This window comes from Streptomyces sp. NPDC006529 (assembly GCF_040611795.1).
Taxonomy (GTDB): domain Bacteria; phylum Actinomycetota; class Actinomycetes; order Streptomycetales; family Streptomycetaceae; genus Streptomyces.
On sequence record NZ_JBEXPB010000048.1, the window covers coordinates 1 to 48,250 of the forward strand.

Genomic DNA, 48,250 nt, shown 5'->3' on the forward strand with positions numbered 1-48,250 from the left:
GCTGGACCGGCTCCCGCTCACCCCGAGCGGGAAGGTGAACCGGCGGGCGCTGCCCGCGCCCGAGGTCCAGGCCGAGCAGCTCGGCACGCAGTACATCGCCCCCCGCGACGACATCGAGGACACGCTGGCGGCCATATGGTCCGAGGTGCTCGGAGTCGACAAGGTCGGCATACACGACAACTTCTTCGACCTCGGCGGGGACTCGATCCTCTCCATCCAGCTGATCTCCCGGGCTCGCCGGGCCGGGCTCCGGCTGACCTCGAAGCTGCTCTTCGTCCACCAGACGGTGGCCGAGCTGGCCGCCGTGGTCGAGCGGACCGCCCCCGCCGCCGACCGGCTCCAGCACCGGCCGGACGAGCCCGCCGAGGTGGCGGGCGCCGTCGAACTCACCCCCGTACAGCGGTGGTTCTTCGACGAGCACACGGTTGACCCGAAGCGGTACACGATGTCCGTGCACGTGGGCCTTGCGCCCGAGACCGACCCGGTCCTGCTGGCGTCGGCGCTGGATGCGGTCGTGGCCCACCACGACGCGCTCCGCCTGCGCTTCACGCCGGACGGGGCGGGCGGCTGGACCCAGCAGTACGGGGAGGCCGTACCCGGGGCGCTCGCCGTACAGGACGTCGCGCCGGGAGCCGACCTCGACGAGTCCCTCCACCAGGCGGCGTCGCAGGCCCAGCGCGCCGTCGACCCGACCTCCGGAGCCCTGGTGAAGGGCGTGTTCCTGCGCCTGCCCCGGGGCCGCGCCCCCCGGCTGTTCCTGGCCGTGCACCACCTGGTGATGGACGGGGTGTCCTGGCGGGTCGTCCTGGAGGACCTCGCCACGGCGTACGAGCAGCTCGCGGCGGGCCGTACGCCCGTCGACCTGGGCGCCAAGTCCAGCAGCTACCAGCAGTGGGCCCGGCGCCTCGCCGACCACGTCCGCGACGGCGGCTTCGACCACGAGACGGCGTACTGGCGCAAGGCGGCCCGGCCCGTCGCCGGACACGACCCGCGCACCGCCGTCCACGGCGACCTGGCGGTGGAGAGCGTGCGCTTCAGCCGCGCCGAGACCGAGGCGCTGCTGCACAGGGCCCCCGCGGCGTTCCGCACCCGGATCAACGACGTCCTGCTGACGGCGCTCGGCCGGGTCCTGGGCGACTGGGCGGGCGACCCGGTCACCATCGCCCTCGAAGGCCACGGCCGCGAGGAACTCTTCGAGGACATCGACCTCTCCCGCACGGTCGGCTGGTTCACCAGCATCTACCCCGTCACCCTCGACGTCCCCGCGGGCGACTGGGGCCCCGCCCTCAAGGCGGTCCGCAAGAACCTGCGCAAGATCCCCGGCCGCGGTATCGGCTACGGCGCCCTGCGCTACCTGTCGGCTCCCGGCAGCGCGGCGCACACCGCCCTCGCCGGTACCCCGCACCCGCGGATCAGCTTCAACTACCTCGGTCAGTGGGACGGGGGCGCGGGCGGGACCGGCCTGATCCGGGACCGGTTCGAGGGCCTCGGCGCCGACCAGGCACCCGGGCAGCCGCGCCCGCACCTCATCGACATCGTGGCCGCCGTCAGCGACGGGGAACTGCGCGTCGACTGGATGCACTGCCCCGCCGTCCACACTCCCGACACCGTCCGCGCCCTCGCGGACGCGTACCGCACCGCTCTGCGGCAGATCGCCGCGATCGCCGGTAACTGACCACTCCCGGAAGGACATTGTCATGGCCCGTTATGTGCTGAGTGACGAAGAGAAGAAGGGCGTGGCGTCCCTCGCCGACGCGTTCCTCGCCGCGCACCCCGTGTGGGAGCCGATGGAGTACGCGGACGCGATACGCGTCGAGGCCGAGCGGCTCCCCGTCGGCGTCCGGCAGTTCCTCGTCTCCGCCCGAGCCGCCGAGGAAGCGGTGATCGCGGTGGCCAACCTCCCCGTCGACGAGAACCTCGTTCCGACGCCCCCGAGTTGGCAGATCGCCGAGAAGGAGGGCGCCGCGATCCGCGAGGAGCTGGTCCTGCTCCTCATCGCCTCGGTGCTCGGTGACCCGTTCGCCTGGACCAGCCAGCAGAACGGGCGCCTCGTCCACGACGTCTGCCCCTCCAAGGGGCAGGAGGCCTCACTGACCAGCGCCAGCAGCGAGCAGCAGCTGACCCTGCACACCGAGGACGTCTTCCACACCTGCCGCGGCGACTACGTCGCCCTGATGTGCCTGCGCAACCCCGACGGCGTGGGCACGACCGTCGCCGCGGTCGACGCGGTGGAGATCGCGGAGCCGCTGCGCGAGGTGCTGCACCAGGACCGGTTCCGGTTCTTCCCGGACGACTCGCACGAGGTCGTTCCCCACCACAGCGCGGAGCACCCGTCCGCACTGGAGGAGCGGCCGCACGAGGTGGCGTCGGTGCTCTTCGGTCCGCAGGACTCGCCGTACCTGCGGATCGACGCCGACTTCACCAGCCCGCTGGCGGGTGACGTGGAGGCCGAGCGCGCCATGAAGGAGGCCGCCGAGCAGCTGGCCGCCGCCGCCGAGCGGGTCGTGCTCAGCCCGGGCGAGGCCGCGTTCATCGACAACTACCGCGTCATCCACGGCCGGGACACCTTCACCCCGCGCTACGACGGCACGGACCGGTGGCTCAAGCGCACGAGCATGGTGCGCGACCTGCGCCGTACCTACGTCCACACCAAGTCGCGCTCGCGGCTGCTCGCCTGATGGCGGTGGTACAGGAGCCGCCGGTCACGGTCGAGGGGCGCGGCGGCGGCCGCGGGTTCACCCTCCTGTGGATCAGCCAGGCGTTCAGCGAGTTCGCGTACAGCACCTCCCTCATCGTGCTGCCGCTGCTCGTCCTCGCGCTCACCGGCTCGCCCTCCCAGGCGGGGATCATCGGCTTCGTCGACGCGGCGGCCATGCTCCTGGCGGGGCTGCCCGCCGGGGCCGTCGCCGACCGGTACGACCGGCGGGCGGTGATGCTCTGGTGCGAGGCCGCGCTGGTCGCCGTCTTCGCCACCCTCGCCCTCCTGCTCTGGGCGGGGCAGGCCTCCCTGCTCGCGCTCGTGGCGCTCGCGCTGGTCAACGGCGCGGCGACGGCCATGATGACGGCCGCGGGCGAGGCGATGATCCCGAGCCTGGTGCCTGCGGCGAAGCTCTCGCAAGCGGTCGCCATGAACTCGGCGCGGACGTACGCGGGCCAGCTCGCCGGCACCTCCGCGGGCGGCTTCCTGCTGGCCCTGAAGAACGCCTTCCCCTTCGTGGCGGGCTGCGCCGCGCACCTGGCCGGGCTGGTCCTGCTGCTGTTCATGCCGAGTCGACCGGCCGCGACGGCGGCCGGGCCGCCCGGAGCCGCCGGGGAAGCGGACACGGCCGGCTCCGGCCCGGCCCCCGGCGGCCGGCGGGACCTGCTGGAAGGGATCCGCTGGATCGCCCGCCACCCGTTCCTGCGGCTCGCGCTCTGCTACGCCACGGCGACGAACCTCTTCTTCGGCGCCATCTACTTCATCGTCATCGCCTCCGCGCAGAGCAGCGGCATGAACGCCGGGCTCATCGGCCTCATGGCGGGCCTGCTCGGCGTCGGCGGCCTGCTGGGCGCGCTCGCGGCGCCCCTGCTCATGCGGATGTTGACCGGCCCCCGGCCCATCCACCTGGTGCTGTGGCTGTTCGCGTCGCTCACCGTCGCCATCGCGGTGCTCCCCGGCGGCTACACGCCCGGGATCCTGCTGGGCGCGATCGCGTTCGCCGCGCCCACGGCCAGCGCGTGCTTCCAGACGTACCTGCTGATGCTCACCCCCGACAGCCACCGCGGGCGCGCCATCAGCGTCGCGGGGATCTGCAGCGGCGCGGGGGGTGCGATCGCCCCGCTCGGCGGCGGCGTGCTCCTCGACGTCGCGGGCCGGTCCGCGGGACTGCTGGCGTGCGCCGCCGCGATGGCCGCGATCGCCCTGTCGGCCGTACTGAGCCCGGCGATGCGCAGGGGCCCCGCGTAAGGGCCCCCGCCCGACGATCCCCGCCTCCACCCTCCTCCTGACGAAAGACGGGCACGGACACCCCACCATGACCACCACCCCCCTCTCCAGTCCCTCCACCCCCTCCCGCCCCGCCCTCGACCTGGCGGACCCGGACCTCTACACGAGTGAAGACCGCTTCGCGATGTGGCGCGAGTACGTCGCCACCGATGCCGTGGTCTGGAGCGAACCGGGCATTTCCCCGAGCGGATTCTGGTCCGTCTTCTCGCACAAGGACGTCTCCGCCGTGCTTTCCCCGAAGGCGCCCTTCACCTCCGAACACGGCATGATGATCGGCTTCGACGCGGAGCATTCCGACAACTCCGGCGGCCGGATGCTCGTCGTCAGCGAAGGCAGCTGGCATTCGCTCCTCAAGCGGCTGATCGGCCCTTTCCTTTCCCGGTTGCGGGCCCCCGAACTCGAATCGGTGCTGCGCCGTGAAGTCACGGAGATCATCGAGCGCCTGAAGGCCGAGGACATCACCGATATCGCCCTGGAAGTGGGGCCCCGGCTGCCCGCCGCGATCGTGTGCGAGGTCATCGGCGTACCCGTCGCGGAGCGCGAGCAGCTCATCGAGTTGACACATCACGCCTTCGGCGGGGAAGACAGTTCCTTCGACAAGATGACCCCGGCCGAGGCGCACACGGAGATCCTCTTCTACTTCCACGAGCTCATCGAACGGCGCCGGAAGGAGCCCGGGAACGACCTCGTGAGCGCGCTCCTGGCGGACGGCCGGCTGAGCACCGAGGACGTCCTGATCAACTGCGACAACGTCCTGATCGGCGGCAACGAGACGACCCGGCACTCGATCACCGGCGCCTTCCACGTCGCCGAGCGGTTCCCCGGCACCCTGGACGCCCTGCACGCCGATCCCGGGCAGACCGACCGGGCCGTGGAAGAGCTGGTCCGCTGGACCTCCCCGGCCGCGCACGTCCTGCGGGTGGCCACGGAGGACTGCGAGATCGGCGGCCGCGCGGTCCGGCGGGGCCAGCCCGTGGTGGCCTGGCTGTCCGCGGCCAACCGCGACGAGCGGCTCTTCCCGGACCCGCACACCTTCCTGCCGGACCGTTCCCCCAACCGTCATCTGGGCTTCGGCACGGGTCCGCACCACTGCCTGGGCGCGGCCCTGGCCCGGGTCGAGCTGAAGGAACTGCTGCGCCAACTGGCCACCGAGGCGCGGGGCGTGCGGCTGCGCGGCGAGGCGCGCTGGATGCGGTCGAACCTGGTGCAGGGCTACAGCGGCCTGCCCGTGTCGGTGGACTGGCGCTGACCCCGGAGTGGCGCGGGCCGTTCCCGGCTGTTTATGATCAAGAGGACCTTTCTGGGGGAGCGTCGCTTTGCTGGAACTGCGCCTCAATGTCGAGGATTTGGCCCGTATTCATGTCGTCAGTACGCTCGGCGTCGCATTCGAGACGCATTTCGCCTGGAGCCGGCTGGCCGAGCAGCAGCGCGACGGATTAGCCGAATGGCGCCGGACCACCCGGCACCGGATGCGCCGCACGTCCACCGTGCATTCGGCGCTGGAACCGCCGCTTTCGCTGCTGGAAACCCTGACGTCACCGGTGCCGCGGGAGGGGGACCTGTTCCACGCCACCGCCGTGGAACCCTTCTGGGACCGCATATCGCGCGCCCTGAAGGCGGAACGGGACGCGTGCGGGCGGGCCATGCTGGCCGGCGGGATGGAGCACGTGCTCAACAGCCTTCACCACGCGATCCGTTGGACGTCGCCGGTGCTGCGCGTCGCCAACTCCCAGGCGCCCCGCACGGCCGACCTCGCGGGGCGCGGAATGACCATCGTGCCCTCGCTCTTCGCGCCGCAGCCCTTCCTCATCGACGCCCACATGGGCTGGCAGGGCCTGCCCATCCTCGTCTACAACATCACGCCGGACCCGGAGTCGGCCACGGCCATGTGGCAGGGCCAGGAAGGCGAATCAGCCCTGCGCGACCTGCTCGGCCGCACCCGGGCCGACGTGCTGGCCACCCTGCAGAAGGCCCGTTCCACCGGGGAGATAGCGGACCGGCTCCAGATCTCCAGCCCCTCGGCCAGCAAGCACATCACCGTCCTGCGCCGGGCCGGTTTCGTGACCACCGAACGCAGACAGAACTGCTCCGTCCACACCCTCACCCCCCTGGGTGAGGCCATCCTCGGCTGACGAATCGAGCCCCCATGCCCTACCTGGTCCGCCACACCGCACCGGCCGCCCCCACGGTGCGCCTGGTGTGCTTCCCGCACGCGGGCGGCGGCGCGAGCTACTTCCGCGGCTGGTCCCGGCACCTGGCCCCGTCCGTCGAGCTGCTGGCGGTCCAGTACCCGGGCCGGGAGAGCCGCTTCACGGAACCGCTGGTCGGGGAGCTGGCCCCGCTCGCGGCGGGCGCCCACCGCGAGCTGCTGGCCGAACCGCCGCTCCCCACCGTGCTGTTCGGCCACAGCATGGGAGCGATGGTGGCCTACGAGACCCTCCTGCTCCTGGAGGCGTCCGGCGCCGCGCACGTCACCCGGCTCTGCGCCTCGGGCCGCGCCCTGGACGCGCCCCCGGTCGGCGCGGCCGAGACCACGGACGCCGAACTGATCGCCTCGGTCAAGGCCCTCGGCGGGACCAACGCGCAGGTCTGGGACGACCCGGAGCTGAGCGGGCTGCTGCTCCCGATCATCCGCAACGACTACCGCCTCATCGACACCTACCGCCGCGCCCCCGGCACTCCGCCCCTGCGCGCGGAGGTCCTCGCCCTCTCGGGCGACGCGGACCCCCGGATCACCCCGGAGCAGGCCGCCCTCTGGGCGACGGCCACCACCGGCCCCTTCTCCGCCCGGGTCTTCGAGGGCGGCCACTTCTACCTGACGGAGCACGCCGCCGACGTGGCCCGGCTCGCGGTGGCCGGCCTCCCGGGCGCCTTGCACGGGTAGGCCGCGCTGTGGCGGGGGCAGGCCCCGTACAGCGCGCGGGCGCGGCCGAGGTCGACGGGCCGGCCCTCCTCCAGGCGCAGGAAATGGCCCAGCTGCCACTCCTGCGCCCGGTCGGCCTGCCGGTTGGCGGCGCTCACCCACGGCGGGTAGACCCGGAAGGCCCGTTTGCCGCCGACCCCGTCCACCGCGAGGACGCCGTGGCGCCGGAGCGCGTCCAGGGGGAAGACGAACTGCCCGAAGTGCCGCCCGTCGCGGGTGCTGACCACGAAGAGGTCGATGCCGTCCGCCGCGTCGAACGGCTGGATGGGGCCACCCGGGGCGGACCGCTTCCACACGGTGACGAACTGGCCCGCCTTGGTCGGCGTCACCCTGGCCGCCCGGAACCGCACGGACAGCCCGTCGAGCGTGAACGCGTGCGCGGCGTAGGCGGCGCTCTCGGCCTCGGCCACCGGCCGCGAGCAGCGGAACCCGCAGGGGTCGTAGACCAGCTCCTTGGCCGCCAGCAGCTCCTCGTGCGGCGCGTCGGCGCCGGTCAGGGGCCAGGGGGCCGGGTCAGCGGCGCGGTCCGTGCGGTGTGCAGTCATCCGCCCACCCTGTCACGGACGTGCCCCCCGGTAGACGTACCCGGAGGCAGCGGTCTCGCGGACCGTCACCGAGGACAGCGGCAGCGCTGCGCTCAGCCGGTCCCAGATCCACCGCGCGAGCACCTCGCTGGTGGGGTTCTCCAGGCCGGGCACCTCGTTGAGGTAGCGGTGGTCCAGCTCCTCGCGCAGCGGCTGCAACGCCGCCTCGATCTCGCCGAAGTCCCCCACCCAGCCGCGCTCACCGGGCACCTCGCCGCTGACCGTGACGTCCACGCGGTACGAATGCCCGTGCAGCCGGGCGCACGTGTGGTCCTCGGCCACCAGAGGGAGCCGGTGCGCCGCCTCGAAGGTGAACTCGCGGACCATTTCCATCTGTCGGATCCCCAGCTGCTCGTGGCGAAGACGCGTGCCGAGGGCGCCTTCCGGCGCCCTCGCCCCTGCCCCACCAGCGTGTGCCGTGCGCCTAACGGGCCCCTAACGATCCGCTAATGGCGGGTCGTAAGGCGAAATAGCGCACCACAGTGGGCATGTGGGGAGCGCATGCGAAAGGGCGGGGTGGCCGTCACCGCGGTGACGCCCACCCCGCGCACTGGCCGCCCGTGCCCGGCGGGTCAGCCCCTCGCGTGCTGGGAGAGGGTGGCCGCCAGGAGGTGGGAATCCAGCAGGGAGACGTCCGCCGTCCGGTCCGCCCGCGCGTAACCGGACAGCATCCGCTTGGTCAGGACGAGCGCCTCGGGCGCGCGCCGGACGAGGGGCCTGATCCAGGCGTCGACCACCCGGTCCAGCTGGTCCAGCGGGGCCGAGCGGTGGAGCAGGCCGATGCGGTGGGCCGTGTCGGCGTCGAAGACGTCGCAGGTGAGCATGAGCTCGCGGATCCGGGAGGCCCCGGCCTCGGAGACCAGGCGTCCCATGGCCCCGCCCCATGCCGGGGGCAGGCCGATGCCGACCTCCGGCATGCGGAAGCGGCTGGTGTCGGCGCCGGCGCGCAGATCGCAGAAGGAGGCGAGGGCGAGACCGGCGCCGACGACCCGCCCGTGCAGCCGGGCGATGGTGACCGCATGGGTGCTCTCCAGCGCCTGGCAGAGCCGGTGGGCCTTGTCCGCGATGCGCCGCAGCCCCGCGCCGGACGGATCGGCGGCCAGCGCCTGCTCGTACTCGCCCCGGTCGGCACCCAGGCAGAAGTCCGTGCCGAGCGACGACAGCGTCAGGACCCGGACGTCGGGCCGCTCGTGGAGACCGTCGAGCAGGGCGGTGAGGTCGTCGAGGACCGCGACGTCCAGCGTGTCGTCCTGCCCCCAGGGGTTGAGTAGGACGTGCAGGACGGGACCGTCCTGTTCGGTGCGGATCGCCTTGGGGGAGGGGAGGGCGTGCGCGGGGGCGTATCCGGGAGCGTGCGCCGGGCCGGGGGTCGGTGCGGTCATGCGAGGGCCACGTCCAGGTTCAGCAGGCGCCGGAAGGCCACGCGGGGCGCCATCGACGGGGGGCGTACGAGGGTGAGCCGCGGCAGGCGCCGGAGCACCTGGCGCAGCAGCGTCTGCGCTTCGAGGCGGGCCAGCGGCGCGCCGAGGCAGTAGTGGACGCCCCCGCTGAAGGCGAGGTGGTCAGGGGTGCGAGCGGGGTCGAACCGGTCGGGGTCGCGGTGCCGGGCGGGGTCCCGGTGGGCCGCTCCGACCATGAGGTGGACCATCTCGTCGCGGCGGATCTCGATGCCCCCCAGCACGCAGTCCTGCGAGGCGACCCGGCTGATCACGTGGGTGGGCGGGTCGTAGCGGAGGGTCTCCTCCACGAAGCCGGTGACCAGGTCCGGGTTGTCGGCGACCAGGTTCCAGCGTTCCGGGCTCTCTACGAGCCGCAGGATCATCGCAGACAGCAGGGTCGCGGTGGTCTCCAGGGCGGCCAGGACGACGAACAGCACGAGGAAGTACACCGCCTCGTCGGCCCGGTCCCGGTCCGGCTCGATCGCGTCCCACGCCTGGATCCACCGGGTGACGGGGTCTTCACCGGGGTGGGAGCGCCGCTCCCGCACCAGCTCCATGAAGTACGTGCGCAGTTCGGCCGTCGCCGCGTCGGACAGCGCCAGTTGACTGGCGGACGGCAGCAACTCCTGCGTGAACACCTGGTCGTGGGTCAACTGCCGCAGCCGCGGCCAGTCGGCCCGCGGCAGCCCGAGCCACTCCCCGATCGTGGCCACCGGCAGCTCCTCGCAGACGAGCTCCGAGAAGTCCGCCTCGCCGGTGCGTATTCGCTCCGTGAGGGTGTCGAGCAGTTGATCCGTGGTCCGGTGCACCGAGCGGCCGATCCGCTCCACCGTGCCCCGGTCGAAGGTGCCCGCCGCGCGTCTCACCCGGGTGTGGTCCGGGGTGTTGAGCGCCGCGAGCGTGTGGCTCATCTCCCGCGAGGACGGCGCGTTCCAGCGCGTCCCTGCCCCTTGCCGTTCCCGCCAGTCCCGGTCGGGCTCCAGCCACTGCCGACTGCGCAGCACCTGGTCGCACGCGGCGAAGCCCGGTACGGCGAAGCCGCCCCAGGGGGCCGGCACCACCTCGCCGCGCGCGAGCAGCTCGGCGTAGACCGGAAAGGGGTCGGCCTGCCCCCTGGCTGTCCGCAGGCGGGAGAAGAGTGAGGCGGACGCCCGGCGGTCGTGCGACGGAGTTGTGGCAACCCCCATATGGCGGCTCCTTTCTGAGGACCAGCCGCCATGCATACCCACATGATCGTTAAAGCATCCACTACCACTGAGTACTCAAGGGGTTACCAGCATCACATCTGCCTCACTCGCCCCTGGTCCAGGCCAGGAAGCGGCTGAACAGGCCGCCCTTGGGCTGCGGAGCGGCGCTGCCGCCCGTACGGGAGGGCCCGGCGCCGGGGGCCGCGGAGGCGGTCTTCTGCTGCGGGAGCGCCTGGCCCGCGTTCGAGCCGCCCGGCCCGGCCGCCGGGGACACGGCCCGCGGGGTGAAGCGGATCGGGAGGGTGACCAGCGAGCGGCTCCACGGGCTCGGCGCCCAGGTGAGCGCCTTGAACGGGACGCGCAGCTCGACGTCGAGCAGCTGGTTGAGCAGCGCCTCGACGGCCGTCACGGCGATCATGAAGGCCGGGTCCTTGGCCGGGCAGGCGTGCGGGCCCGCGCCGAACGCCAAGTGCGCCTTGGCGCTGAGCTGTTCGCGGTGCTCGGTCAGCTTCGGGTCGGTGTTCGCCGCGGCGAAGGAGATGAGGACCGGGTCGTTGGTCCGCAGTACCCGGCCGCCGAGCTCCACGTCGTGCGTCGGGTAGTGGGCCGCGTAGTTGGCGATGGGCGCGTAGTTCCAGAGCGTCTGGGACACCGCGTCCTCGACCGGCAGGCCCACCTGCCAGTCCTCGCCGAGGTAGAGGGCGCTGCTGGTCCCGATGGCCGCGGTCAGCGGCGCGGTGCCGCCGGAGAGCAGGGTGACCAGCTGGTGCAGCACCTCCTCGTCGGTCAGCTGGGCCGGGTGCTCCATCAGGCGCGTCGTGAGGTCGTCCGTGGGCCGCCTGCGCTTGAGCGCGATCAGCTCGGTGAGCGCCCCGCCGAGCACCTCGTCGGCCCCGGGCGTCCCCTCGAAGATGCCGCTGATCCCGGCGATCACGCGGTCGCCGATCTCGGGCGGGCAGCCGAACAGGTTGCTGAACACCAGCAACGGCAACGGCTGCGCGTACTCCGCCATGAGCTCCGCCTGGCCGCGGATGTCGGTGCTGAACTGGCTGATCAGGTACTGGGCCGACTGCTGCGTCTGGCGGATGAGCTGGTGCTCGTTGACCGTGGCGAGACTGTCGGTGACGGCCCGGCGCAGGCGGGCGTGCGCCGCGCCGTCGCTGAAGAGCGCGTTGGGCCGGTAGCCCATCATCGGCAGGGCCGGGCTGTCGGCGGGGACGCGCCCTTCGTTCAGCGCGTTCCAGCGCCGGGAGTCGCGCACGAAGGAGCCTGGGTTCTGCAGGACGAACAGGGCGGCGTCGTAGCTCGTGACGAGTTCCACCTGGACGTCGGGAGCGATGTCCACCGGCGCGCTGAGGCCGAACGCGCGCAGCTGCGCGTAGTGGCCGTCGGGGTCGGCTCCGAACGGGGGCCCGTACATCTGGACGTTCCCGTGCGCGGGGCAGCCGGGAGGTATCTCCTGCGGGTCGAGGGGCTGTTGCATTCCTGCGCTCCTAGCCGAGTTGGGACATGAGGTGTTTCACGAGGGTGATGAGGGCCTGCGCCGAGGAGTTCTCGTCCCGTACGTCGCACTCCACGACCGGTGTGTCGGCGGTGAGGTTCAGGGCCTCGTGCACCTCGTCGAGCGGGTAGTGCGTGGTGCCCTCGAAGTGGTTCACGGCGATGGCGTACGTCAGCCCGAAGCGTTCGACGAGGTCCAGCACGGGGAAGGACTCGTGCAGCCGCTCGGGGTCGACGAGGACGAGCGCCCCCAGTGCGCCGCGGGAGAGCTCCTCCCACATCTCCTTGAAGCGCTCCTGGCCGGGCGTGCCGAAGAGGTAGAGCACCAGGGTGTCGCTGAGCGTGAGCCGGCCGAAGTCCATGGCGACCGTGGTCGTCTTCTTGTCGGGCGTGCCCGACAGGTCGTCGAAGCCCACGCTGGCCTCGGTGATCTCTTCCTCGGTCCGCAGGGGCTCGATCTCGGACAGACTGCCGATGCAGGTGGTCTTGCCGACCCCGAAGTGTCCCACTATGAGGATCTTCACCGCATGGGAGACATCTGGATCCAGGTACACGCGTTACGCTCCGAATCGATTCTTCAGGCCCTCGAGCACGGCGCTGACCAGTTCTCTGTCGACCCGTTCGGCACGCGGTATCGGCGACCTCGCGAGGATGAGGCGGTCCGCCTCCAGCTGCGCCAGCAGGATGCGGACGACGCCCAGGGGCAGGTGCGTGTGCCCCGCCACCTCGGCCACGGACAGGAAGCCGTCGGCGACCAGGTCCAGGACCTGCCCGGCCTCCGGTGAGAGCGTGCGCGCCGCCGCGGCCTGATCGCTCTCCGGCACCGCCGTGACCAGCGTCGTGTGCTCGTACTCGTGGTCCGGGGGCAGCGCCCGTCCGTTCGTGATCACGAAGAGGGGGACTAACGGCGACGTCAGCTCCAGCTCTTCGTCCTGCTCGAACCCCTCAGGCATGACCCGGCCCCTTCCCCGGTGCGGCCGCCGCGGTCAGTCCGGGAACCACCTCGTGCAGGCGCGTGGTGAACTGTTCGATGTCGCAGTCGTGCTCGGCGGCGGCCGCCAGCAGCGCGTCGGGACCGGCGGCCATCAGGAAGATCCAGCCGTGCTGGAACTCGATGACCGTCTGGCGCCACTGCGCGTCCTCCTCCACGCCGGCGAACTGGGAGGTGACCCGGCTGTAGGCGTGGATGCCCGTCATGGCCGCGGAGATCGTGTCCGCGAGGTCGCGGCTCATGCCGCTGGTCGCCCCGCGCGGAAGACCGTCCGATCCCAGCAGCACGGCGTGGCGGGCACCCTGGACCTCGGACATCACCCGGTCGAGCGCGCCGAGGGCGAACCCGGGGTCACCGGAGCCCTGCTGCCGCGGGGCGTGCCCCCGCGGACCCCCGGCTTCCTCCGCGCGCACCCGCGGCGGCGAGGTCAGGTTGTTGCCGAGCCGGGCGACCAGCCGGTGCATGCGGAAGGAGATCTGCTGCATGTCCACGTCGGGCGCGGCCGCGGCGGCGAGGTAGGAGCCCTGCCCCGCCCCGATCAGGAAGCTCCAGCCGTGGGAGAACTCGATGATGGTCTGGTTCCACTGCCGCTCCTCCTCCGGTCCGGCGAAGTGGGCCGTCGCCCGGCTGAGGGACTGCATCCCGGCCATGGCCGCGGAGATGGTGCGCACGTCCTTCTCGGCCAGGCCCTCCGTGGCACCGCGCGGGAGGCCGTCCGCGGACAGCAGGACGGCGTGCCGTGCGCGGGGCACGTTGTGCACGATGTCCTCGAGCATCCACGACAGGTCTGCGCTCATGCCTCTTCGGGCCCTTCGAACGAGGTGGCGTCAAGGTTGCGGCCGGAGAGCGTGCCGCGCTGGAACGCCCCCAGGCTGCGCCCGGAAGCGCGCCCCGTCTCCCCGGCGGCCCGGGGGGCCGGCGGCGCGGCGTCGGGATCGGGCACGCTCGCGATGGGGGCCTGGCGCGCGCCGCGCTTGGGCAGCCCGTGCATCGTGCGCGACGTCGCGCTCGGGGGCCGGCTCTCGGGGGCGCGCCGGATCTCGCTGACGGGGGCCTCCTGGGCGGGCGCGATCTCCTCCATGGTCCACAGCTCCTCGGGCAAGAGCACGACGGCCCGGACGCCGCCGTACCGGGAGACCCCGGTCACGTCGACCCGGAAGCCGTGCTGACGCGCGATGAGGCCGATGACCGGGAAGCCGAACTTCGGCTGCGTCCCGAGCTGCGACAACCGGGGGGCGACGTCACCGGAGAGCAGCGCGGTCGCCCGCTGGCGCTCCTCGTCGTTCATGCTGACACCGGCGTCGTCGATGACGATGCACAGGTTGTTCTGCACCCGCTGAAACGTTACTTCGATGGGCGCGTCGTGCTGCGAGAAGCTGGCGGCGTTGTCCAGCAGCTCCGCCACGGCGAGGGCGACGGGCGCGACCGCCGACGCCTTCAGGGCGAGACTGGTCTGCTGCATGATGGCGACCCGGTGGAAGTTGCGGATCTGCCCCTGGGCGCTGCGCACCACGTCGTAGACGCTGGCGGGCCTGTTGCGGCGGCCGAGCGGCGCACCGCACATGACGGCGATGCCCTGCGCCTTGCGCGCCATCTGGGCGTTGGCGTGGTTGACGTCCAGCAGATCGCCGAGGACGCCGTGGCCCCCGTACTTGCGCTGGATCCCGTCCAGAAGCGTCGTCTGCTCGGCGGCGAGGCTCTGCAGCAGGCTGGCGGCGCCCTTGAGGACCGCTTTGGTGTTCTCCTCCGCCGCTTCCTTCGCCTCGCGGAGCGTGGCGTCCTGCTCGCCGCGGAACCTCTGGAGCTCGGCGTGCGTGGCGTGCAGATGGGCGTCCGCCGCGAGCAACTGGCGGCGCAGATCGGCCTCGGTGTGCTCCTTCTTCGCCCCCAGCGCTCTGTTGCGGGCGACGAGTGCCCCGACCGCGACAACGGCTATCGCCGCCACCGCAACCAAGCACCACACAAGTGCGTCTCGATTCATGGAAACCTTTCCCGGCGCATGGCATGCGGACGGCTGCAGATACACCTCGCGAGGCCCCGCAACACAGCTGACCGGCAGGTTCGCCCGCCGTCGAGCGGGAAACGCGCCGCCGGTCACACATCGGCATCTGCGTCAAAATGGATCAAGATCACAGATGTCGGGATGCTATCACCGGATCTTCATTCCCCCGGACCCCCGCCGACCCCGCACCCACGCCCAACCCACGTACCCCGGAGGCGGGTTGACATGCCCATTCAGCCCCCCACCAGCCACCCCCCACCCCACCCGGCACCGAACCGTTAAGCAGTTCTTCACGAGAGCGGCGGCAATCCCTCACATCACCTGATCTCCCGTCAACCGGAAGGGGAGCGCAGCTGTTCGGCCGCCCGCGCCGCGGATCCGACGAGGCGGCGCCCCCGGGGCCGTTTCCTGCGGCTGTTCAGGTGGACCAGCGATACCCCGGCGCGGGCCGGTCGTTGAGCCGGGCGTTCCTTACCCTGCATTCGTGCGACTAGAGAGACCTGTGATGATCAACAAGATTCTGGCCACCGCCGCCGCGACCGCGTCCATCCTCGGAGCGGGTGCCGCGGTGGCCGCGCCGGCCATGGCCATCGGCAACGACAACGGGATCAACACCGTCAACGGCAACGGTGCCTCCCAGGTCTACGGCAACCAGAAGACGACGGGCGACAAGAGCCCGCAGCTCAGCCTGGTCCAGGGCACCCTGAACAAGCCCTGCATCGGTCTGCCGGCCAAGGTCAACGCCCAGTCGCTGGTCGCGATCATCGCCAACATCGGCGTCCAGGACGTCAACGTCCTGTCCAACCCGATGAACCAGCAGTGCACCGAGAACTCCACCCAGGCCAAGGGCGACGAGTCCCTCTCGCACATCTTGGACAACATCCCGGTCCTGTCCGGCAACCTGTCCAGCGGCAGCTGATCCGGCCCCACCCGACGGGGCCGGGGTGCCGGACGCCTGCACGAGCGCGCCGGCACCCCGGCCCGGCCTTCCGCCCGGGGGCCCGCCGCCTCGCCGGCCACGGCCGGCGTCAGGCCTTCCGGCGGGCCGCGAGGTAGAGCGTGGCGGTCAGCGCCGCGGCCTCGTCCTGCGTGGCCCCCGGGCCGCCGGTCTTCACCTGCGCCAGTTGGAGGACGTTGGCGCCGCCCACGGTGGAGTAGTCGGACCACGCGCAGACCGGGATCCGGTAGTCCGCGTCGGCGCTCTTCGAGGCCGCGGCGTCCTTGGCGTGGACGACCTGCACGTCCTGGCACTTCATCAGCGCGCCCTCGAAGCCCACGGGCTTGACGACCCTCGCCTGCCCGACGCGCCGCATCTCGATTCCGGGTCTCTTCCCGTCGCCCTTGGGGCCCTTGTCGCCCACGCCGGCGAGGTAACGGTCGACCGCCGCGGCCGGATCGGTGATCTCGCCGTACAGACCGTCGAAGACGAGCCGCCTGCCACCGGTCTTCGACGGATCGGCGGGGTCCGTGCCGGGCGCGTTGTACACGGCCGACACGGCGCGGGCGTTCTTCACCCCGAGCGCGTCGGCCTCCTTCTTCTGCTGGGCGTTCGGCTCGCCGGGCGCAGGGCCCGACCTCGACTTCGTGTACGCGTCGACCGCATCGGGGGCGACGAGCACGTAGCCCCGGGTCCCGGCGGACACCGCGCTGTTGTCCGTGCTGCTGCCGTCACCGTCGTGGTCGCCGCCCAGCGCGACGTACGCGCCGCCGGCGATCACCGCGAGGGCGACGACCGCGCCCGTGACGACCACGCCGGTCCTCTTCCGCTTCTTCGGCGCCGGCTCCGGCGGCCCGAAGCCGTCGGGGGGTCCGAAGCCGGCGGGGGGACCGAAGCCCTGCGGGGGACCAAACCCCTGCGGGGGACCAAAGCTATGCGGCGGCCCGAAGCGACCCACGGCGCCGTCGTTCCGGTCCGGATGGTGGTGGCTCATGTGCGCTGTCCCCTCTCCGTTCGAACTGGACGTCCCGATGGTGGAGGGGTCGGCCGACCGGCTGACAGGCCACGCCACCGGCCATTTGGGAGCGGCCATGAGTGACCGGCAGAGCGGCCCCGCGGGCCGGGCCGGGTCCGCGCCCTGGCCAGGGCGATCGCTCGAAGGGTGGGGTGGCGGCGCAGGGAGCGCAGCGGTGTTCGGTCAGGGCGGTGGGCCCCGTCAACACCGCTCTGCCGTCATTCACCCCTGGGGAACGCCGATTGCTTTCCGGCGATCAGTCGGTGCCACCATGCCTGCGCACACAGTCGGCACAGCGGCGAAGCCGTCGGACAGCATGGCAGGTAGCAACGTGACGCCTCAGGTGGTCGACCAGAAGGCTCCCCCCGCGCGGCAGCGGCCGGATCCCGGAGCCGAAAGCACGCGGCCGGCCCCTTCGACCCTGCCGGCCCCCGAGCGGACCGACGCCGAACTCCTCATCGCGGCCTCGGTCCTGCTCGCGGACGCGGCCCTCACGGCGAAGCAGGTGGGGGCGGAACTCACGGGGGCGCTGAGCAGTTGGCGCTTCGGGTTGGAGGCCCTGCAGCGCCCGGCCTGGGCGCTCGGCGCGGCGCCGAGCAGGCCGTACGCGTCCGCGCCCTGACGCAGGACACGGTCCCACCCACGGCGGGCCTCACGGACCCGGACCCCGCCATGGACATCGACCTCGTCAGTGGCCGCGCCCGCACCCACAAGTCCGAGGCCGCGGTCAGCCACTCCTTCGGCTTCGGCGGCCACAACGCGGTGGCGGTCCTGACCCGCGCCTGACCGCCCGCCCGGGCCCCGCCCGGCCCCCGCTCGTACCCTGAGCCGCCGGGCCCGGCGCGCCGGCACCGGTCGCCCCTCAGCCGTGCGAGGGACGGCCGGTGCCGTGGCGCGCTCGATGCGTCCGGTGCCCGTCAGACCTGGGGCGGCCGACCGCCTTGTCCCTGGTCCCCGCCGAGCTGCTGCTTGAGCTTCTCCTGCGCGGTGTCCACCTGGGAGCTGTACTTCCCCTGGGACTTCTCGTCGACGAAGTCGCCGGCCTTGTCGATGCCCTTGCCCGCCTGGTCCTCGTGGCCCTTCAGCATCTGCTTGAGTTTGTCCATTACGGACATAGCCGTTCTCCTTTGGGTCGGTTGCCCTGCACCGAGGATCTCCCGTTCCCCCGCGGTCCGCATCCCGACTCGTGCGGGTGTTCGAGCCGCGCGGCGCGCACGTCCGCCATTCGGGTGAGCGGTGGACATGCGCCGACGGTCCTCGACCGGTTGTGCGCTGTCGTGCCAACTCCTGGGCGCAGGAGGTCAACGGGGCCGGCCGGGCCGCTCCTAGCGTGGAGGAGTGCCGAGCCGCGGACGCGACCGGGCACGTTACCCATTGCTTCGAGAGGACCCCTCGTGTTCGACATCGCCACGGTGCAGGCCGCCCCCAGCACGGATCTGCTCACGCCCGACAACTCGGTCATGCTCTTCGTGGACCACCAGCCGCAGATGTTCTTCGGCACCGGGAGCGGCGACCGCGCCGCGATCATCAACAGCACCGTGGGCCTCGCCAAGGCGGCTCGGGCGTTCGACGTGCCGGCCGTCCTGACCACGGTCGCCGCCGAGTCGTTCTCCGGTCCCCTGCTGCCGCAGCTCGCCGAGGTGTTCCCGCAGCACGAGGTCATCGACCGTACGACCATGAACGCCTGGGAGGACGAGGCGCTCGTGGCGGCGGTCAAGGCGACCGGCCGCAAGAAGATCATCCTCGCGGGCCTGTGGACCGAGGTCTGCCTCGTGCTGCCCGCGCTCTCCGCGCTGGAGCAGGGTTACGAGGTGTACGTGGTCTCCGACGCCTCCGGCGGCGTCAGCCCCGCGGCCCACGAGCACGCGCTGCAGCGGATGCTGGCCGCCGGCGCGGTGCCCGTGACCTGGGTGCAGGTGCTGCTGGAGCTGCAGCGGGACTGGGCGCGCCAGGAGACGTACCCCGCCGTCATGGAGATCGTGAAGGCCCACGCGGGTGCGTACGGCCTGGGCGTCGTGTACGCGCAGAGCGTCATCGGCGCGCACGCCGCGGGCTGACCCCCGTGGACACCGGCCTTCTGATCCTGCGCCTGCTGGTGGGACTGCTCGTCGCCGGTCACGGGGTGCAGAAGATCAGCTCGCACCTCGGCGGCAAGGGACTCGACGGTGGCGCCGAGGAGTTCCGCGCCGACGGTTTCCGCGGCGGCGCCCTCACTGCCCTCGCGGCGGGCGCCGGCCAGATCGGCTCGGGCCTGCTGCTCGTCGGCGGCCTCCTGACCCCGCTCGCCGCGACCGGCGCCATCGGGGTCATGACGGTCGCGCTCACCGTGAAATGGCGCCACGGGCTCTGGGTGCAGAACGACGGCTACGAGTACCCGCTCGTCCTCATCGGCACCGCCGCCGCGCTCGCCGCCACCGGCCCCGGGGCCTGGTCCCTCGACGCGGCCCTCGGTCTGGCGCCGTACCCGCCGTGGTGGGCCGCCCCCGCGCTCGTGGCCGGTCTCGGCAGCGGACTCCTCACCCGGCTGGTCCTGCACCGGCCCCCCGCCCCGGCGACCGCCGACCGCTGAGCGCGAACCCCACGGACCGGGCCCGGCCGCCCGCGTACCCCCGACCGGGCGGCCGGGCCCTCCCCACCCTTCTTTCCGAACAGGAGCCCCCCGATGGACACCCTCACGAGCCCGCACGGCGGCGGCCAGCCGCTGCTGCACCAGAAGGGCGCCGAGACCCAGGCGTTCGGCACGCTCAAGCAGCTGCCGATCGGCCTCGGCCACGACACCCGCATGTACGCCTGCCAGCGGCTGAACCGCGTTCTCGCCGACACGCAGATCCTCCACTCCCTCTACAAGAAGCACCACTGGCTCATGCGCGGGGCGACCTTCTACTCGCTCCACCTGATGCTGGACAAGCACGCGGAGGCCCAGCTGGCCATCGTGGACGCGCTGGCCGAGCGGGTCCAGAGCCTCGGCGGCGTCGCCGTCGGCGACCCCCGCCACGTCGCGGAACTGACGGCGATCCCCCGTCCGCCGGACGGCGTCGAGCCGGTGCCCGTCATGCTGTCGCGGCTCCTCGACGCGCACGAGCGGATCCTGATCGACGCCCGGGAGGCGGCCGCCCGGCTCTCCGGGGAGGGCGACGAGGGCAGCGCCGACCTGCTCGTCTCCGATGTCGTGCGCACCGGCGAGGCGCAGGTGTGGTTCCTGGCCGAGCACCTCGTCGACACCCCTCTGGTGCGCGGCTGATGAACGCGCCCTCTCGTACGTCCCCCGAAGGAGAACCCCTCGTGAAGAACCGTCCGGTCCTCGAACCCGCCGCCCAGGACTTCGCCGACGCCACCGCCCGGCCGCCGTACCTCTACCAGATCCCCGTCGCCGAAGGCCGCGAGGCCGTGGACGGCGTCCAGAGCGGTGAGGGCGTCCCGCTGCCCGAGGTCGACGAAGAGTGGATCACCGTGCAGGGCGGCCCGACCGGCGACGTCCGCGCCCGGATCGTCCGCCCCCGCGGCGCCACCGGCCCGCTGCCCGTCATCGTCTACCTCCACGGCGCGGGCTGGGTCTTCGGCAACGCCCACACCCACGACCGGCTCGTCCGCGAACTCGCCGTCGGCGCCGGGGCGGCCGTGGTGTTCCCCGAGTACGACCTCTCGCCCGAGGCGCGCTACCCCGTCGCGATCGAGCAGAACTACAGCGTCGCCCAGTGGGTCGCCCGCGAGGGACACCACAAGGACCTCGACGGCACGCGGATCGCCGTCGCGGGCGACTCGGTCGGCGGCAACATGAGCGCCGCCCTCACCCTCATGGCCAAGCAGCGCGGCGACGTCGTGCTCGTCCAGCAGGTCCTCTTCTACCCGGTCACGGACGCGAGCTTCGACACCGGCTCCTACCACGAGTTCGGCGAGGGCTACTTCCTGCGCCGCGACGGCATGCGGTGGTTCTGGGACCAGTACACGGCCTCCGAAGCCGAGCGGGCCCAGATCACCGCCTCCCCGCTGCGCGCCTCGGCCGAGCAGCTCGCCGGCCTGCCGCCGGCCCTGGTCATCACGGCCGAGGCCGACGTCCTGCGCGACGAGGGCGAGGCGTACGCGGCGAAGCTCCGCGCCGCCGGTGTCCCCGTCACCGCCCTGCGCGTCCAGGGCGTCATCCACGACTTCGTGATGCTGAACGCACTGCGCGGGACGCAGGGCGCGGAACTCGCCATCAGTCTCGCCGCCGACACCCTGCGCAAGGCCCTCGCATGACCGCGCCGTCGCCGAGCATGCCGGTGGCAGGGCTCGTCCCCGCCCCGCGCAGGGAGCACGGGCACGCCGACCTCCTCGTCCGCAACGCCAAGGTCTTCACGGGCGACCCCGACCGGCCCGAGGCCCGTGCCGTCGCGATCCGCGACGGCCGGGTCGCGGCCCTCGGCGACGACCACGACCTCGCCCACCTGGTCGGGCCGGGAACGAAGGTCGTCGACGCCCTCGGCCGCCGGGTGATCCCCGGCCTCAACGACTCGCACCTGCACGTCATCCGGGGCGGCCTGAACTACGTCCTGGAGCTGCGCTGGGACGGCGTACGGAGCCTGCGGCACGCCCTCGCCATGCTGCGGGAGCAGGCCGGCCGCACCCCGAAGGGGCAGTGGATCCGGGTGGTGGGCGGCTGGACCGCCGAGCAGTTCGCCGAGCGCAGGATGCCGACCGTGGCCGAGCTGAACGCCGCCGCGCCCGACACCCCGGTCTTCGTCCTGCACCTGTACCAGTCGGCGCTGATGAACCGGGCCGCCGTCCAGGCCGCCGGATTCACCAGGGAAACCCCCGACCCGCGCGGCGGGCAGATCGTGCGCGGCCGGGACGGCGAACCCACCGGGGTGCTCCTCGCGGCGCCGAGCGCCCTCATCCTGTACTCGACCCTCGCCAAGGCGCCGGCTCTCGACGAGGCCTACAAGCGGACGTCGACGCGCCACTTCCTGCGCGAGCTGAACCGCTTCGGACTGACGTCCGCGGTCGACGCCGCCGGCGGGTTCCAGAACTTCCCGGACAACTACGCCACGGTCGCCGACCTCGCCCGCTCGGGGGAGCTGACCCTCCGGATCGCCTACCACCTCTTTCCGCAGACGGCCGGCCAGGAGCTCGCCGACCTCAAGCGCTGGACCGAGACGGTCAAGCCCGGGGACGGGGACGAGTGGCTCCGGCTCAACGGCGCGGGCGAGAACCTGACCTGGGCCGCCGCCGACTTCGAGAACTTCTCCGAACCCCGTCCCGAACTCGCCGCCGGCTACGAGAGCGAGTTCGAGAGCGCCGTCCGGCTCCTCCTGGAGAACGGCTGGGGCTTCCGGCTCCACGCGACCTACGACGAGACGATCCGCCGCGACCTGGCCGTCTTCGAGAAGCTCGCCGCCGAAGGGCTCTTCCCGGGCGGCAACCGCTGGCTCTTCGACCACGCGGAGACGGTCTCGGCCGACAGCCTCGACCGGATCGCGGCCCTGGGCGGCGCCCTTTCCGTCCAGAACAGGATGTCCTTCCAGGGCGCGGCGTTCCTCGACCGCTACGGCGCCCGGGCCGCCGCCCACACCCCGCCGGTCCGGGCCATGCTCGACCGGGGACTGACCGTCGCCGCGGGGACCGACGCCACCCGCGTCTCCTCGTACAACCCCTGGGTCGCGCTCCACTGGCTGGTCACCGGGCGCACCGTCGGCGGCACCGCCCTCTACCCGGCCGGCAATCTGATCGACCGGGCCACCGCCCTCGGCCTCTACACCCGCGGCGGGGCGCAGCTCACCGGTGAACAGGACGTCAAGGGCGTCCTGAAAGAGGGGTGTTACGGCGATCTCGCGATCCTGTCGGCCGATTACCTCACCGTGCCCGAGGACGCCATCCCCGACATCGAGTCCGTCCTCACCGTCGTCGGCGGCCGCATGGTCTACGCGGCCGCCGAGTACGAGGGCCTGGACGAGGCCGTCCCGCCGGTGAGCCCCGCGTGGAGCCCGGTGGCCCATTTCGGCGGCTACCGCAGTGGTGCGCAGCAGGCGCAGGCCGTGGCGGAAGCCGTCGCCGAGTCCGAGCAGCACCGCCGCTGGCGCGTCGCCCGCGGCGCCGTCCCCGACGCGGCGCCGTCCCTCGTCGACCCCTGCTTCGCGCACTGAAAGAGAGATCCACCCGATGACCGCAGCCTCTCCCGCCGCCGGCGGCGACACCCCGGCGATCGAGCCGGACGCGCCCCCGGGGCGCCGCTTCGAACCGGACCTCCGGTCGATGACACGGATCAACCTGCGCCCCATCGCCTCACCCATGCCGCTCGGCTTCTTCACGATCGCCATCGCCTCCGTGATGACCGGCTGCCTTCAGCTCGGGTTCTTCGACGAGGGGGCCCGCGCCGCCGTGGCCTTCACCGTGCTGCCGGCCTTCGTCCTCCAACTCCTCGTGAGCTGCGTGGCGTTCGGCGCCCGTGACGTGATCGCGGCGACGCTGATGGGGATCTTCGCCGGCAGCTGGCTGCCCTACTCGCTCATCATGCTCAGCGGCGCCGACGACGGCCTCCGGGTCCTCGGCGTGTTCAACCTGGCGCTCCTCTGCTTCGGGGCCCTGATGACCGCCGTGACCCGGCCCAAGCGCGCGCTGTGGCTCGTCCTGGCGGTGTCCCTCCCGCGCTGGGCGGCCACCGGCCTCGCGGGCGTCACCGGCGCCGAATGGCTGACGCGCACGTCCGGTGCGCTCGGCCTCGTGGTGGCGCTGGTCGCGATGTACACGGCGTTCGCCCTGATGCTCGAAGACATGCGCAGCGAGCAGGTCCTGCCCGTCGGACGCAGCGGCCCCGCCCACCTCGCCGTGGAGGGCGACCTGGCCGTCCAGCTCCGCAACCTGGAACGCCAGGCCGGCGTCCGCCGCACCCTCTGACCCGCCCCCCGACCCACGTAACCCACGTGACCAACTCAGGAGTTCCCCCATGTCCCGACCCGCCCGCCCCACCGTCGTCCTGGTCCACGGCGCCTTCGCCGATGCCTCCAGCTTCGCCCGCGTCATACCCGAGCTGACCGCCGCCGGCCTGGACGCCGTGGCCCCGGCCGTGCCCAACCGCGGTCTCGTCGACGACGCCGCCTACATCGCCTCGGTGGTCCGCGCCGTCGAAGGCCCCGTGATCCTGGTCGGGCACTCCTACGGCGGCGCCGTCATCACCCTCGCCGGCACGGAGGACAACGTCCGGGCGCTGGTGTACCTCGCGGGATACGCGCTGGAGGAGGGCGAGAGCCTGGGCGAGCTGCAGGGCCGCTTCCCGGACTCCGGTCTCGCCGACGCGCTCGTCTACACCCCGTTCCCGGTGGCCGGCTCCACCGAGGGCGGCACCGACGTCTCGGTGGAGAGGGCCAAGTTCCCCGCCCTCTTCGCGGCGGACGTCGACCCGGACCTCGCCGCGGTGCTCGCCGTCTCCCAGCGCCCGCTGGCCGCACGCGCCTTCTCGGAAGCGGCGCCCGCCGCGGCCTGGAAGACCAAGCCCTCGTGGGGCCTGGTCGCCTCCTGCGACCGGACGATCAATCCCGAGGTGGAGCGCTACGGGTACGAGCGCGCCGGCATGACCACCGTCGAGGTCGAGTCCTCACACCTGGTCATGCTCTCCCGGCCGCAGACCGTGGCGGAGCTGATCCTGGAGGCGGTGCGGGCCACCGCCCCCACCACCCGCTGACCGCCGGCCGCCGACCCGATCGTTCAAGATCGAACGATTAGTCGATTTTGTTCGAGCGCTGGTAGCTTCTGATCGCCCCCGAGAACCTTTCGGCGGGCGATCGGAGGAGATCCACCCATGAGGTTCGGTGCGCGGCTCGCACTCGCCGTCGGCGCCCTCGCCGTTCTTGCCGCCGCCTGTGGTGCTCCGCGGGCAGGCGATCCGCAGGCCGGTGGCCCGGGATCGTCGCACACCGCCGTGGACTGCGGACCGTACGCCGCGTACGGCAGCCACCCGAACACCCGGGTCACCGTCTACGCGGAGAACCGCGACCGGGAGGCGGACCTCTTCGAAGAGACGTGGGCCGACTTCGCGCGCTGCACCGGAATCGACGTCCAGTACGAAGGCGACGGGGAGTTCGAGGCCCGGATCCAGCTCCGGGTCGACGGCGGGAACGCCCCCGACGTGGCGTTCTTCCCCCAGCCCGGGCTCCTGGAACGCTTCGCGCGGGCCGGCAGGCTCAAGCCCGCGAGCGACCGGGTCGCGGCCCTCGCGCAGCAGGGCTGGTCGGCCGACTGGAACCGCTACGCGACCGTGAACGGCACCCTGTATGGCACGCCGCTGGTCGCGAACGTGAAGTCGTTCGTCTGGTACTCCCCGACGTTCTTCCGGGAGCGGGGACTGGGCGTTCCCCGCACGTGGTCCGAGCTGATGACCCTGACGGAGAAGATCGCGGCGTCGGGCGTCACGCCGTGGTGCGCCGGGATCGAATCCGCCGAGGCGACCGGCTGGCCCGTGACGGACTGGATCGAGGACGTCCTGCTGCGCCAACAGGGCACCGACGTCTACGACCAGTGGGTCTCCCACACGATCCCGTTCAACGACCCGCGGGTGATCCGGGCCATGGACACCGTGGGGTCCGTCCTCAGGAACGACCGGTACGCCAACGGTGGTTTCGGCCCGGCCGAGTCGATCGCGTCCGTCTCCTTCCAGGAGGCCGGCACACCGGTCCTCTCCGGCGACTGCGCCCTGCACCGCCAGGCCTCCTTCTATGCCGGACTGTGGCCCGAGGGCACCCGGATCGGTCCGGACGGGGACGTCTACGCCTTCCTCCTGCCGGGCGCCGACCCGGACACCCGCCCCGTCCTCGGCGGGGGAGTGTTCACCGCGACCTTCACCGACCGCCCCGAAGTGCGCGCGTTCCAGGAGTACCTGGCCTCCGCGGACTTCGCGAACGCGCGGATGGCGAAGGGTCCGTTCGTCTCGGCGAACAAGGGCGTGGATCCGGCGAACGCAGCCAACCCGGTCGACCGGCTCTCGATCCGGCTGCTCCAGGATCTCGGGACCCGGTTCCGGTTCGACGGTTCGGACCTGATGCCCGCTTCGGTCGGCGCCGGGACGTTCTGGAAGGGATCCGTCGACTGGATCGGCGGCGCGAGCACCCGGCAGGTCGCCGACTCCATCGAGCGGTCCTGGCCGAGCCACTGATGTCGTTCGACCTCGTCGCCCAGCAGCCCAAGCTGCTGTACCTGCTCCAGGGCGTCGCCGCCTTCGCGGCGGTCGTCTCCCTGCTCCTGCTGGCGCTGCACCGCGGGCCGGTACGGCGCAGGGCCGCGGCCTTCCTGCTGCTGGCCCCGGCGCTGCTGCTGCTCACGGCCGGCCTCCTGCTGCCCGCTCTGCGCACCCTGGCCCTGTCGTTCACCGACAGCTCGGGAGAGGCGTGGGCGGGCGTCGAGAACTACGTGTGGATGGCCACCGACCCCCGCGCGCTGGTGGCGCTGCGCAACACGCTGGTGTGGATGGTGCTCGTGCCGCTGTCGGCGACCGCGGTCGGACTGCTCTACGCGGCGGCCGTCGTACGGTCGCGGTTCCAAGCGTTCGCGCTGTCCCTCCTCCTGATGCCGATGGCGGTCTCCTTCGTCGGCGCGGGTGTCGTCTGGAGGTTCGTCTATGCCTACCGCGCCGGGCAGTCCCGGCAGATCGGGCTGCTGAACCAGCTCGTCGTCGCGTCCGGCGGCGAACCGCGGCAGTGGCTCGTCGACTCTCCCTGGAACGTCCTGCTCCTCGTCGCGGTGATGGTGTGGACGCAGGCGGGCTTCGCGGCCGTCCTGCTGGCCGGCGCGATCAGGGCCGTGCCCGCGGAGCTGGACGAGGCGGCCCGGCTCGACGGCGCGTCCCCCCGGCAGGTCTTTTGGCGGATCACCGTGCCCTCCATCAGACCCACTCTGCTCGTCGTGGTCCTCGCCCTGGCGATCGGCACCGTCAAGTCCTTCGACATCGTCAAGACCATGACCGGCGGACAGTCCGGCACGGGCGTCCTCGCCCAGGAGATGTACGACCAGGCCTTCCGCTACGGGGAGACGGGCCGCGGCGCGGCGCTCGCCGTGCTCCTGTTCGCCCTCGTCACCCCCCTCGTCGCCCATCAGGTCCGGGCCCGGCGGAGGGCGGTGTGAACGGCGTGCGGGAGCGGCTCACCTCCCGCGCCTTCACGTCGGTCGCCGTGGTCATCGCGGTCCTCTGGACGACACCGACCCTCGGTCTGCTGCTCTCCTCCTTCCGTCCCGAGCGGGAGATCAAGACGACGGGCTGGTGGACCGTCCTCGGGACGCCGCACCTCACGCTCGACAACTACGGCGACGTGCTGTCCGGCGGCGGCAGCGGCCCGGGGCGGCTCGCGGAGTACTTCGTCAACTCCGTCGTCATCACCCTGCCCTCGGTGCTGTTCCCGCTCGTGCTGGCGTTCCTCGCGGCGTACGCCCTGGCGTGGATCGACTTCAGGGGGCGGGACGCGCTCGTCGTCGGCATCTTCGCGCTCCAAGCCGTGCCGCTCCAGATGGCGCTCGTCCCCCTCCTGCGGCTGTTCTCCCGCGGCCGGCTGTTCCTGCCCACGTGGCAGCCCACCGGTCCCGCGCGTTTCGGCGAGGTCTGGTTCGCCCACACGGTCTTCGCGCTGCCGTTCGCCGTGTTCCTCCTGCACACCTTCCTGGCCGGACTGCCGCGGGAGCTGATCGAGGCCGCCCGCGTCGACGGCGCGTCGCACGGGACGCTGCTGCTCCGGATCGTGCTGCCGCTGGCCCGCCCGGTCCTGGCCACCTTCGCCGTCATCCAGTTCGTCTGGGTGTGGAACGACCTCCTCGTGGCACTGACGCTGTCCGGCGGGACGGCCGGGACGGCGCCGATGACGGTCCGACTGGCGAGCATGGCCGGGACGTACGGCAACGAGTGGCAGCGGCTCACCGCGGGAGCCTTCGTGGCGGCGTCCGTCCCGCTGCTCGTCTTCCTCTGCCTGCGGCGGCACTTCGCACGGGGACTGCTCGACGGATCGGTCAAGGGATGAGCCCTGAGCGCGCCGGGGGAGAGGGCAGGGCGGTGACCGGGAGCACGGGGCTGAGCCGGCCCGGGCTGCGGGGCCGCGAAGCCGAGCTGGAGCGGCTGCGCGGCCTGGTCGAGGCGGTGCGGGGCGGCGAGGGAGGAGCGGTCGCGCTGCTCTCGGGCGAGCCCGGGATCGGGAAGACCGTACTGCTGCACGAGATCGCCTCGCTCGCGCGGGCCCGCGGGTTCGCCGTCAGCCTGGGACGCGCCGAGGAATTGCACGAGCTGGCGCCCCTGGCATCACTGGCCTCCGGCCTCCTGCACGGTGACCCGCCCCTGCTGTCCGCCGCGGACTTCGCGGACCTCGCGGGCCATCACGACCAGCGCATCTGGCTCGTCGAACGACTGGCCCAGCTGATCGAGGAACGCTCGGCGGGCACTGCGGTCCTGATCACGGTCGACGACGTCCAGTGGGCCGATCCGCTGAGCCGGTTCGCCCTGAGCGTCCTGCCGGCACGGCTGCTCGGTTCCCCCGTCCTGTGGCTGCTCACGAGCAGGAACGACCCGGAGCCGTACGGGCAGGGGCCGCGCACGACGGCCCTCCCCCTGCGGCCGCTCTCGCGCGCCGCCCTGGCCGAACTGGCCCGGGACGCCCTCGGCGAGGACGCGCCGACACCGGTGGCGGCCCTTCTCGACGGGGCCGGAGGCAACCCCTTCCTCGCGACCGAGATGCTCACGGGCATCGCGGCGTCGGGCGCGGACGCGCAGCAGCCGCCGGCGCGGCTGGTCCTCGGTGTGCGCGAGCGGCTGGCCGACCTGCGGCCGGACACCCTGCACTTCCTGCGGATCGGCTCGGTCCTCGGCCGCGCGTTCTCGCTCGCGGACGCCGCCGCTCTGTGCGGCCGGCCCGCCTCCGGTCTCAGCGCCGAAGTGGACGAGGCGATCGCCGCCGCCCTCCTCCACGACGACGGCGAGCGCCTGCTGTTCCGCCACGACCTGCTCCGCCAGGCGGTGTACGCCGATCTCGCCCCGTCCGTACGCCGGGCGCTCCACCGCGAGGCCGCGAGCCGGCTCGTCGCGGCGGGCCGCAGCACCACCGACGCGGTCCCGCATCTGCTGAAGAGCGCCGAACCCGGCGACCGGGAGGCGATCGCGCTGCTCGGCGCGGCCGCCGCGGACGCGCTCGCCCTGATGCCCGACCTCGCCGCCGACCTGGCCGTACGCGCCCTGGAACTCGTACCGCCCCGGGCCCCCATGCTGTTCGACGTGGGGGAGCGGGCCATCGTCGCGCTGACCCGCGCGGGCCGCTACACCCGGGCCCGGGACACCGGCGACACCCTGCTCGCCCGGCACCCGCCGCTGGAGACCTTCGCCAGGCTGCAGTCCGTACTCGGCGACGCCCTGTGGCACCTCGACGAGGTCCACGAGCTGACCCGCCGCTCGACCGCGGCGCTGGCGGCCGTGACCGACCCGGTGATCCGCGCCCGGCTCACCGCCCGGCAGGCCCTTGCCCGATCACGCGGGCGCGACCTGGAGGCCGCGCGCGAAACAGGTGAACAGGCGCTCGCCGAGGCCGAGCGGTCCGGTGACCGGGAGGCCCGCGTCCTCGCGCTGTGGGGCCTCGGCGAGAGCGCCCTCAATGCGGGCGACTGCGCCACCGCCGTCGCACACCACACGGCGCTGAGCGTGTTCGACAGCGCCTTCCTGCCCGAGGAGGCCGTCGCCCGGATCCACCTGGACGACTTCGACACCGTCCGGCGACTCCTGCGGACGGCGGGCGACGCCCCCCTGCGCCCCGCCATGCTGAGCTGGGCCCAGGGAACCCTGAACATGGGCCTCGGCCGGCTCGACGACGCGGACGCCGACCTCGTCACCGCCGAACGCCTCGAAGCGGACCTCCAGGTGCCGGGCAACCTGGTCAACATCCGCGTCAACCGCGGCCTGCTCGCGCTGCTGCGCGGCGACCGCGAAGCCGCCCGGGAACACCTGGACGTCGTGCGGGCGAGCGTGGCCGAGCGGCCCAACACGGGCAACCACGCCGCGCACCACTACGCGGAGGCCGTCGTCGCCGACGCCGACGGCGACCACGCGGCGGCGGCCGAACGGCTCCGGTCCGTGCAGCGCGACCATCCGTTCCTCCGCTGGCGGCTCCTGCGCCCCCATGTCGTCCAGGCCGTGCGGATCGCGCTGCGCGGCGGGGACCGCGGCCTGGCCGAGGACCTCGCGGCCCAGGCGGAGCGGCACGCCACCCGCAACCCCTCCGTGCCGACCGCACGGGGGACGGCCGCCCACGCGGTCGGCCTGGTGAACGCCGACCACGGACTCCTGGAGAGCGCGGTCCGCATCCTCCTCACCGGCCCGCGGCCGATGCCCCTCGCCGCCGCGTCCGCCGACCTCGGGCGCGCTCTCCTCGATACGGGCGACCCCGCTGCGACACCCGCCCTGACCAGGGCACACGACCTCTACGCCCGGGCGGGCGCCGACGCGGAGGCAGAGCGGGTGCGGGCCGCTCTCGAACGGGCCACGAGCCGCTCCGGCCGGCGCGCCGGAAGTCTCCGGGCGCGCCCGGACCAGGGCTGGGACGCGCTCACGGCCTCGGAACGCAAGGTGGCCCGACTGATCGCCGCGGGCCACACCAACCGCTCGGCCGCCGAGGCCCTCGTCGTCTCCCCGCATACGGTCAACACCCATCTGGCGTCGATCTTCCGCAAGCTCTCGGTGCGCTCAAGGGTCCAACTGGCCCGGATCGCGCTCGCGCAGGGCGACGCCGGGGCGGTCACCGGCGGCTGAGCGAACCCTGCGCCCCCGTGCAAGGCACGGTGCGCCGTACGGCAATACGGGGCGCGGGACCGGTCCTAGCGTGACGGGCATGCCGCGCCGCTTCGACGCGCGGACCACCCGACCCGAATCGAGGGACCATCCCCATGCCGTACATCACCGTGGGCCAGGAGAACACCAACCCCGTCGAGCTGTACTTCGAGGACCGGGGGGCCGGGCAGCCGGTCGTCCTCATCCACGGCTTCCCGCTCGACGGCCACTCCTGGGAGCGCCAGAGCGCCGCGCTGCTCGAAGCCGGCTACCGCGTGATCACCTACGACCGCCGCGGGTTCGGGCAGTCCTCGCAGCCGACCACCGGCTACGACTACGACACCTTCGCGGCCGACCTGAACACCGTCATGGAGACCCTCGACCTGAAGGACGCCGTCCTGGTCGGGTTCTCCATGGGCACCGGCGAGGTCGCCCGCTACGTCTCCGCGTACGGCTCCGGGCGCGTCGCCAAGGTGGCCTTCCTGGCCTCGCTGGAGCCCTGCCTGCTCCAGAGCGACGACAACCCGGACGGCGTCGCCCCGAAGGAGTTCTTCGACGGGGTCGTGGCCGCCGTCAAGGCCGACCGCTACGCCTACTACACGGCCTTCTTCAACGACTTCTACAACCTCGACGAGAACCTCGGCATCCGGATCAGCGAGGAGGCCGTCCGCAACAGCTGGGACACCGCCGCCCGCGGGGGCTCCGTCGCCGCGTCCGCCGCGCCGGCGACCTGGTACACCGACTTCCGCGCCGACATCCCCGCCATCGACGTGCCGGCCCTGATCCTGCACGGCACCGCCGACCGCATCCTGCCGGCCGAGGGCACCGCGCGCCCCTTCCACAAGGCGCTCCCGTCGGCCGACTACGTCGAGATCGAGGGCGCCCCGCACGGTCTGCTGTGGACCCACGCCGAAGAGGTCAACACCGCCCTCCTCGCCTTCCTGGCGAAGTGACACCCGCACCGCCGACCCACCGGGGTGACGCCGGAGCCCCCGGCGCCGCCCCGGCCCCGGTTCCCGGCGCGGGAACCGCACGAGCTCAAGAGAGCGGACACCCCATGCAGTTCGGCATCTTCACCGTCGGCGACGTGACCCCCGACCCCACCAGCGGCCGCACCCCGACCGAACACGAGCGCATCAAGGCGATGGTCGCCATCGCCCTCAAGGCCGAGGAAGTCGGCCTGGACGTCTTCGCGACGGGCGAGCACCACAACCCGCCGTTCGTCCCGTCATCGCCCACGACCCTGCTCGGCCACATCGCCGCCCGCACCGAGAAGCTGATCCTCTCCACGTCCACGACGCTGATCACCACCAACGACCCGGTGAAGATCGCCGAGGACTACGCGATGCTCCAGCACCTGGCCGACGGCCGGGTCGACCTGATGCTGGGCCGCGGCAACACCGGTCCGGTCTACCCGTGGTTCGGACAGGACATCCGCCAGGGCGTCAGCCTGGCCAAGGAGAACTACGCGCTGCTGCGCAGGCTGTGGCGCGAGGACGTCGTCGACTGGGAGGGCACCTTCCGTACGCCGCTCCAGGCCTTCACCTCGACACCCCGGCCGCTGGACGGCGTGCCGCCCTTCGTGTGGCACGGATCCATCAGGTCCCCCGAGATCGCGGAGCAGGCCGCCTACTACGGCGACGGCTTCTTCCACAACAACATCTTCTGGCCCGCCGACCACACCAGGCGCATGGTGCAGCTCTACCGGCGCCGGTTCGCGCACCACGGGCACGGCAGGCCCGAGGACGCCATCGTGGGCCTGGGCGGACAGGTCTTCATGCGCAAGAACTCCCAGGACGCCGTGCGGGAGTTCCGCCCCTACTTCGACAATGCCCCGGTGTACGGCCACGGCCCCTCGCTGGAGGAGTTCACCGAGCAGACCCCGCTGACCGTGGGCTCTCCGCAGCAGGTCATCGAGCGGACCCTGTCGTTCCGGGAGAGTGTCGGCGACTACCAGCGCCAGCTGTTCCTGATGGACCACGCGGGCCTGCCGCTGAAGACCGTCCTCGAACAGCTGGACATCCTCGGCGAGGAGGTCGTGCCCGTGCTGCGGCGGGAATTCGCCCAGGGGCGTCCGGCCGACGTGCCGCAGGCCCCCGTGCACGCGTCGCTCCGCGCCGCCTCGGAGGTGTCCGCCGCGTGAAGCTGGTCGTCGTCTCCGCGGGGCTGAGCACCCCCTCCTCCACCCGCCTGCTCGCGGACCGGCTCGCCGAGGCGGCCCGCGACGGGCTCACCGCCCTCGGGCGGCCGCCGTCGACCGAGGGCGTGGAGCTGCGGGAGGTGGCCGGTGACATCGCGAACCACCTCGTGACCGGTTTTCCGCCGCCGCGCCTCAGTGCCGCGATCGACGCCGTGACCGCGGCCGACGGGCTGATCGTGGTGACTCCCGTGTTCGCGGCTTCCTACAGCGGTCTCTTCAAGTCCTTCTTCGACGTGATCGATCCGGCCGCCCTCTCCGGGAAGCCGGTCCTGACCGCGGCGACGGGCGGTACCGCCCGCCACTCCCTGGTCCTCGAACACGCCCTGCGCCCGCTCTTCGCGTACCTGCGCGCCGTCGTCGTCCCCACCGCGGTGTTCGCGGCCTCCGAGGACTGGGGCTCGGGGGCGGACGAGTACACCGACGGCCTTCCCGGCCGCGTCCGCCGGGCCGGCGCCGAGCTCGCCGCGCTCATGGCGGCCCGCCCGGCCGGTGAGGAGCCCGAGGACGACGTCACCGTCCTCGAACGGCAACTCGCCGACCTGCGCTTCGACTGAGACGGGCCCCCGGGGCCGGGCCACGGCGCCGTGGTGCGCATGGTTCATACTGTTCCGCCTGATGAGCGCGAACCGAGTGACGACGAGAACCGTGCCCGGGGAACGCGAGGACGTACGGACACCGCTGCGCGGCCGGGACGCCGAAATGGCGTTCATCGGGGCGCGGCTCGACGCGCTCGACCGCGGCGAAGGCGGCATCATCCGGGTCGAGGGCCCCGTCGGCACCGGCAGGACCAGGATCCTCGCGGAGTCCGCGGCAGCCGCGAGGCGGCGCGGGACGAGGGTGTTCGAGGGAGCGGCGGACCCCGACGAGCAGTCCGTGCCGCTCGGCCCGCTCCTGGACGGCCTGCTCTCCGGCGAGGCACCGCTCTCGGGTGCCGTCCGCCTCAGGGACCTCGCCACGACGCCCGGCCGGCGTTTCTGGCTGCTCCAGGAACTGGGGGACCGGCTGCGGGAGACGGCGCGCAACGGTCCCCTGCTGGTCGTCCTCGACGACCTCCAGTGGTGCGACGACCTGACCCTCCTGACCGTCAACACCCTCGCGGCCAGACTCTCGTCGCACGCCATCCTGTGGCTGATCGCCGTGCGCGGCGGCAGCGTGCCGTCGGGAGTGCGGACGACCCTGGACCGGATCCGGCGCGCGGGCGCGCACGAGCTGGCGCTGGGAGCGCTGGACGACCGGGCCACCGCACGGATCACCGAGGACGTCCTCGGAGCCGCTCCCGGCCCGGACGTCCTGCGCCTCGCCCGGCGCGCCGAAGGAGTCCCGCAGCTGCTGGTCGAACTGCTCGGTTCGCTGCGGGAGGCGGTGACGATCGAGCACGGCACGGCCGGGCTGCCGGCGGGCGCACCCGCCCCACGGGAGCTCCCGTCCGTCGTGCGCCGCCTCGGCCTGCTCTCCGACGAGGCGCGCGAACTGGTGCGGACGGCGGCCGCGGTGGGCGGCCCGGTCACCGTCGCCCTGCTGGCCGACCTGCTCGGCAGGTCCCCGGCGGCGCTCATCACCGCCGTCCGGGAATCCCTCGACGCCGACCTGCTCACCGAAAGCGCCGATCGCCTGGCCTTCCGCCACGCTCTGGTCCGCGAGGCGGTCGAAGCCGGACTTCCCCTGCCCCTGCGGCGGGCCCTGCGCGATCGAGCCGCCGGGCCGGCGCCGGGGAGCACTGCCTCACCCGCCGAGCGTCCCGTCCCGTCGGCCGATGGGACGGCCCCACCGGCAGGTGCGACGCAAGCCGGGAAGGAGATACCGGGAGACGAGACGGAGGCCGGCCGGCTGCGCGCCGCTGCGGCGGAACTCGCGGCCACCGACCCGGGAGCCGCCGCGGAGTGCTGCCTCAAGGCCCTGGAACTCACCGCCCCGGACGCTCCGGACCGGCCGAGGGCCATCGCCGAGACGATCCCGCTGCTCTGGCAGACCGGCCGGGCCGCCCGGGCGCGCGAGCTGGGGGCCTCGGCTCTGGCGGGCGGCGCTCTGCGACCCGAGGACGAGGCGCGCGTACGCCTCGCCCTGGCACGCCTCGCCGTACCGTTCGACTTCTCGGAGGCCGTCCGCCAGGCCCGCGCCGGGGCGGCGCTGCCCGGGATCCCCGTGGAGATGAGGGGGCGCCTGCTCGCCATGCTCGCCGTCGGGCTGTCGATGTCGGGGGAGCACTCGGCCGCCGAGCAGGTGGCCGCGCAGGCGTGGGAGGCCGCGGCGGCGGCGGGGGACCGCTCCGCCGAGGCCACGCTGACGACGGTCCGCTCGGCCGCGAGTTTCCACCGCATGGACCTGGCCGAGGCGTTCCGGCAGGCCGAGCGGGCCGCGGCGCTGGCCGACGCCCTGGGCGTCAGCACCTCGCTGTGGGTTCCGGAGGCCTTGTGGCACGCCCTCCTGTCGCACACCACCGGACGCTCGGCGCAGGCGCTCGCCGCCGCGGAGGAGGGCATCCGGATCACCCGGGAGCAGGGCCGGACGGCGGCCACCCGCATGTGGCTCATGACCCGCTCCCGCATCCTCCTGGAGGCCGGGCGGCTGGCGGAGGCCCGGGCCGACGCCGAAGCCGCGTCCGCCTCCGCGGCGGCCGACGATCCGGGCCCGGGCAACCTCGCCGACGTCACGCTCCGGTACGTGATGATGCGCGTCGCCCTGCACACCGACGACCGGCGGACCGCGCGCGCGTACGCGGCGCAGGCGAGGCGGATGCGCAGCGACGCCGCACCCGTCGTCCGGTACTTCGGCTCCTGGATGCTGGCGCTGCTGGCGGACTCCGAAGGCCGGCCCGACCGGGCCGTCGCCGCACTCGACGAGGTGACGACCTCGCCCGCCGCGGACCGGCCGGCCTACGCCGGCCTGATCGACCCCGCCGACGCCCCGGTCCTCGTCCGCCTGGCGCTGCGCGGCGGCGCCCCCGACCGGGCCGCGCAGGCAGTGGCCCTGGCCGAGCGGCTCGCCGTGCTCAACCCCGGCCTCGCGTTCCTCGCCGCCGCGGCCGCGCACGCCCGCGGGCTCCTCGACAACGACCTCGCCACGCTCGTACGCGCGGCCCGTCTGTACGAGGACTGCCCCCGGCCGCTGGCCCGGGCGTCGGCACTGGAGGACGTGGGACGCAAGCTGGCGCTCACCCGCGTGTCCGAAGCGGTGCCGGACTTCGACACGGCCCTCGCGCTCTACGCGCGAGCGGGCGCCGCACGGGACGTCGCCCGCGTCCGCCGGCGCCTGCGGGCCGCCGGTGTCCGGCGCCGGCCCGCGGCGCCCGGACTCTCCTGCGAGTGGCCCGAGTTGACGGCCGCGGAGCTGCGGGTGGTACGGCTCGTCGCCCGGGGCCTGGCCAACCGGCAGGTGGCCGAGGACCTCTCCCTCTCGCCGCACACGGTGGGTTCGCACCTGCGCCGGGCCTTCACCAAGCTGGGCGTCACCTCCCGCGGGGAGCTGACCCGGCTGGCGAAGCAGCGTGACGACGGAGAGTAGTCGCTTCGTATCCCCCGGGGGCCCCGGGGCAATGGACGATTCGTGCGATGTGCCGACGCCGTCGTTTCCTCAGAATGATCAAAGCCGCGGAAGCCAGAAGTCCGCGGGGAACCGGTCACGAGAGGAACAGCGCATGACGGCAAGGCTCCAGCGAGCCCGCCCCGGCAGTCCCGAGCTCCAGGCGCTCGTCGACGAGCTCGCGGAGCGGCTCGGCCGGTCCGTCGCCGTCGACGACCCGCTGGTCCGCATGGTCTGCACCAGCCGTCACTTCGGCGACGAGGACCCGGTGCGCATCGGCACGCTGTTGCAGGGCCGCGCCGACAACGCGGCCATCCGCTACGTCCTCGCGCAGGGCGTGACCCGGTGGTCCAGGCCCGGATTCATCGACGGCCGTGACGATCTCGGACTGCTGCCCCGGTACGTCGCGCCCCTGCGCGAGCGCGGACACCTTCTCGGACTGCTCCTGGTGGTCGTGCCCGACAAGACCCTCGCGGAGCACGAGACACGTGCCATCGCCGGGGCCGCGGACGCCATGGCCGCCCTGATGCACGGCGAGCGCATCGCCACCGACTCCCGGAAGGCCGACGAGCGGGACCTCGTCCGCGCACTCGTCGGCGCCGACGTCGCCGCCCGCACCACCGCACGGCGGCGCGGCGAGGAACGGGGACTGCTCGGAGCGGCCGGGCACGTCATGGTCACCGTCGTCCAGCTCGGCTGCGCGACCGAGCTCGTGCAGCAGTCCGAGGCGGCCCTGTGGGGGGCGCTGGAGGTGGTGCGCCAGACGCGTTCGGCCCAGGCCCTGATCGCGGTCGGCACCGAGCGGGCGACCCTGCTCCAGCTGCGCGACCGCCCACCGCTCCCGGAGGAGGTCACCGCGCAGTCCGCCCGCATCCTGGACGAACTCCGCACGTTCCTGGGCCCGTCGGCGGATCCCGTGATCGGTGTCGGCGGCCGGCATCCGGCCCTGGACGACGCCTGGACCTCGTACGAGCAGGCGCTCGTGGCGGCGCGCGCGGCACGCCGCCTGCCCACCCTGAAGGGCGTCGGCGACTGGGAGCTGCTCGGGGAGCTCGCGGTGCTCCTCCAGCTGCCCGAACACGCCCTGAACGCGTCCCTGGTCCCGAAGGCGCTCCGGAGCCTGAGCGGCGCCCATGGCGGCGACCGCCTGCGGGACACCCTGCGCTGCTTCCTGGAACACGCCGGATCGATTCCCCGCACCGCGGACACGCTGGGCATCCACCGGACCTCGCTCTACTACCGGCTGCGCCAGATCCAGGAGATCACCGGCCTGGACCTCGACGAAGGCGCCCACCGGCTCACCCTGCACCTCGGACTGAGGATCCAGGAACTCCTTCCCCGGGCCGGGGAGAGCGCCGCCTGAGCGCGACCCGCTTCGACAACGCGACCCGCTTCGACAAAGCGAGAAGGATCCACGGCCCGATTCCTACAGCGCGCGGTGGTGCGGGCGGCGGGCCCCGTTCGATGATGTCCGTGAGGGCGGGACCGCGAGGTACCGCCTCTGACCAGGGGAGAGGTCATGCAGGAACTGATCACGACGGACGGCGCGCGGCTCGCGTACCAGGACACCGGCGGCGAGGGCGTCCCCCTCGTGATGCTGCACGGCTGGGGGCAGACGCAGGCGATGTTCCGCCACCAGAGCGAGGGCCTGGCGCCCGGCCGCCGCGTGGTCACCGTCGACTTCCGCGGCCACGGGAAGTCCGCCAAGCCCCGTCACGGCTACCGCATCGCCCGGCTCTCGCGCGATGTGCTCGAACTCGTCGACCACCTCGGCCTCGACCGGTTCGACGCACTGGGCTGGTCCATGGGCGTCTCGGTGTGGTGGAGCTTCATCGACCAGTACGGGACCGGACGCATCCGGCGCTTCGTCGCCGTCGACCAGCCCGCGGCGGTCGCCGCCGTGCCCTGGATGACGGGAGGGGAACAGCGCGACTGCGGTGCCATCTTCGACGTGTCGGGACTGCTGTACCTGGGGGCGGCCCTCGCGGGACCGGAGGGCGACACGGTCCGCGCCGACTTCGTGCGCGGGATGTTCTCCGGCGAGCCGGATGCCGAGCTGCTGGCCTTCGTCCACGAGGAGATCCGGTCCACACCCGCCCACGCTGGCGTACCCCTGCTGTTCGACCACTGCGCGCAGGACTGGCGCGACGTCCTTCCCCGCATCGATGTGCCGACCCTGGTGATCGGCTGCGAGGGAAGCCATGTGCACCCGGATTCGCAGCGCTTCGTCGCCGAGCGGATCCCCGGCGCACGCCTGCACGTCTTCCCCTCCGACGTGGCGAACTCGCACTTCGCCTTCCTGGAGAACCCGCCGGCCTTCAACGCCGTGGTGGAGAAGTTCCTGGCCGAGGAGCCGGCGAACGGCGCGTGAATCCCCCTCCGTCCGCCCCCCACCCACCACCCGCCCACCCACGGCTAGGAAACCCCATGACCCCCGCACTGATGTCCCGTGCGCCCGCACGGGTTCCCCGGCAGGCGCCCCGACCGGCCCCCCCTTCCCCTTCCGCCTCCCCTTCCGCCTCCGCCCCCTCCTCCCGCTCGGGGTGGCTGGTCCGGATGCTCTCCGACATGCCGGAGACGGACGACCGGAACCACATCTACCTCGGCGTCCACGTCCGCGGTCCCGTCGCCGTCGTCCACGGGCGCGCCGAGACCCTGCTGGAGGCGAACGACCTTGTCTTCTGCGATCCGGCACGGCAGCACCTGCTGCGGTTCGGCGAGGACTGCCGGATGATCTTCTTCCGGGTGCCCCGCTGCTATCTGGGCGTCACGGAGCCGGAACTGGACCAGGTGGTCGGCGTACCGGTACGCGGCGGGGAGGGGATCGGGGCGCTGGCGTCCGAGTTCCTGACGGCGCTCGCCGCCGAGGCCGAGTCCCGCCGGTCCGCGATCGGGGACCGGCGCGCCCGGACGGCCGTACACCTGCTCTCCGTCCTGGTCATGGAGCTCCTGGAGGCGGACACGACGGACGGGGCCGCCGGGGACGCGTCCGGGGCCGGCCACGAGATGCTCGCCCGTATCCACGGCTACATCGAAGAACACCTGATGGATCCGGACCTCTCGCCGGAGTCGATCGCCCGCGCCCACCACATCTCCGTCCGCTACCTGCAGAAGCTCTTTCAGAACGACGGGAGCACGGTCAGCCAATGGGTGAGGCAGCGCAGGCTGGAGTTCTGCCGCATCGAACTGGGCCGCACCCACCGGCGGACCACCATGGCCGCGGTGGCGCACCGCTGGGGCTTCAGCAGCCCGTCGCACTTCAGCCGCACGTTCCGCGGGGCCTACGGCATGAGCCCCAGCGAATGGCAGACGCTGGCGACCTCGGCCTTCGCGTCACCGGCTGCCGACGCCCTTGGCGCGCAAGCGCGTTGAGGCGCGTGTGCACCGTCATGACAGCGCGGATGCGCGCACCTGCAACAGGTGCCGCTTCCACGGCCCTACCGTGAGCAACCGTCGCACGGACCTCTTTCCGCACTCCGGGCCGCGCCCCGACCGTCTGACGACGCCCGCCCGTGGCCCGACACCGAGAAGAGAACTCGCATGCCCCACCCCACCGTTGTCCTGGTGCACGGTGCCTTCGCCGACGCGACGGGCTGGATAGGCGTCATCTCGGAACTGCGGAGCAGTGGAATCCCGGTGATCGCCCCCTCGAACCCGCTGCGGGGCCTGGCGTCGGACGCCGCCTACCTCGCCTCCGTCCTGGCCCAGGTCGACGGCCCGGCCGTCCTCGTAGGCCACGCCTACGGCGGTGCGCTGATCACCGTGGCGGGCACGGCGCAGAACGTCGTCGCACTGGTCTACGTGGCCGCCTACGTACCCCACGAGGGCGAGAGCGTCGGGCGGCTCCAGGGCAACTTCCCCGCCTCCCCGCTGACGGGCCACCTGAAGGAGTGGACGTACCCGCTGCCCGACGGCGACTCGGCGGTCGAGGTCACCATCGAGGAGACGGCGTTCCCCTCCGTCTTCGCGGCGGACGTCCCCGAGAACGTCGCCGCCGTCCTGGCCGCCGCCCAACGCCCCCTCGCCGCAGCCGCCTTCACCGAAACCGCGTCCGCGGCGGCGTGGCGGACCAAACCGTCCTGGGCCCTGGTGGCCGGCGCGGACCGCACGATCGCCCCCGAGGTCCAGCGCTTCGGCGCCGCCCGCGCCGGCGCCGTCGTCGTCGAACTCCCGGAAGCCTCCCACGCCGTCCTCCTGTCGGAGCCCACCCGGGTGGCCGACCTGATCAGGCAGGCGGTACGGGCGACGGCGAGCTGACCGACGGGCCTCCGCTGGCAACGGGACCGGCCCAGCCATGAGGAGTGGTTGCTGCAACGGAGCCGACGTACGGACTTACAGCCAGTCGCGCTTCTTGAAGACGACGTACAGGCTGACGCAGACCACCGCCATCAGGAGGACGGCGAAGGGGTAGCCGACCGCCCACTTGAGCTCGGGCATCCTCTCGAAGTTCATGCCGTAGATCGTTCCCACCAACGTGGGTGCAAACAGAATGGCGGCCCACGAGGAGATCTTCTTGATCTCCTCGTTCTGTTCGAAGCCGGCTTCTGCCAGGGCGCGCATTTCGGCGTTCTGCTGTTGGGAGACCAGGGTGGCGTTGACCGTCAGGATTTCGGTCAGGGCCTGGCGGAAGCCGTCCACGCGTTCGCTCGTGTGGGTCACGTGGTCCGCGACGTCGCGGAGGTAGCGCTGGAGTTCCTCGTCCGTGCCGTACTTGGCGAAGCCCGCCATCAGGTTGTGGAGCATGCCGACCAGGGGGCGGGTGGCGCGCTGGAACTCGACCATTTCGCGGGAGAGTTCGTAGATGCGGCGCGATACCTCGGGGTCGCCGCGGAAGACCTCGGTCTCGATCTCGTCCATGTCGTTCTGGACGCCTTCGACGACCGGGGCGTAGCCGTCGACCACGTCGTCGAGGATCGCGTAGAGAGCCGCTTCCGGGCCGAGGGCCAGGAGTTCCGGGGTCGCCTCCATGCGGCGGCGGACCGCCGAGAGGTCGGGGGCCGCGCCGTGGCGGACGGTGATCAAGAAGTCCGGGCCCACGAAGATGTGCAGCTCGGCGAAGTCGACCTCCTCCAGGGCGTCCACGTAGCGGGCCGCGCGCAGGACGACGAAGAGGGTGTCGCCGTAGCGCTCCAGCTTGGGTCGCTGGTGGGCCTCCAGGGCGTCCTCGATGGAGAGGGGGTGGAGGTTGAACTCCGTGGCGAGGGAGTGCAGTTCGGGTTCGGTGGGCCGGTGCAGGCCGATCCATGCCATGCCGCCGGGCTGCTCGCGCAGGCGGCGGAAGGTCTCGGCGAGGCCGGTGGGGGAGGCGACCCTGCGGCCTGCGTGGTAGACGGCGGAGTCGACCACGGACCGGTGGGGGGCCGGGTCCGGGCCCGCCGGCGTGCGGCCGGAAGGGGGCGGCGGCGGTGTGGGGCGGCGGCGGTCGGGGCGCTCCGGCATCGGGGTCCGCTTCGGGTCAGTGGCCAGTGGTCAGTGGTCGGCGGTGAGTGGTCGGCGGTGAGTGGTGAGTGCTGAGTGTTTCCTTACGAGGCGCATGTGCAGGATATGCGGGAAATGGCCGGAATGCGGGTGGTAAGGGGATCGGGCGGGCCGGGTGGCGCGAGTGGGTCGTTGGGCTAGCGTGCCGTCATGGTCCCCCCGACGCCGCATCAGGCCGCCCGCGCGCAGCCGTCCGTTCCCGTGCTGGGTCCCCGCGCGCTGAACCGGGCCACGCTCGCCCGCCAGCTGCTCCTCGACCGGGCCGAGCGGTCGGCCCGGGACGCCGTCGCGCACCTGGTCGGGCTCCAGGCGCAGAACGTGAAGCCGCCCTACTACCAGCTGCACGCCCGGCTCGCCGGATTCCGTCCCGAAGAGCTGGCCGAGCTGATGGAAACGCGTCAGGTGGTGCGCATGGTGACGATGAGGTCGACCATCCACACGCACACCGCCGAGGACGCGCTCGCCCTGCGCCCCCTGGTCCAGCCCGCCCGGGACAGGGAGATCGCCGTCTTCCGCAAGGGGCTGGTCGGCGTCGACCTGGCGCGCCTCGCCCGGCTCGCGCGCGCCTTCGTCGAGGGTGACGAGCCCCGCACCATGGGGGAGATCGGGCAGGAACTGCTGCGCGAGTGGCCCGACGCCGATCCCCCGTCCCTGGCCACCGCCGCGCGCTGCGCCCTGCCCCTCGTCCAGGTCACCCCGCGGGGAGTGTGGGGGCGCAGCGGGCAGGTCCGGCTCACCACCCTGCACCACTGGCTCGGCCGCCCGGCCCCCGACGTACCCGCCACAGAGCCGGCGGAGTCCGCGTCAGCCGCGCCGCCCCTCGACGAGGTCGTCCTCCGCTACCTCGGCGCCTTCGGGCCGGCCTCCGTCAAGGACATGCAGGTCTGGGCCGGTCTCACCCGGCTGGGCGCGGCCTTCGAGCGGCTGCGGCCCCGGCTGCTCGTCTTCCGCGACGAGAACGGCGTGGAACTCTTCGACCTGCCCGACGCGCCCCGCCCCGATGCCGACGCGCCCGCGCCCCCGCGCTTCCTGCCCGAGTTCGACAACCTGCTCCTGTCCCACGCCGACCGCACCCGGGTGGTCCCCGCCGGCCTCAAGGGCCGGACGTGGAAGGGCAACCAGGCGTACCGCACGCTCCTCGTCGACGGATTCCTCGCCGGGGTGTGGAAGGAGACGGACGGCGTCCTGACCGTCGAACCGTTCCGGGAGCTCACCCGAGCCCAGCGCCAAGAGGTCATCGCCGAAGGGGAGTTGCTCCTCGACGCGATGGTGCGGCCCGCGGGAACGGCGGACGCCCCGCACGGCGGCGTGCGCTTCGGGTCAATCACCGGCTGACGCCGCTCTGGTGGTGCGTCCGGCGGGCACGGCACGATGCGTTCCATGACATCGAACGACGACGCGTCCGCCACCGCCACCGCACAGTTCCTCGCCGCCCGGGACTTCCTCCTGGAGCGGCGCGGCGCCTACGACGAGGCGTACGCGCACTTCACCTGGCCCCGGCCCGAGCGCTTCAACTGGGCCCTGGACTGGTTCGACCACATCGCGGCCGGGAACACCGCCGACGCCCTGCGCATCGTCGAGGAGGACGGGACGAGCGAGGGCGTCTCCTTCGCCGACATGGCCGTACGGTCGGACGTGGCCGCGAACTGGCTCCGCGGCCAGGGCGTCGCGGCGGGCGACCGCATCATCGTCATGCTCGGCAACCAGCGCGAGCTGTGGGAGGTCATGCTCGCCGCGATGAAACTGCGCGCGGTGGTCATCCCCGCCACCCCGCTGCTCGGCCCGGTCGACCTGCGCGACCGGGTCGAGCGCGGCCGCGCCCGCCACGTCATCGTGCGCGCCGAGGACACCGGGAAGTTCGCGGACGTACCGGGCGCCTACACGCGGATCGCCGCGGGGGACGAGGTACCGGCGGGCTGGCTGCGGCTGTCCGACATGTACGCGAGCCTGCCCGATACCGATGTGCCCGATACCGATGTGCCCCGCGCCGGTATGCCCGACGCCGCCCTGCCCCGCCCCGGCGCCGCCCCCCTCTTCACACCCGACGGGGAGACCCTGGCCGGGGACCCGCTGATGCTCTACTTCACCTCCGGCACCACCGCCCGGCCCAAGCTGGTGGAGCACACGCACGCCTCGTACCCGATCGGGCACCTGTCCACCATGTACTGGCTCGGCCTGCGCCCCGGGGACGTCCACCTCAACATCTCCTCGCCCGGCTGGGCCAAGCACGCCTGGTCCAACGTCTTCGCCCCCTGGAACGCGGGCGCCACCGTCTTCATCCACAACTACGCCCGCTTCGACGCCGAGCGGCTCATGGCGGAGATGGACCGCGGCGGCGTGACCTCCTTCTGCGCCCCGCCGACGGTGTGGCGGATGCTGATCCAGTCCGACCTCGGCGCGCTGCGCACCCCGCCGCGCGAGGCGGTCGCCGCCGGCGAACCCCTCAACCCCGAGGTGATCGACAAGGTCCGCCGGGCCTGGGGCGTGACCATCCGCGACGGCTTCGGGCAGACCGAGACCACGCTCCAGGTGGGCAACTTCCCCGGCGTTCCGGTCAAGCCCGGTTCGATGGGCCGCCCGGCGCCCGGATACAAGATCGTGCTGGTGGACCCGGTCACCGGCAAGGAATCCGCGGACGAGGGCGAGCTGTGCGTGGACCTGGCGACCCGCCCCGCGGGGGTCATGACCGGCTACCGCGACGACGAGGAGCGCACCGCCGAGGCGATGGCGGGCGGTGTCTACCGCACCGGTGACATCGCCTCGCGCGACGCGGCGGGCTACCTCACCTATGTCGGACGGGCCGACGACGTCTTCAAGGCCTCCGACTACAAGATCTCCCCGTTCGAGCTGGAGAGCGCCATGCTGGAGCACGAGGCGGTCGCGGAAGCCGCCGTCGTCCCGGCGCCGGACCCGCTGCGGCTCGCCGTGCCCAAGGCGTACATCGCCCTGGCGGCAGGCTGGGAGCCCGGGCCGGAGACGGCCCGGGCCCTGTTCGAGCACTCCCGCGCCGTGCTCTCCCCGTACAAGCGGATCCGGCGCATCGAATTCGCCGAGCTGCCGAAGACGGTGTCCGGCAAGATCCGCCGGGTGGAACTGCGCGAGCTGACCGCCCTGGGCGCGGGCCAGGAGTACGACGAGGGCGAAATGCGCTGACGACTGCCTGAACCTCGGGCGGCCGACCTCGGGCGGCCGACCTCAGGCGGCCAGGAGGGCCTCGATGGCGGCGACGACCTCAGGGGCCTCCGGCTCGGTGCGCGGACGGAAGCGGCCGACGACCTCGCCGTCGGGGGAGATCAGGAACTTCTCGAAGTTCCACTGGATGTCGCCCGCCTCGCCCTCGGCGTCGGCGGTCTTCACCAGCTCCGCGTACAGCGGGTGCCGGTTCTCCCCGTTGACCTCGGACTTCTCCAGCATGGGGAAGGTGACACCGAAGCCGGTGGCGCAGAACGTCTGGATGTCGTCCGCCGTACCGGGCTCCTGGCCGCCGAACTGGTTGCACGGTACGCCGATCACCGTGAAGCCCTTGTCCGCGTAGGTGGACTGGAGCCGGGCCAGCCCCGAGTACTGCGGGGTGAGGCCGCACTGCGAGGCGGTGTTCACGAGCAGGATCGCCTTGCCCTTGTACGCCGCGAGGCTGGTGGGCTCGTCGGACAGGGTGGTCAGCGGAATGTCGTACAGGCTCAAGACGCTCTCCTTGGAAGGCAGGACTGGCACTCCCGCCAACAACGCGAGGGCCCCGCGTGTTCCGCGCCCACCGGTCAGTACGGCGCCCCCGTCACCACCAGCGCGTCCGCCGCGTCGTTCACCGGCTGCGGCATCCCGGTCAGGTCCATGACGAACAGCGGGATGCCCAGGTCGTCCGCCCGCGCCCGGCCGTCCTCCGTATATCCGGCCAGGGAGAAGTAGACGCTGGTGGCGGAGGCGGTCAGGCCGTTCAGCCACACGCACTCCACCGCCCGCAGCCCGGCCGCTGACGTCGTCGGATCCACCTGCGCCACCAGGCCGGGCGCCCGCAGGTCGACTGCCGCCGAGGGCACCGGGCGCGTGTCGGGCCGGCGTACGTCCCGGAAGCCGAGCCAGCGCAGGTACAGCGCGGCCGTCGACACCGCGTCGCGGGCGGTACGAATGGTCACCGGGCGGAAAGCGGGCCGTACCGAGGGCGCCGCCGACGGCTCCGGCGCGGGTACGGGCACCTGCGCGGCCCCCTCGCCCCCTGGCCCCATCGGCCCGCGCCGCTCCGCCGGGCCCACCGCCTCCGCCCGGCCCACCGCCTCCGCCGCGAGGACCGCGAGCCGTACCACCGTCCCGCACGCCGCGCACCCCGCCTCCGGCTGCGGCCACTCGCTCACCCGCCCGCACGCCGCGCACCGCACCGACACCCACGCCTCCGACCAGGTGCGGTGCGTCAGCGGCCGGGGCGGCGCGGAGCGGTCCAGGGGCGGGGCGACCGGGCTGCCGCACGCACAGGGGAAGACCGGAGCGGTGTAGCCGTTCTCGCGCAGGCACGCCGGGCAGCGCACCGGAACCGATTCCGCCATGAGCTGTGTGCCCCCTCCGTCGCTGTGCGTGGGTCCATGCTCCACCACCCGCGACCGTCCGGGGGGTGGGTCGGCCATCTCCGTGCCCGTCCGCGTCCCCGGCCCGGCCCTTCGTACAACTCACCGAGCGGATCGCGGCTTTTGGTGGGTTCCGGGGTTCTCCACCGCCTTGACGATCGGGAACTCGCCGCTTAGCTTGTTCCGTATAGCAGAACAAAACTTCCGGATTACGGAAAAGCCTGACCGCCTGACCCGCAGGAGTACTCGATGCCTCGTATGACAGCCGCCGCCGCTGCAGTGGAGATCCTCAAGCGTGAAGGTGTCGCGCAAGCGTTCGGCGTGCCCGGCGCTGCCATCAACCCCTTCTACCGCGAGCTGAAGAACGTCGGTGGCATCAAGCACACCCTCGCCCGGCACGTCGAGGGCGCCTCGCACATGGCCGAGGGCTACACCCGCACCGCTCCCGGCAACATCGGTGTCTGCATCGGTACGTCCGGCCCCGCCGGCACCGACATGATCACCGGCCTCTACTCGGCCATCGCGGACTCGATCCCGATCCTGTGCATCACCGGCCAGGCCCCGGTCGCCAAGCTGCACAAGGAAGACTTCCAGGCCGTCGACATCGCCTCGATCGCCAAGCCGGTCACCAAGGCGGCGACCACGGTCCTGGAGGCCGCCCAGGTCCCCGGCGTCTTCCAGCAGGCGTTCCACCTCATGCGCTCCGGCCGCCCCGGCCCGGTCCTCATCGACCTCCCCATCGACGTCCAGCTGACGGAGATCGAGTTCGACCCGGAGACCTACGAGCCGCTGCCGGTCTACAAGCCGCAGGCGACCCGCGCGCAGGCGGAGAAGGCGATCCGGTTCCTCCTGGACTCCGAGAAGCCGCTGATCGTCGCCGGTGGCGGCATCATCAACGCCGACGCCTCCGCGCTGCTCGTCGAGTTCGCCGAGCTGACCGGCACGCCGGTCATCCCGACCCTCATGGGCTGGGGCATCATCGCGGACGACCACGAGCTGAACGCGGGCATGGTCGGCCTGCAGACCTCGCACCGCTACGGCAACGAGAACCTGCTCGCCTCCGACTTCGTCCTCGGCATCGGCAACCGGTGGGCCAACCGTCACACCGGTGACCTGGCCGTCTACACCAGGGACCGCAAGTTCGTCCACGTCGACATCGAGCCGACCCAGATCGGCAAGATCTTCGCGCCGGACTTCGGTTTCGCGTCCGACGCGAAGCGCGCGCTGGAGCTGTTCATCGAGGTCGCCAAGGAGCTGAAGGCCGAGGGCAGGCTCCCCGACCGTTCGGCGTGGGCCGCGGAGACGCAGGAGCGCAAGGCGACCCTCCAGCGACGCACGCACTTCGACAACATCCCCATGAAGCCGCAGCGCGTCTACGAGGAGATGAACAAGGCGTTCGGCCCCGAGACCCGCTACGTCACCACCATCGGTCTGTCCCAGATCGCCGGTGCGCAGATGCTGCACGTCTACAAGCCGCGCCACTGGATCAACTGCGGCCAGGCCGGCCCGCTCGGCTGGACGATCCCGGCCGCGCTCGGTGTCGCCACCGCCGACCCGACGACCCCGGTCGTCGCGCTCTCCGGTGACTACGACTTCCAGTTCATGCTGGAGGAGCTGGCCGTCGGGGCGCAGCACAACATCCCCTACGTCCACGTGCTGGTCAACAACGCCTATCTCGGCCTGATCCGCCAGGCGCAGCGCGGCCTGGACATCAACTTCCAGGTCAACCTGGAGTTCGAGAACATCAACTCCCCGGAGCTGGGCGTCTACGGCGTCGACCACGTCAAGGTCGTCGAGGGCCTGGGCTGCAAGGCCATCCGCGTGACGGACCCGAACGAGCTGGGCGCGGCCCTGGAGCAGGCCAAGAAGCTCGCCGCCGAGTTCCGCGTCCCGGTCGTCGTCGAGGCGATCCTGGAGCGCGTCACCAACATCTCGATGGGCGCCGCCGGCATCGACGCCATCAACGAGTGGGAAGAGATCGCGACCGAGCCGGGCCACGCCCCGACCGCCATCCGCCCGCTGGTCTGAGCCACCGGCCCGACCCGTCCGGCCGAGCCGCAAGAGAAGGCCCCCGCCCCTCCGCAAGCTTGGGTTCTAGGAGTCGTCGCAACACCCCAGTTCAAGGGGTGCGATGGAGTTCGAGATCCGCAAGGTGCGGTCGGTGGCCCAAGGCCCGAGGAA

Annotated in this window: 44 protein-coding genes; 30 read left to right on the top strand and 14 right to left on the bottom strand. The window is 72.6% G+C overall.

Going from position 1 to position 48,250, the window contains the following annotated elements:
* The 6 genes from ABZY31_RS26095 to ABZY31_RS26120 form a co-directional block, all read left to right on the top strand.
* Nucleotides 1-1,675 (top strand): condensation domain-containing protein (locus ABZY31_RS26095; protein ID WP_356414602.1); only part of this gene is annotated, 1,675 nt, incomplete at its 5' end.
* 22 nt (nucleotides 1,676-1,697) lie between these two features.
* Nucleotides 1,698-2,678 carry a TauD/TfdA family dioxygenase gene (locus ABZY31_RS26100; RefSeq protein WP_356414605.1) on the top strand — a complete coding sequence of 327 codons (981 nt, stop codon included), beginning with the start codon at nucleotides 1,698-1,700 and terminating at the stop codon, nucleotides 2,676-2,678.
* The gene (locus tag ABZY31_RS26105; protein ID WP_356414608.1) at nucleotides 2,678-3,946 is read left to right on the top strand and encodes an MFS transporter; all 1,269 of its coding nucleotides are present in this window, start codon (nucleotides 2,678-2,680) and stop codon (nucleotides 3,944-3,946) included. The genes ABZY31_RS26100 and ABZY31_RS26105 overlap by 1 nt, the downstream gene beginning before the upstream one ends.
* 67 nt (nucleotides 3,947-4,013) lie before the next feature.
* Complete coding sequence (locus ABZY31_RS26110; RefSeq protein ID WP_356414611.1) at nucleotides 4,014-5,234, top strand: cytochrome P450; 1,221 nt, start codon at nucleotides 4,014-4,016, stop codon at nucleotides 5,232-5,234.
* 67 nt (nucleotides 5,235-5,301) lie between these two features.
* On the top strand, nucleotides 5,302-6,117 hold the full coding sequence (locus tag ABZY31_RS26115; RefSeq protein ID WP_356414614.1) for a winged helix-turn-helix domain-containing protein: 816 nt from the start codon (nucleotides 5,302-5,304) through the stop codon (nucleotides 6,115-6,117).
* A gap of 14 nt (nucleotides 6,118-6,131) precedes the next feature.
* Nucleotides 6,132-6,869 carry an alpha/beta fold hydrolase gene (locus ABZY31_RS26120; RefSeq protein WP_356414617.1) on the top strand — a complete coding sequence of 246 codons (738 nt, stop codon included), beginning with the start codon at nucleotides 6,132-6,134 and terminating at the stop codon, nucleotides 6,867-6,869.
* Here ABZY31_RS26120 and ABZY31_RS26125 read toward each other — a convergent pair.
* The 9 genes from ABZY31_RS26125 to ABZY31_RS26165 form a co-directional block, all read right to left on the bottom strand.
* Nucleotides 6,797-7,453: a MepB family protein gene (locus ABZY31_RS26125; protein WP_356414620.1), complete on the bottom strand. Its 657-nt coding sequence runs from the start codon at nucleotides 7,451-7,453 to the stop codon at nucleotides 6,797-6,799. The two genes, ABZY31_RS26120 and ABZY31_RS26125, sit on opposite strands and share 73 nt — an antisense overlap.
* Before the next feature lie 12 nt (nucleotides 7,454-7,465).
* On the bottom strand, nucleotides 7,466-7,825 hold the full coding sequence (gene queD, locus ABZY31_RS26130) for a 6-carboxytetrahydropterin synthase QueD (protein ID WP_356414623.1): 360 nt from the start codon (nucleotides 7,823-7,825) through the stop codon (nucleotides 7,466-7,468).
* 239 nt (nucleotides 7,826-8,064) lie between these two features.
* Complete coding sequence (locus ABZY31_RS26135) at nucleotides 8,065-8,874, bottom strand: enoyl-CoA hydratase/isomerase family protein (protein WP_356414626.1); 810 nt, start codon at nucleotides 8,872-8,874, stop codon at nucleotides 8,065-8,067.
* Entirely contained in the window at nucleotides 8,871-10,118 is a 1,248-nt protein-coding gene (locus ABZY31_RS26140) for a cytochrome P450 (protein WP_356414629.1), read from the bottom strand. The genes ABZY31_RS26135 and ABZY31_RS26140 overlap by 4 nt, the downstream gene beginning before the upstream one ends.
* Before the next feature lie 103 nt (nucleotides 10,119-10,221).
* Entirely contained in the window at nucleotides 10,222-11,601 is a 1,380-nt protein-coding gene (locus tag ABZY31_RS26145; RefSeq protein ID WP_356414632.1) for a cytochrome P450, read from the bottom strand.
* A 10-nt stretch (nucleotides 11,602-11,611) separates the two neighbouring features.
* The gene (locus tag ABZY31_RS26150; protein ID WP_356414635.1) at nucleotides 11,612-12,172 is read right to left on the bottom strand and encodes an ATP/GTP-binding protein; all 561 of its coding nucleotides are present in this window, start codon (nucleotides 12,170-12,172) and stop codon (nucleotides 11,612-11,614) included.
* A 3-nt stretch (nucleotides 12,173-12,175) separates the two neighbouring features.
* On the bottom strand, nucleotides 12,176-12,571 hold the full coding sequence (locus ABZY31_RS26155; protein WP_356414638.1) for a DUF742 domain-containing protein: 396 nt from the start codon (nucleotides 12,569-12,571) through the stop codon (nucleotides 12,176-12,178).
* A complete protein-coding gene (locus tag ABZY31_RS26160) occupies nucleotides 12,564-13,406 on the bottom strand; it encodes a roadblock/LC7 domain-containing protein (protein ID WP_356414641.1) in 843 nt (280 codons plus the stop codon). The genes ABZY31_RS26155 and ABZY31_RS26160 overlap by 8 nt, the downstream gene beginning before the upstream one ends.
* Nucleotides 13,403-14,590 (bottom strand): ATP-binding protein, encoded by a 1,188-nt coding sequence (locus tag ABZY31_RS26165; protein ID WP_356414643.1) that lies wholly within the window; start codon nucleotides 14,588-14,590, stop codon nucleotides 13,403-13,405. The genes ABZY31_RS26160 and ABZY31_RS26165 overlap by 4 nt, the downstream gene beginning before the upstream one ends.
* Before the next feature lie 526 nt (nucleotides 14,591-15,116).
* On the opposite strand from ABZY31_RS26165, the gene ABZY31_RS26170 reads away from it, so the two are divergent.
* Nucleotides 15,117-15,530, top strand: a complete 414-nt coding sequence (locus ABZY31_RS26170) for a rodlin (protein WP_356414646.1) — start codon at nucleotides 15,117-15,119, stop codon at nucleotides 15,528-15,530.
* 109 nt (nucleotides 15,531-15,639) lie between these two features.
* Here ABZY31_RS26170 and ABZY31_RS26175 read toward each other — a convergent pair whose 3' ends face one another.
* Nucleotides 15,640-16,362, bottom strand: coding sequence for a hypothetical protein (locus tag ABZY31_RS26175; protein ID WP_356414649.1), 723 nt, complete (start codon nucleotides 16,360-16,362; stop codon nucleotides 15,640-15,642).
* Between the two features lie 532 nt (nucleotides 16,363-16,894).
* On the opposite strand from ABZY31_RS26175, the gene ABZY31_RS26180 reads away from it, so the two are divergent.
* Nucleotides 16,895-17,185 (top strand): hypothetical protein, encoded by a 291-nt coding sequence (locus ABZY31_RS26180; RefSeq protein ID WP_356414652.1) that lies wholly within the window; start codon nucleotides 16,895-16,897, stop codon nucleotides 17,183-17,185.
* A 295-nt stretch (nucleotides 17,186-17,480) separates the two neighbouring features.
* On the opposite strand, the gene ABZY31_RS26185 is transcribed toward ABZY31_RS26180, so the two are convergent.
* Nucleotides 17,481-17,678 (bottom strand): antitoxin, encoded by a 198-nt coding sequence (locus tag ABZY31_RS26185; protein ID WP_356414655.1) that lies wholly within the window; start codon nucleotides 17,676-17,678, stop codon nucleotides 17,481-17,483.
* A 279-nt stretch (nucleotides 17,679-17,957) separates the two neighbouring features.
* On the opposite strand from ABZY31_RS26185, the gene ABZY31_RS26190 reads away from it, so the two are divergent.
* From ABZY31_RS26190 to ABZY31_RS26280, 19 genes are all read left to right on the top strand, one after another.
* Nucleotides 17,958-18,620, top strand: a complete 663-nt coding sequence (locus ABZY31_RS26190) for a hydrolase (RefSeq protein ID WP_356414658.1) — start codon at nucleotides 17,958-17,960, stop codon at nucleotides 18,618-18,620.
* A 5-nt stretch (nucleotides 18,621-18,625) separates the two neighbouring features.
* Entirely contained in the window at nucleotides 18,626-19,132 is a 507-nt protein-coding gene (locus tag ABZY31_RS26195) for a DoxX family membrane protein (protein WP_356414661.1), read from the top strand.
* A 93-nt stretch (nucleotides 19,133-19,225) separates the two neighbouring features.
* On the top strand, nucleotides 19,226-19,804 hold the full coding sequence (locus tag ABZY31_RS26200; RefSeq protein WP_356414664.1) for a DNA starvation/stationary phase protection protein: 579 nt from the start codon (nucleotides 19,226-19,228) through the stop codon (nucleotides 19,802-19,804).
* 41 nt (nucleotides 19,805-19,845) lie between these two features.
* A complete protein-coding gene (locus ABZY31_RS26205; RefSeq protein WP_356414667.1) occupies nucleotides 19,846-20,799 on the top strand; it encodes an alpha/beta hydrolase in 954 nt (317 codons plus the stop codon).
* On the top strand, nucleotides 20,796-22,682 hold the full coding sequence (locus tag ABZY31_RS26210; RefSeq protein ID WP_356414670.1) for an amidohydrolase: 1,887 nt from the start codon (nucleotides 20,796-20,798) through the stop codon (nucleotides 22,680-22,682). Before ABZY31_RS26205 ends, ABZY31_RS26210 begins: the two co-directional genes overlap by 4 nt.
* Nucleotides 22,683-22,698: 16 nt before the next feature.
* Nucleotides 22,699-23,433, top strand: coding sequence for a GPR1/FUN34/YaaH family transporter (locus tag ABZY31_RS26215; protein ID WP_356414673.1), 735 nt, complete (start codon nucleotides 22,699-22,701; stop codon nucleotides 23,431-23,433).
* Nucleotides 23,434-23,482: 49 nt separating this feature from the next.
* Nucleotides 23,483-24,217 (top strand): alpha/beta hydrolase, encoded by a 735-nt coding sequence (locus ABZY31_RS26220; RefSeq protein WP_356414675.1) that lies wholly within the window; start codon nucleotides 23,483-23,485, stop codon nucleotides 24,215-24,217.
* Between the two features lie 117 nt (nucleotides 24,218-24,334).
* A complete protein-coding gene (locus tag ABZY31_RS26225) occupies nucleotides 24,335-25,684 on the top strand; it encodes an extracellular solute-binding protein (protein WP_356414678.1) in 1,350 nt (449 codons plus the stop codon).
* Nucleotides 25,684-26,649 carry a sugar ABC transporter permease gene (locus ABZY31_RS26230; protein WP_356414681.1) on the top strand — a complete coding sequence of 322 codons (966 nt, stop codon included), beginning with the start codon at nucleotides 25,684-25,686 and terminating at the stop codon, nucleotides 26,647-26,649. Before ABZY31_RS26225 ends, ABZY31_RS26230 begins: the two co-directional genes overlap by 1 nt.
* A complete protein-coding gene (locus tag ABZY31_RS26235) occupies nucleotides 26,646-27,533 on the top strand; it encodes a carbohydrate ABC transporter permease (protein ID WP_356414684.1) in 888 nt (295 codons plus the stop codon). Before ABZY31_RS26230 ends, ABZY31_RS26235 begins: the two co-directional genes overlap by 4 nt.
* A complete protein-coding gene (locus ABZY31_RS26240) occupies nucleotides 27,530-30,298 on the top strand; it encodes an AAA family ATPase (protein WP_356414687.1) in 2,769 nt (922 codons plus the stop codon). The genes ABZY31_RS26235 and ABZY31_RS26240 overlap by 4 nt, the downstream gene beginning before the upstream one ends.
* A 134-nt stretch (nucleotides 30,299-30,432) precedes the next feature.
* Nucleotides 30,433-31,269 carry an alpha/beta hydrolase gene (locus ABZY31_RS26245; RefSeq protein ID WP_356414690.1) on the top strand — a complete coding sequence of 279 codons (837 nt, stop codon included), beginning with the start codon at nucleotides 30,433-30,435 and terminating at the stop codon, nucleotides 31,267-31,269.
* A gap of 104 nt (nucleotides 31,270-31,373) precedes the next feature.
* Nucleotides 31,374-32,459, top strand: a complete 1,086-nt coding sequence (locus ABZY31_RS26250) for an LLM class flavin-dependent oxidoreductase (RefSeq protein WP_356414693.1) — start codon at nucleotides 31,374-31,376, stop codon at nucleotides 32,457-32,459.
* A complete protein-coding gene (locus ABZY31_RS26255; protein ID WP_356414696.1) occupies nucleotides 32,456-33,070 on the top strand; it encodes an FMN reductase in 615 nt (204 codons plus the stop codon). Before ABZY31_RS26250 ends, ABZY31_RS26255 begins: the two co-directional genes overlap by 4 nt.
* A 61-nt stretch (nucleotides 33,071-33,131) precedes the next feature.
* A complete protein-coding gene (locus ABZY31_RS26260) occupies nucleotides 33,132-36,017 on the top strand; it encodes an AAA family ATPase (RefSeq protein ID WP_356414698.1) in 2,886 nt (961 codons plus the stop codon).
* Between the two features lie 133 nt (nucleotides 36,018-36,150).
* Nucleotides 36,151-37,398: a helix-turn-helix domain-containing protein gene (locus tag ABZY31_RS26265; RefSeq protein WP_356414701.1), complete on the top strand. Its 1,248-nt coding sequence runs from the start codon at nucleotides 36,151-36,153 to the stop codon at nucleotides 37,396-37,398.
* Nucleotides 37,399-37,554: 156 nt separating this feature from the next.
* Entirely contained in the window at nucleotides 37,555-38,406 is an 852-nt protein-coding gene (locus ABZY31_RS26270; protein WP_356414704.1) for an alpha/beta hydrolase, read from the top strand.
* A 197-nt stretch (nucleotides 38,407-38,603) separates the two neighbouring features.
* The gene (locus ABZY31_RS26275; RefSeq protein WP_356414707.1) at nucleotides 38,604-39,407 is read left to right on the top strand and encodes a helix-turn-helix domain-containing protein; all 804 of its coding nucleotides are present in this window, start codon (nucleotides 38,604-38,606) and stop codon (nucleotides 39,405-39,407) included.
* A gap of 168 nt (nucleotides 39,408-39,575) precedes the next feature.
* Nucleotides 39,576-40,292 carry an alpha/beta hydrolase gene (locus ABZY31_RS26280; RefSeq protein ID WP_356414710.1) on the top strand — a complete coding sequence of 239 codons (717 nt, stop codon included), beginning with the start codon at nucleotides 39,576-39,578 and terminating at the stop codon, nucleotides 40,290-40,292.
* Nucleotides 40,293-40,367: 75 nt separating this feature from the next.
* Here the strand turns inward: ABZY31_RS26280 and ABZY31_RS26285 are convergent, their stop codons facing one another.
* Nucleotides 40,368-41,474, bottom strand: coding sequence for a magnesium and cobalt transport protein CorA (locus ABZY31_RS26285; RefSeq protein WP_356414712.1), 1,107 nt, complete (start codon nucleotides 41,472-41,474; stop codon nucleotides 40,368-40,370).
* 189 nt (nucleotides 41,475-41,663) lie between these two features.
* Between ABZY31_RS26285 and ABZY31_RS26290 the strand changes: the two genes are divergently transcribed.
* On the top strand, nucleotides 41,664-42,848 hold the full coding sequence (locus ABZY31_RS26290) for a winged helix DNA-binding domain-containing protein (RefSeq protein ID WP_356414715.1): 1,185 nt from the start codon (nucleotides 41,664-41,666) through the stop codon (nucleotides 42,846-42,848).
* Nucleotides 42,849-42,893: 45 nt separating this feature from the next.
* Nucleotides 42,894-44,666, top strand: coding sequence for an AMP-binding protein (locus ABZY31_RS26295; RefSeq protein ID WP_356414718.1), 1,773 nt, complete (start codon nucleotides 42,894-42,896; stop codon nucleotides 44,664-44,666).
* A 42-nt stretch (nucleotides 44,667-44,708) separates the two neighbouring features.
* On the opposite strand, the gene ABZY31_RS26300 is transcribed toward ABZY31_RS26295, so the two are convergent.
* The gene (locus ABZY31_RS26300; protein ID WP_356414721.1) at nucleotides 44,709-45,197 is read right to left on the bottom strand and encodes a glutathione peroxidase; all 489 of its coding nucleotides are present in this window, start codon (nucleotides 45,195-45,197) and stop codon (nucleotides 44,709-44,711) included.
* A 74-nt stretch (nucleotides 45,198-45,271) separates the two neighbouring features.
* A complete protein-coding gene (locus ABZY31_RS26305; protein ID WP_356414723.1) occupies nucleotides 45,272-46,051 on the bottom strand; it encodes a hypothetical protein in 780 nt (259 codons plus the stop codon).
* Between the two features lie 267 nt (nucleotides 46,052-46,318).
* On the opposite strand from ABZY31_RS26305, the gene gcl reads away from it, so the two are divergent.
* On the top strand, nucleotides 46,319-48,097 hold the full coding sequence (gcl, locus tag ABZY31_RS26310; protein WP_356414726.1) for a glyoxylate carboligase: 1,779 nt from the start codon (nucleotides 46,319-46,321) through the stop codon (nucleotides 48,095-48,097).
* The last annotated feature ends 153 nt before the right edge of the window (nucleotides 48,098-48,250 follow it).

What these genes read in the sequence shown, in the direction of transcription:
- ABZY31_RS26220 (WP_356414675.1), top strand. Translation starts at nt 23,483, where the DNA reads ATGTCCCGACCCGCCCGCCCCACCGTCGTCCTGGTCCACGGCGCCTTC.
- ABZY31_RS26165 (WP_356414643.1), bottom strand. Translation starts at nt 14,590, where the DNA reads ATGAATCGAGACGCACTTGTGTGGTGCTTGGTTGCGGTGGCGGCGATA.
- ABZY31_RS26240 (WP_356414687.1), top strand. Translation starts at nt 27,530, where the DNA reads ATGAGCCCTGAGCGCGCCGGGGGAGAGGGCAGGGCGGTGACCGGGAGC.
- ABZY31_RS26230 (WP_356414681.1), top strand. Translation starts at nt 25,684, where the DNA reads ATGTCGTTCGACCTCGTCGCCCAGCAGCCCAAGCTGCTGTACCTGCTC.
- ABZY31_RS26145 (WP_356414632.1), bottom strand. Translation starts at nt 11,601, where the DNA reads ATGCAACAGCCCCTCGACCCGCAGGAGATACCTCCCGGCTGCCCCGCG.
- ABZY31_RS26285 (WP_356414712.1), bottom strand. Translation starts at nt 41,474, where the DNA reads ATGCCGGAGCGCCCCGACCGCCGCCGCCCCACACCGCCGCCGCCCCCT.
- ABZY31_RS26270 (WP_356414704.1), top strand. Translation starts at nt 37,555, where the DNA reads ATGCAGGAACTGATCACGACGGACGGCGCGCGGCTCGCGTACCAGGAC.
- ABZY31_RS26140 (WP_356414629.1), bottom strand. Translation starts at nt 10,118, where the DNA reads ATGGGGGTTGCCACAACTCCGTCGCACGACCGCCGGGCGTCCGCCTCA.
- ABZY31_RS26290 (WP_356414715.1), top strand. Translation starts at nt 41,664, where the DNA reads ATGGTCCCCCCGACGCCGCATCAGGCCGCCCGCGCGCAGCCGTCCGTT.
- gcl (WP_356414726.1), top strand. Translation starts at nt 46,319, where the DNA reads ATGCCTCGTATGACAGCCGCCGCCGCTGCAGTGGAGATCCTCAAGCGT.
- ABZY31_RS26265 (WP_356414701.1), top strand. Translation starts at nt 36,151, where the DNA reads ATGACGGCAAGGCTCCAGCGAGCCCGCCCCGGCAGTCCCGAGCTCCAG.
- ABZY31_RS26110 (WP_356414611.1), top strand. Translation starts at nt 4,014, where the DNA reads ATGACCACCACCCCCCTCTCCAGTCCCTCCACCCCCTCCCGCCCCGCC.
- ABZY31_RS26275 (WP_356414707.1), top strand. Translation starts at nt 38,604, where the DNA reads ATGCCGGAGACGGACGACCGGAACCACATCTACCTCGGCGTCCACGTC.
- ABZY31_RS26200 (WP_356414664.1), top strand. Translation starts at nt 19,226, where the DNA reads ATGGACACCCTCACGAGCCCGCACGGCGGCGGCCAGCCGCTGCTGCAC.
- queD (WP_356414623.1), bottom strand. Translation starts at nt 7,825, where the DNA reads ATGGAAATGGTCCGCGAGTTCACCTTCGAGGCGGCGCACCGGCTCCCT.
- ABZY31_RS26185 (WP_356414655.1), bottom strand. Translation starts at nt 17,678, where the DNA reads ATGTCCGTAATGGACAAACTCAAGCAGATGCTGAAGGGCCACGAGGAC.
- ABZY31_RS26125 (WP_356414620.1), bottom strand. Translation starts at nt 7,453, where the DNA reads ATGACTGCACACCGCACGGACCGCGCCGCTGACCCGGCCCCCTGGCCC.
- ABZY31_RS26305 (WP_356414723.1), bottom strand. Translation starts at nt 46,051, where the DNA reads ATGGCGGAATCGGTTCCGGTGCGCTGCCCGGCGTGCCTGCGCGAGAAC.
- ABZY31_RS26100 (WP_356414605.1), top strand. Translation starts at nt 1,698, where the DNA reads ATGGCCCGTTATGTGCTGAGTGACGAAGAGAAGAAGGGCGTGGCGTCC.
- ABZY31_RS26170 (WP_356414646.1), top strand. Translation starts at nt 15,117, where the DNA reads ATGATCAACAAGATTCTGGCCACCGCCGCCGCGACCGCGTCCATCCTC.
- ABZY31_RS26225 (WP_356414678.1), top strand. Translation starts at nt 24,335, where the DNA reads ATGAGGTTCGGTGCGCGGCTCGCACTCGCCGTCGGCGCCCTCGCCGTT.
- ABZY31_RS26105 (WP_356414608.1), top strand. Translation starts at nt 2,678, where the DNA reads ATGGCGGTGGTACAGGAGCCGCCGGTCACGGTCGAGGGGCGCGGCGGC.
- ABZY31_RS26135 (WP_356414626.1), bottom strand. Translation starts at nt 8,874, where the DNA reads ATGACCGCACCGACCCCCGGCCCGGCGCACGCTCCCGGATACGCCCCC.
- ABZY31_RS26260 (WP_356414698.1), top strand. Translation starts at nt 33,132, where the DNA reads ATGAGCGCGAACCGAGTGACGACGAGAACCGTGCCCGGGGAACGCGAG.
- ABZY31_RS26250 (WP_356414693.1), top strand. Translation starts at nt 31,374, where the DNA reads ATGCAGTTCGGCATCTTCACCGTCGGCGACGTGACCCCCGACCCCACC.
- ABZY31_RS26160 (WP_356414641.1), bottom strand. Translation starts at nt 13,406, where the DNA reads ATGAGCGCAGACCTGTCGTGGATGCTCGAGGACATCGTGCACAACGTG.
- ABZY31_RS26215 (WP_356414673.1), top strand. Translation starts at nt 22,699, where the DNA reads ATGACCGCAGCCTCTCCCGCCGCCGGCGGCGACACCCCGGCGATCGAG.
- ABZY31_RS26245 (WP_356414690.1), top strand. Translation starts at nt 30,433, where the DNA reads ATGCCGTACATCACCGTGGGCCAGGAGAACACCAACCCCGTCGAGCTG.
- ABZY31_RS26295 (WP_356414718.1), top strand. Translation starts at nt 42,894, where the DNA reads ATGACATCGAACGACGACGCGTCCGCCACCGCCACCGCACAGTTCCTC.
- ABZY31_RS26120 (WP_356414617.1), top strand. Translation starts at nt 6,132, where the DNA reads ATGCCCTACCTGGTCCGCCACACCGCACCGGCCGCCCCCACGGTGCGC.
- ABZY31_RS26210 (WP_356414670.1), top strand. Translation starts at nt 20,796, where the DNA reads ATGACCGCGCCGTCGCCGAGCATGCCGGTGGCAGGGCTCGTCCCCGCC.
- ABZY31_RS26280 (WP_356414710.1), top strand. Translation starts at nt 39,576, where the DNA reads ATGCCCCACCCCACCGTTGTCCTGGTGCACGGTGCCTTCGCCGACGCG.
- ABZY31_RS26155 (WP_356414638.1), bottom strand. Translation starts at nt 12,571, where the DNA reads ATGCCTGAGGGGTTCGAGCAGGACGAAGAGCTGGAGCTGACGTCGCCG.